Genomic DNA, 57,671 nt, shown 5'->3' with positions numbered 1-57,671 from the left:
ATTTTTACATTTAAAAAGCTCCTCGCTAAGCTCAAAACAAACATGAGGAATAATAGGCTCTAAAATATTTAAAATAATATAAAAAGCCTCTTGCTCCAAAGCTTCATTTTTGCAAAGCGCTAAAGCATTTAAAGCTTCCATGCAAGCTGCAATTAAAGTATTGAAAGCAAAACTTTGATGATAAACTTCAAAAGATTTTTTCAAAGCTTCATATACCTTTAATCTTGCATATTTTTCTTCTTTATTTAAATTTTCTTGTTTTAATTCTACAAGCTCACCTTTTTTAACATTTTGCGCCCTATCATAGAGTTTGCAAATAAATCTATAAGCCCCTTCAACCGCATCATCATTCCATTCAAGCTCTTTAGCCGGAGGCGCAGCAAAAAGTATAAAAAGTCTTGCGGTATCAGCACCGTATTTTTCTATAATCTCATCAGGATCTACAACATTGCCTTTTGATTTTGACATTTTAGCACCATCTTTTAACACCATACCCTGAGTTAAAAGTCTATCAAAAGGTTCATTTTGTGTTAAATAACCCAAGTCTCTTAAAGCTTTTTGGAAAAATCTCGCATAAAGTAAATGCAAGATTGCATGTTCAATACCACCTATATATTGATCCACACTCATCCAATACTTTACACTTTTTTCATCTAAAGCTTTTTCCTGCCAAGTTCTCTCATCACTTGCAAAACGTGCAAAATACCAAGAACTTTCAAAAAAAGTATCTAAAGTATCACTTTCTTTTTGAGCCTCTTTGCCACATTTAGGACAAATACAATTTTTCCAAGTTGGATGTTTATCAAGTGGATTACCCTCACCTGTAATTTGCACATCTTCAGGTAAGATAATAGGTAAATTTTCTAGTTTTTGAGGCACTATACCACAAATTTGACATTTAATCATAGGAATAGGCGCACCCCAATATCTTTGGCGTGAAACACCCCAATCACGAATTTTAAAATTTACAACCCTTTTTCCTATATTTTTAGCTTCAAACTGAGAAATGATTTTTAATCTTGCCTCATTACAATCAAGATTATCAAACTCTTGGCTATTAATTAATTTTCCTGATTTTTGCGTATAAGGTAAATTTTCTTGAGTTTGAATAACTTGTTTGATGGCAAGATTATATTTTGTTGCAAATTCAAAATCTCTTTCATCATGAGCTGGAACAGCCATAACCGCTCCACTACCATAATCAGCCAAGACAAAATTAGCCACCCACAAAGGAATTTTTTCTCCGCTTAAAGGATGAATGGCATAAATTCCTAGAAAATAACCTTCTTTTTCAGAACTTTGTCTTTCTCTTGGGCTTTGATTTTGAATAGTTTTGATTTTATTTAATACATCTTGATTTAATAAATTTTGCGAAAGCAAATTTTGAACAATTTTATGTTCTGGAGCTAAAGCGATATACGAAACTCCATAAATTGTATCTGCTCTTGTAGTAAAAACTTCTAAAGAACTTTCTTTGGTTTTTTGCTTGCTTTCTTCGTCTAAATTTAAAGAAAATTCCAAACCTTCGCTTTTACCAATCCAATTTTCTTGCATAGTTAAAACTTGATTAGGCCATTTATCTTTTAATTCTTCTAAATCTTTTAAAAGTTCCTCAGCATAAGCAGTGATTTTTACATAATAACCTGGCATTTTTTTCTGCACCACTTCATGACCACAACGCCAACATTTTCCGTCTTCAACTTGCTCATTAGCCAAAACCGTTTGATCTTGTTCACACCAATTTACATTTGCTTCTTTAGTGTAAATCAAACCTTTTTCAAACATCTTAATAAAAAATTCTTGCTCAAATTTTGTATAAAGTGGATCTGAAGTAGCAAGCATTCTTTTTTTAGAAAAAGAAAAACCTAAAGAAAAAAGTTCTTTTTTCATATAAGCTATATTTTCATAAGTCCATGACTTAGGATGAATTTTATGTTTAATAGCTGCATTTTCAGCAGGCATGCCAAAACTATCAAAACCTATAGGATGTAAAACATTAAAACCTATCTTGCGATAATATCTTGCCAAAGCATCACCTATAGTATAATTTCTTACATGCCCCATATGAATGCGTCCACTAGGATAAGGAAACATCGATAAAATATATTTTTTAGGCAAATTTAAGTCATCTTTTGGCTCAAAATATTCATTTTCATCCCAAATTTTTTGCCATTTTTTTTCTATTAAACTTGCTTCATAAGCCATAAATTCTCCTTACACAGTTCCTTTTTCATACATTGCACGATTGCGTTCTTTATCTTGTTTTCTTTTTGCTTTTTCAATTTCTTTATTTCTAAACTCAAGCACACTAAATTTAAACCATAATAATGTCGGACTTGCAACAAAGATAGAGCTTAAAGTTCCCGCTATAATACCTACAATTAAAGCCAAAGAAAATCCTTGTATCATTTCCCCGCCAAAGAAATAAAGTATCACAACGGTTGCTAAAGTCAACCCTGAAGTTAAAACCGTTCTTGATAAAGTTGCTGAAACACTTTCATTAATAATAGGTGCAAGTTCGGTTTTTTTACTTGTTTTAATACCTTCTCTGATTCTATCAAAAATAATAATTGTATCATTCAAAGAGTATCCAAGCACAGTTAAAACAGCAGCCAAAGTATCTAAATTGACATCAATTTTAAATAAAGAAATTGCTCCTAAAGTAATCACAACATCATGAATTTCACTGATTATAGCCGCAAGAGCAAAACGCCACTCAAAACGCAACGCTATATAAATTAAAATTGCTATCAAAGATACAGCTATAGCCATAAGTCCTTTATTTCTAAGTTCATCACCTACTTTTGGTCCTACCACATCAGCACGACGCACCTCAAATTTTCCCGTATCCTTTAAAAGAGTGCTTATATGCTCGCCTATATCATTGCTTACATTATCATTACTTCCTAAAAAGCGTATAGTTACTTCTTCATTGCTTCCAAACTCAGTTACAGATAAATTTTGAAAAGTTCCTTGATTTTCTAAAATTTCTCGAATTTGCGTTATAGGAGCTGCATTTTCATATTTAAGCTGAACTAAAGTTCCTCCGCTAAAATCAATGCCATATTGTAAACCCCTATCCCAAAGTAAATAAATAGAACCAAAAAACAAAATAAAAGAAAGGGAAATAGCAGCAAAACGCATTCTCATAAAATCATAAATTTTCTTTTCGCTAAAAAACTGCATTATCTTCTCCTATAGCCAAACCAAAATCTTGTATTATTATTTTTTTCTATGCGTTGCATAAAATAATCAAACATTCCGTGAGTTCCTAAAATAGCTGTAATCATAGAAACAACGATACCAATTCCCAAAGTCACAGCAAAACCTTTAACTGCTCCTGTTCCATAGGCATAAAGTGCTACCGAAGTAACTAAAGAAGTGATATTTGAATCTATAATCGCACTCATAGCATTTTTATAACCTTGTTCTATACTAACTCTTATATTTACTCCATCTCGCAAGAGTTCTCGTATACGCTCATTGATAATCACATTTGCATCTACTGCCATACCCACAGTTAAAACAAGTCCTGCCATCCCTGGTAAAGTTAAAGTTGCTCCAAACATAGCCATAACAGCAACTACTACCAAAACATTAACTAGCATTGCAATATTTGCAAAAATTCCTGCCACACCGTAATACATCATCATAAATACTACAATAAAAACCGATGCACCGATTAAGGCTATCATACTCATTTTAATACTATCAGCACCTAAAGATGGTCCTATGCTTCTTTGTTCAAGTAATTTTACAGGCGCAAGCAAAGCTCCACTTCTTAAAGCTACCGCCACATCGCGTGCTTCTTCTTGAGTAAAAGCTCCACTGATTTGCCCACTACCTCCGCCTATGCGTTCATTGATAGATGGAGCAGAATATACTTTATTATCAAGTACAATAGCAAGACGCTTTCCAACATTTGCTCCTGTATAATCAGCAAATTTTTTAGAACCCTCGGCATTTAAAGTAAAATTAATCACAGGATAATTACTCTTATCACTAATCCCTACTCTAGCATCAGTAAGCATAGATCCATCTAAAATAGGTATACTTTTTAAGGTATATTTTAAATTTGGATTTCTAGAATCAGGCACTAAAATCAGTCCATAACTCGCAGCCTCAGCGTCGCTCATTGTGGAAGCTTGACCCATTTTAGAATCATCAACTTCCATAAGTTGTAAATGTGCTGCTTTTGTGATGCGTTCTTTTGCTCTTAGTTCATCTTCTTTGGTTTTAATCCCTGCAAGTTCAACCAAAATCTTATCATTACCTTGCTTAGCAACTGTTGGCTCTGCTAAACCAAATTGATCAAGCCTATTTCTTATGGTTTCAACTGCTTGCAAAAGTGCAAAATTTTCTATATTTTTTACTTCTTCTGAGGTAAAAGAAATTTTATAGTGCATATTTTCACTTTGTATATTAATTCCTTTTATTTCTTTAAGCAAATTTTCAACTTTTGCAATATCCGCATTATCAAGCAAAGTAAATTCTAAAATATCATCATGGGTATTTAAGCCGTCATTTAAAATATTTTCTTTATTAAAAGAATAACTCAATGAAGATGCAATTGATTTTATTTTAGATTTTACAGCTTCTTCATTATCTACACCTAAGAGCATATAAAGCCCACCTTGCAAATCAAGCCCTAAATTAATCTTCACACCACGTTCTGACTGCAAAAAAGAAGGGAGTGAAAAAGCCACTCCAAAAATAAATACCGCTATAAAAATAATCAAGCGATAATTGATTTTAGAATTACGCATCAATTTTCTTTGCTATAAATTCTCTTGAAATTTTTGCAGTAACATTGTCTTCATTAAGCTTAACTTTGATAAAATCCTCCTCTGGTTTTACGACTTCACAAATAAGTCCGCCATTAGTGATGATTTTATCTCCTTTTTGCAAAGACTCAAGCATTTGTTTATGTGCTTTTGCTTGTTTTTGTTGCGGTCTGATCACCAAGAAATAAAAAATTGCAAATAACACTACAAGAGGTAATAATGAAGTTAAAATTGAATTTTCTGCCATATTTTTCCTTTATTCCAAAAAAATTAAACACTAATTCTATCATTTTTAAAATAATAAAAGTCTTTTTTATTGCAATTTTACTTTCAAATTCTATTTATCTATCATTTTTTGAAAATATTTTTACACAAACCATTAGCCCATTTTTAGCTATTTACGGGTTAGTTTTACTTCTAAAAAGTAAAAATTCTAAACAATATTTTTGGATAGGTTTTTTTGTAGGGATTCTTTGGTTTTGGTGGATTGGTTTATCTTCAATTTATTTTAATCTAAACTATTTAGTACCAATTATACCAATTATCATTGGTTTTATTTATGGACTACTTTTTAGATTATGTTATTTATTAAAATTTGATTTTTTAAGACTTTGTGGAATTTTTTGCATAAGTTTTATCCATCCTTTAGGATTTGATTGGCTTAATTGGGGAATTTTTACAGTTTATGGTTTTTTTGACCCAAGTTATCGTGGTATTATTTGCATATTTTTAATAGCATATTTCATCTATGAGGGTTATATATCAAGATATTATAAAATAGCAATTGTTCTTGTTTTATTCTTTAGTGGATTTCAATATAATGAAAAACAAGCTCAAACTCTTAATTTAAACTACAAACTCATCAATACTAATATCTCTCAAGATCAAAAATTTTTACAAGAAAATTTAAAATCAAATTCTGATATCCTAATTCAAGATATATTTCAAGCTATAAATGAAAAAAAAGAACTTGTAATCTTGCCTGAAACCGCTTTTGCTTTTGATTTAAAAAATACCAAATATGAACTTATGCTTAAAGAATTATCTTATAAAATTACCATTATTACGGGAGCATTTTATACTGAAAAAGAGCAAACTTACAATAGCACGTATATCTTTAAAAAAGGCAATGTCTATATTTTAAATAAGCATTTTTTAGTTCCCTTTGGTGAAGAAATTCCATTTTTTAAAGACTTAATAAAAAAATATTTTCTTAAAAATATTGAAGAATTTTCCCAAGGTCCTATACAAAGCAAATATAAATTAGACAATCAAATTATTACAAATGCAATTTGTTATGAAGCTACCAAAGAGCAAAACTATCAAAATTCACAAATTATTATAGCTCTAAGCAACAATGCTTGGTTTAATAATAGCAGCGAATACAAACTCCAACAACTCTTAATGAAATTTTATGCAAGTAAATATGGGGTTAGTGTTTATCATGCTACAAATGGTAAAGAGAATATAGTTATACTCCCTAAAAAGCTTTTAAGTAAAGATTGGAAAAAATTTATCCAAAGAAATATTTAATGATAAAAAATAATATTAAAATTTTAATTTTAAAGTAATTTAAGTTATTTTATATTATAATTCTGTCAAATAATATTTTGACTTAGAGGGGTTTTTACCCCAAAGCTAAATTAATTTAGCTTCCTTCCTAACTTTTATATTTATGGGGGATATTGAAAAATATCCCTCTAAGTCAAAAATTAATACAACTTCATTAATTCTTTATAATTATACAAGCCTTATTTAAGCTTGTATAATATTGTTAATTTTTTAAAGCAGCTTTTTAAACTGTTCTAGAGCATCAAGTTGTTCCCAAGGATAGTCCTTTTGTCCTACTTGCCCACGAGCCGCTACATCCGCATAAAGAAAAGTTTCTTTACTTGGTTTATCCAGATGAAATTTATCACGGATCCAATTTGGCGTTAAAGAGAAGTTTTGCATAACAAAATCACTTAAAACATCATCATTTACACTGGTATTTGTGCCCATACAATCCACACTTACCGAAGTAGGTTTTGCAACACCTATAGCATAACTAAGTTGAACAATACATTTTTTAGCAAGCCCTGCTGCAACTATATTTTTAGCTAGCCATCTACCTGCATAAAGTCCACTTCTATCAACTTTAGTATAATCTTTGCTCGATTGTGCGCCACCACCTATTGGAGAATAACCTCCAAAACTATCTACTATAAGTTTTCTTCCTGTTAAACCACTATCATGTAAAGAAGAATGATTAATATATTTACCAGTTGGATTGATTAAAATTCTAGTCTTATTAGGGTCAAAAAGTTCTTTTGGTAAATTACTATCTAAGATAAGTTTCATCACCAAAGATCTTAAATCTTCTATTTTCATACTTTCAACACAAGGCGCAGAAACTACTATAGTATGAATACTTTGCGGTTTGCAATTTTCAAAATTCGCCTTAGTGCCATAATCAATAGTTACTTGAGTTTTAATATCCACGCCAAGTTCGTGTGGATTTGCTTTTGCATAAGCGTAGACTTTATCACATAGCATTCTTGCATAGCTAATGGCTGCTGGCATGTATTCTTCAGCCTCACAACTTGCAAAACCAAACATAATGCCTTGATCACCTGCTCCTGTTTCGCCATCTTCTTGATCAACACCTTGATTGATATCAGGGCTTTGTTCATTTAAAAACACCATAACATCAACTTCATCAGGATGCAAACACTGCTCTTTGTTAAAATGCCCTGCCCCATCATAACCAATGTTTTTTAAAACATCTTTAACTAAATTATCGTAATCAGCTTTACTAAGTTTGTGATTTGACTTAACTTCGCCTCCTATCACAACCTTATTTCCTGCGACAAAAACCTCACTCGCCACCCTTGAATTTTTGTCATTTTTCAAGAGTATATCCACTATCGTATCAGCGATTATATCAGCGCACTTGTCTGGATGACCTGCACTTACGACTTCTGAAGTGAATAGATACATAAAAAGTCCTTTCATTTAAAATGAACCACAATTGTATCCAAATAAACTTATCAAAGCTTGATAAATTAAAAATTCTCTAAAATTAAGCAAAAATTAGCTAAAATCAACTTCTGATATAAAAAATATTTAAAAGGTTTTTATGTTTTCTAAAATCATTCAAAGCTACGCTAAAGGCAACCTCATAGTTCAAATTTGCATAGGTATAGTACTAGGAATACTTATAGGCATTAGTTCTAAAGAAATATCTGAAATTGCAAATTTACTCGGAATACTTTTTACAAGTGCCTTAAAAGCTATCGCTCCTATGCTTGTTTTTGTTTTGATTTTAACTTCAATTTGCACTAAAGATTTTTCTCAAAGTGGTGCTAAGATCAAAAATATTATCATTTTATATATAGTAGGCACCTTTCTTGCTTCAGCTTGTGCGGTTCTTGCTAATTTTTTCTTTCCTGTAAAGCTTGTTTTAGATGGAATTCAAACCGCTACAAACTCATCTCCAACCCACATGAGTGAGATTTTTAAAGATCTTTTATTTAAAATTGTCGATAATCCTATAAATGCTCTTTCAAGTGGGAATTATTTAGGAATTTTAACCTGGGCAATAGCTGGAGGCATAGCATTAAAACACTGCTCTAACGAAGTAAAACAAGTTTTTATAGATATCAATGAAGGGGTTTTGAAAATTGTTAAATTTGTAGTAAAACTTGCTCCTTTTGGAATTTTTGGACTTGTGGCTAATTCTGTAGCACAAACAGGAGCACAAGGCTTACTAAGCTATATAAAACTTTTATTTTTACTTGTAGCTACTATGCTTTTTGTTACTTTTGTTATCAATGCCTTAATAGTTTTTTTTTATACAAGAAAAAATCCTTTTCCTTTGATTTTTATCTGCTTAAGACACAGTGCATTTTTTGCTTTTTTCACAAGAAGTTCAGCGGCAAATATCCCTGTTAATATGGCACTTTGCGCCAAACTTGGCATAGATAAAGAATTTTATGGCATTTCTATACCTTTAGGAGCTACTATCAACATGGCAGGAGCGGCAGTTACTATAGCTATTTTAAGTCTTACTACAGCCAATACCGTTGGTATAGAAATCAGTCTTTTGCAAGCCCTTTTATTAAGCATTATTGCCACCTTTGCAGCTTGCGGGGCTAGCGGAGTTGCGGGTGGATCCTTACTGCTTATACCTTTGGCTTGTTCTTTATTTAATATAGACTATGATATTGCTATGAAGGTAGTTGCCATAGGTTTTATTATAGGGGTTATTCAAGATAGTGTTGAAACTGCTTTAAATAGTTCTACAGATGTTCTTTTTACAGCAATTTGTTCTAAAAATGAATTAAATTATAATATCAAATAAGGTAAAAGCATGCGTCATCTCATCACTACAGAGGATTTTAATAAAGTCGAAATTATGGAGCTTTTTAAAGAAGCAAGTGATTTCTTAGATGAAAAACCTAGAACTTTTCTTAAAGGAAAAAGTATCACGACAATTTTTTTTGAAAACTCTACACGCACCCTTTCATCTTTTGAAAGCGCTGCAAGAAGATTAGGTGCTAGGGTTTTACGCCTTGATGTTTCAAGATCAAGCTCTAGCAAAGGAGAAACTCTTTATGATACTGCTGCTAATTTAGATGCCATGAGTCCTAATGCTATTGTTATAAGACACGCAAACTCAGGAGTTCCTTTGATATTGGCAAAGCATATGCATTGTCCAGTTGTTAATGGAGGAGATGGAAAACACGCCCATCCTACCCAAGCTTTGCTAGATTTATTCACTATTTATAATCATTTTCAAGGCGATGTCAAAGGTAAGAAAATTTGCATCGTAGGTGATATTAAAAATTCCCGTGTTGCAGCGTCCAATATAGAACTTTTAAGCAGATTTAATCTTGATATTACCCTAGTAGCTCCACCACATTTTATGCCCAATACCCATCTTAAAAAACATTATAAGCTTGATGAGAATATCATAGCAAATTCAGATATTATCATGAGTCTTAGAACACAAACAGAAAGACATAATAAAACCGTTTATGCTTCACTTAAAGACTACGCAAATGATTTTTGCATTCAAAAAAGCTTAGTAAAAGATAAAAAGCTTATTTTACTACATCCAGGCCCTGTAAATCGCAATATTGACATAAGCGATGAAATGATGAGTGATGAAAGAACTTTAGTTTTAAAACAAGTTAAAAATGGAGTGGCCATTAGAATGGCTGTTCTTAAAAAACTCATATTAGAAAATGAAGGATAAAAAATGTTAGAATGGGATTTAAGTGCTTTATTTCACAATAAAGAAGCGTTGCAAAATTTTACACAAGATCAAATCCAACAAAGTTTAAATTTTAAAAAAGACTATGAAAATAAACTCTATACATTAAATGCTAATGAGTTTTTACAAGCTTTAAAAGATTATGAAAATTTAAATCAAGCTCTTGGCAAAATCATGACTTATGCTTATTTGCTTTTTGCTAAAAACACTCAAAATGGTTCTTTTTACGCACAATACGAAGAAGAATGCAAAAAAATAGAAGAAAATTTACTCTTTTTCGAGCTTGAATTTTGTGAGTTAGTTCCTGAAAAAAGTCAAGAATTTACAACTTTTTGTAAAGATTATGATTTTTATCTTTCTAATTTATTGCAAAACAAACGCTATAATCTTAGCAAAAACGAAGAACGCATTATGCTCTATCTTTCAAATACAGGTGCAAATGCTTTTAGTAGGCTTTTTGATGAAAGTATGAGTGCTTTAAAAATCCCTTTTGAAGGTAAAAAACTTAGCGAAGAAGAAATTCTAAGCAAAATGTATGACGAAGATAGAAAAATACGCAAAAAAGCTGCTAAAAAATTCAGTAAAGTTTTGCAAAAAAATAGCAGACTTTTAAGTTTTATTATCAATATGATAAAAACAGAAAGAAAAAATATAAGCTTATTAAGAGGTTATGAAAATGCTGAAATTTCAAGACATATCAGCAATCAAATTTCGCAAAAAAGCGTTGATTCCTTGATAGCAAGTGCGCAAAAACATTTTAACCTAGTATCGCAATTTTACAAAAGAAAAAAACAAATTTTGGGCTATGATGAGCTTAAAGACTATGATAGATATGCACCCATAGGAAAAGAAGCAAGTTTTGATTTTAAAACAAGTAAAAATATTGTTTTAGAGGCATTTCAAGCTTTTTCTCCGCAATTTTATGATATAGCAAAAAATGCTTTTAATCAAGGCTGGATTGATGTTTATCCACAAGAAAATAAACAAGGGGGTGCTTTTTCACATTCTGCAACTTCTGATGCGCATCCTTTTGTTTTATTAAACTACACCGATAAAAGGCGTGATCTTTTTACACTTGCACATGAATTAGGACACACTATCCATCAAAAACTTTCTTACAATGTAAGCTACTTAAATCAAAACACACCTTTAACCACCGCAGAAACAGCTTCAGTTTTTGCCGAAATGCTCGTATTTGATTTTATTAAAGATAAGTTAAAAAAAGAAGAACTCCTATCTTTATATGCAAATAAAATCGAAGATATTTTTGCAACTTTTTATAGACAAATTAATTTTACTTGTTTTGAAAGACGCTTACATGCTCAAGAAAATGAATTAAGCACCGAAGAAATCAATAAAATTTGGATGGAAGAATCTCAAAAAATGTTTCAAGATAGCGTAAAACTTACAAAAAATTATGCTTCTTGGTGGAGTTATATTCCTCATTTTATCCATTCTCCTTTTTACTGCTATGCTTATGCTTATGCCCAACTTTTAGTTTTAGCTCTTTATGGACTTTACAAAAGCAAAAAATGTGAAAATTTTAAAGAACTTTATATCAAAATGCTTTCTTTAGGTGGAAGTGTGAGTCCAAAAGAACTAGTAGGAATGTTTGGATTTGATATAGAAGATGAAAATTTTTGGGAAATAGGCATAAAAGAAATTCAAAAACTCATCAATGAATTTATGGAGTTACAATCATGCTAGAAACAATCTTAAAAAATAAAAATTTTATCCATACCATGCAAAAGCATTGTTATGAAGTTATTTCACACCTTATAGAAGAAAATATAGAATTTTCTATAGTTGCAAATACAAATTTCATAGATTTCAACCCTGAACTTCCCAAAGAGCTTGATGTTAAACAAAATCCTTATGCTCTTTTTGCCCTTGGAGGATACACCTTTGAATCCATACAGCTAAATAAAGATTTCATTCAATTTCACGCAGGTTTTGGTAATGATGATTTTGATAGTTTTGTAAAGGTTGATTTAGGAGCTATCACGCAAATTCAAATAGAAAATAGCATTTTATTTGTTAATTTTAGCCTTTATAAACGTGAAAATAGTAAAAATTTACAAAAATCTAAAAATATATTTTTAAATAATCCAAAAAATAAAGATATTTTCAAAAAATGAATCTATTTGAAGATTTAAATGATAGCCAAAAACAAGCGGTAAGCCACATTGATGGAGCTATGCTTATCCTAGCAGGTGCAGGTAGTGGAAAAACCAAAACTATCACCACTCGTCTTGCTTATCTTATCGGTGAAGTAGGCATCCCCTCGCATAACACTCTTACTCTTACTTTTACGAATAAAGCAGCTAGTGTTATGCGTCATAGAGCATTAAATTTTCTACAAGGTAATCACAATCCTTTGCTTTGCACCTTTCACAAATTTGGACTTTTATTTTTAAAACTACACTTTGAAAGATTGGAGCGTAAAAATAGTTTTATTGTTATCGATACAGATGATACAAAAAAAATAATTAAAGATTTAATCCATGATAAAAACAAAGATAATGTCTATGATATTATCAAATACATATCTTATTGTAAAAATGAAGGCAAAAGAGTAAGCAATGTCTTTGAAGATTTAAATTTACTAAAAGAACATAATTTTGAAAAATATCAAAATGAATACAAATTTGCCAACTATTACCGTGCTTATGAAGAATACTTATTAAAGCAAAATTTTGTAGATTTTGATGATCTTTTATTGCTAAGCAATCTCATTTTGGAAAATGATATAAATTTTGCCAAAGAACAAAGCTTACTTTATAATTACATTACAGTTGATGAGTATCAAGATACTAATACCTTGCAATATAAAATTCTAAAAAATCTATGTTGTATGCATGAAAATATCACAGTTGTTGGTGATGATGATCAAAGTATTTATAGTTGGCGTGGAGCAAAAATTGAAAATATTTTAAATTTTCAAAACGATTTTAAAAATGTTAAACTTGTAAAACTTGAACAAAACTATCGTTCAGTAGGGACTATTTTACAAGCAGCAAATAATCTCATATCTCACAATGAGCAACGACTTGGAAAAACTTTAATCTGCACTAAAGATACTGGGGAAAATATTAAAATATTAAAAAACGAAAACGAAAAAGATGAAGGTTTATATATCGCTCAAGAAGTGAAAAAATTGCTAAATTCTGGAGTAGAAGCTAAAGAGATCGCCGTTTTATTTCGAGTTAATGCACTATCAAGAGCAATAGAAGAAGCATTTATGAAGGAAAAAATTTCTTATAAACTGCTTAGCGGTATGCGTTTTTATGAAAGATTAGAAATAAAAGATTTAATCTCGTATCTTAGACTTATCTTAAATCCAAACGATGATTTGTCATTTAGGCGTATTATTAATCGCCCTAAAAGATCCATAGGAGAAAAAGCCCTAAAAAATTTAGAAGAATATGCAAAAAAACGTCAAATTTCACTTTTTGATGCCTTATGTGAAAGCGATGGCGGTGTAGGAATTTTAACAACAAAAAAAGCACAAAATGAAGCAAATATTTTTATACAAAATATTCACACTCTAAAAAGCTACGATAATGCAAAAAAGGTTTTTGATAATATAGAAGAATTATTTAAAATCAAAGATTATTTTTCAGAGCAAGATGATGGAGATGAAAGAATCAGAAATCTTGATGAGTTTTATGCTAATCTAAGAGAAAAACTCAAAGAAGATCCCGAAGCTTCTTTAGAAGATCTACTTAGTGAAATTTCTTTATTAAGTGATCAAGATAATTTAGATGAAGAATGTGTTTGCTTGATGAGTATTCATGCTAGCAAAGGTTTGGAATTTGATTATGTTTTTATAATAGGCTTTGATGAAGGATTTTTTCCTTTAAATAGCGAAGAAAATCTCGAAGAAGAACGCCGTCTTGCTTATGTTGCCATCACTCGCGCCAAAAAATTTCTCACAATAAGTGTTGCAAATTCTCGTTTTTATCATGGTTCAAGAGCAAATATCAATCCTAGTCGCTTCTTAGAAGAAAGTAAATTAATCAATGAAAAATCAAAAAATCAAAATATACAAAAAACTAGCTTTTGTAAAGGAGATCTAGTTAAACATAAAATTTTTGGCATTGGTAGGGTTGTTGAAGTTAATAAAAGCGGAAAAGAGGAAAAGCTTAATATTAATTTTGGTGGTATAATGCGTGTAATCATGGCAAGCTTTGTGGAAAAAGCAGTATGAACAAGATCTTTGCAGCCTTTAAACCAAGGGGTTTGAGCTCTAATGCCTTTTTAAGCACTTTAAAGAAAAAATATAAAAATAAAAAAGCAGGATATTCTGGCACTCTTGATCCTTTCGCCAAAGGGATTTTAATCGTTGCATTTGGACAATACACAAAACTTTTCCGTTTTTTAAAAAAAACTCCAAAAACCTATAAAGCTACTTTATGGCTTGGAGTTTACTCCTTAAGTCTTGATGATCAAAATATAAAAGAAATTAAAAATATAAAAGAATTTGATCTTGCAAATTTACAACAAATCGTTGATCAAATGCAAGGAATTATCTCCTATACACCACCGCAATTTAGCGCCAAAAGAATCAATGGAACTCGCGCCTATGAACTTGCAAAAAAAGGTATAGAAGTAAATTTAAAACCTTGTCAAATGGAAGTATTTGATTGCAAGATCTTAAGCTATAATCATCCTTTTTTAAATATTGAAATCACAGTCAGTGAAGGTGCTTATATAAGATCTTATTGCGAACTTTTTGCTAGAAAACTAGGTATTAATGCGACTTTAAGCTCTTTAGAGCGCATTAAAGAAGGTAAATTTGTTTATAATAATGAGAAAAGCTTAAATGTGTTAAAATACATTAACCTAAAGCCAAATTTTATCAAGAATTTAAGTAAACTCGAAAATGGTGCTAAAATTTTTGTCGAAGAATTAGAATTTCATGATGAAGGAGATTATTATATTGAAACAGAAAAATATTTTAGCGTAATTAATATTAAAGAAAATACAGTAAAATATCTTCTGAATAAGGTTGAAAAATGTTAATATTATCAAGAAAAGAAAATGAAAGTATAATTATCGGAGAAGGTATAGAAATCAAAGTCGTTCAAACAGGGAAAGGATATGCCAAAATAGGCATAGAAGCTCCAAAATCTCTTATGATACTTAGAAAAGAACTTGTTCAACAAGTAAAGGATGAAAATTTGCATTCTGTTGTTCAGAATGATATTAAACTTGATGACTTAAGCAAAAAACTAATCAAATGAAAGCTTACGCTAAAGCAAATATTTTTTTAAAACTTACCGGTTTTGACTCAAGAAAATATCATCTTTTAGAATCACGATTTATACTTTTAAAAGATCTTTTTGATGAGCTTGAGCTTGTTGATAAAGAATCAGACTCTAAAAAAGAATTTGAAATCATTAGTAATTTTAAATGCGAAAATAATATTATTCAAAAGGCTTATTTGCTACTTTCTAAAAGATATAATAACGAATTAAAAGAATTATTTAGCAAAAAAAGCCTAAAACTCACAAAAAATATCCCAGTATGTGCTGGGCTTGGTGGTGGAAGTAGCGATTGTGCGAGTTTTTTACTACTAATGAATGAAACCCTAAATTTAAAATTAAACCTACAAGAACTTATAAATTTAAGCATACAACTAGGAAGTGATATTGCCTTTTTTTTAAGTGGCTTTCACTCTGCTAATGTAAGTGGCTGTGGTGAAATTATAAAAGAATTTGAAGATGACATACCTAATTTAAAATGGACTTTTCCACAAATATCTTGCCAAACTAAAGCTGTTTATGATGAATTTGATAGAGGAATATTTGACTTTCAAAAAAACAATAATCAAGCGCAAATCTACAAAAAACTCAGCACAAAAGAGTTGTTACAAAACTTTAAAAACAAAGAATTAAATGATTTATTTACTCCTTGTGCAACTTTATATCCTAAAATGAAGTCTTACTTACAAGAAGATTTTTTTCTAAGCGGTAGCGGTAGTAGTGTTTTTAAGGTTGATCGATGAAAATTATTGCGAGAAATAAAAAAGCTTTATTTGATTATAGCATCATAGAACGCTTTGAAGCCGGAATTGTCCTTAAGGGAAGTGAAGTTGTAGCTTTAAGAGCAGGAAGAGCAAATCTTAAAGACTCTTTTGTTCGCATTATAAAAAATGAGATTTTTTTACTTAATTCTCATATTTCATTGCTTCATACTACACATTCTTTCTATAAACACGAAGAAAGAGATGCTAGAAAGCTTTTAATGCATAGAAAGCAAATTGATAAATTATTAGGTAAAGTAAGTATAGAAGGATATACTATCGTTGCATTAGATCTTTATTTTAACACAAAAAATAAAGTAAAAGCCACTCTTGCTTTAGCTAAAGGGAAAAATTTGCACGACAAGCGTGAAACTTTAAAGAAAAAGCAAGCCGATTTAGAAGCTAGAGCTGCTATGAAAAATTATAAATAAAGGAAATTAAATGAAAAAAATTTTAACCCTATTTTTAATAAGTTTAGCATTTTTTCTTAATGCTTGCTCCAAAGAAGAAGAAATTCAAAATGATTTTATGTTTGAAGAGTATCACAAAGGAGATAAAATAGTATTAAATAGTGTAAATGGTGGAAGCAAAACTTTAATAAGAACAGATAAAGGTTTTGTGGTAGAAGGAGAGGAAGGAAAAGTTCTAATGTTTGATTTTTTTGGCACTTTTTGCACCCCATGCAAAGAAGAAGCTTTAGATCTTAGCAAACTTTGGAAAAATAATTCTAGCAAATTTATCATTATAGGACTTACACATTTTGAAGATGTTAGCGATGAAACAGTTAAAAAATTCGCAGATGATTATGGTGCTTACTATTTTCTAAGCAATGGCAGCTCTAACGATCGTATTATTGCTCAAATTTTAAAAGATATAGACTATCAAAATATGGAGCAACTTCCTTTTAAAGTTGTTTTAAAAAATGGAATTTATCAAAAAATAAGCGATTACTGGAATAATAATACTCCAACAAATTTTTATCTTGGCAAAATTCCAACAGAACTCATGCAAGAAGATTTAAATAAAATCTACAAAGGAAAATAATGCCAAAAACCCAAACTCTAGAGCAAATAAAACTTAGTGAACCAAAAATGTATAAAGTTATACTCTTAAATGATGATGTAACAACCATGGATTTTGTCATAGAAATTTTGATGAATATTTTTCATCAAAACCTTGAAAAAGCAAGTCAAACAATGTTAGAAATTCATCACAATGGTTCTGGAATTTGTGGCATTTACACTCAAGAAATAGCTCTTTCAAAACAAAAAAAAGTTATAGATGCGGCTAAACTTGCTAATTTTCCACTACAAGCAAAGGTGGAAGAAGAATGAAATACCAAGAAAATTTACAAAAATATCTTGATAATGCCAAAAATCTAAGCTTAATAAACCACCATGAATTTGTTACCTGTGAGCATGTACTGTTTGCATTACTAAAACTAAGCACTGATTTTAAGGATATATTTGAAGAATTTTCAGATGGAGATCTTGAACTTCTAGAAACTGAATTAAAAAATTACATTTCTCAAAACAATCAAATTATTAAACAAGAAATAGAACCTACAATATCTGTTGTTTTAGATGAAATCTTACTTTCACTTAAAAATAAAAATAATGAAATTAAAATTATAGATTTTTTAGAAAAGCTCATACAGGATTCAAGAAGTTATTCTAGCTATCTCTTAAAAAAACACAACATAAATCTTAACAAAATTCAAGAACTTCAAAATCATGAAAATATACAAAATTTAAGCAACCACACAAGTGATTTAACACTTTTAGCTCAAAATGGCAAGATTGATCCTTTAATAGGAAGAAAATTTGAACTTGAAAGAATGATGCAAATTCTTTCACGTCGCAAGAAAAATAATCCTATTTTAGTAGGAGAGGCAGGAGTTGGCAAAACGGCCATTGTAGAAGGATTAGCATTGGCTATTGCGGAAAAAAAGGTGCCTAAAAACTTACAAAATGCAAAAATTTTTAGTCTTGATATGGCTAGTATACTTGCGGGAACAAAATACCGTGGAGATTTTGAGAAAAGAATTAAAGAAATTTTAAATGAACTTGAGAAAATACCCAATGCTATTTTATTTATTGATGAAATTCACACTATAGTAGGAGCTGGAAGTACAGGAGAATCTCATACTGATTTTTCCAATCTTTTAAAACCGGCTCTAAGTAATGGAACTTTAAAATGCATAGGTGCAACAACTTTTATGGAATATAAAAATACTTTTGATAAAAATAAACCCCTAAGTCGCCGTTTTGCTAAAATAAATGTAGATGAACCAAGCCAAGAAGAAAGCTTGCAAATTCTGAAAGGATTAAAAAACAAATATGAAGAATTTCATCATATAAAATTAAACGATGAAATTCTTCAATATGCTGTAATTTGGGGTAAAAAATTTTTTAATGATAAATTTTTACCTGATTGTGCTATAGATCTGGTCGATGAACTTGGTGCTTCTTTTGCTTTAAATCCAAAAGCTAAAAAAAATGCCAATTTAAAAGATTTAGAAAATGTTTTAGCAAAAATGACCCACCATCACAAAATGTTTGAATTCGATCAAAATAAAGCTTTAATGAATTTAAAAACAAATTTAAAAGCAAAAATTTTTGGCCAAGATGAAGTTATAGATAGCCTTGTTTCATCACTTAAGCAAAGTTTCGCAGGATTTAAAAATTCCAATACACCACGCGGAGTGTTTTTGTTTACTGGATCAAGTGGAGTTGGAAAAACAGAACTTTGCAAAGCTTTAGCTGAATTTTTAGGTTTAAATTTAGAACGCTTTGATATGAGTGAATATGCAGAAAAACATGCTATAAGTAAACTAATAGGATCTCCAGCTGGATATATAGGTTTTGAAGAGGGTGGACTTTTAAGCAATGCTATCCGCAAAAATCCTTTCAGTCTTGTTCTTTTTGACGAAATAGAAAAGGCTCATCCTGATTTAAGTAATACCTTTTTACAGATTTTTGACAATGCTGAACTCACCGACAATAGCGGTCTTAAAGTAGATTTTAAAAATACAATCATTATTATGACATCCAATCTAGGACTTAAAGAAAGCAATGAGCTTGGTTTTTTAAGTAAAAATGAAGAAAAAAGTAATCGTGCTATCAAAGATTTTTTTGCTCCAGAATTTATTAATCGCATTGATAAAATTTTACATTTTAATGATTTAAACGATGCTATACTTGTTAAAATTATCGAAAAAGAACTTGATGAAATTTCTAAAAATTTAAATAATATAAAATTATCAGTGGATGATAAAGCTAAAATTTATTTAGCTAAAAAAGCCTATAATAAAGAATTTGGAGTAAGGCTTTTAAAACGCATAATTTCTGAGGAGATAGGAGAAAAAATCAGTGATGAAATTTTATTCGGAAAGCTTAAAAAAGGCGGTATAGCTAAAATCAAACTTGGTAAAAATGGAAAGCTCGAATTTATATTCTAAATTACTCAATGCACCTAAAAATGCCCCTGTATTTTTAAGTCAAAATTTAGAAGCTGATTTTATTGTAAAAGCTTATACTTTTGGTCTATTCCCATGGACAAGTAAACCTGTAACTTGGTGGTGTCCAGATCCTAGATGCATTTTAATTCCAAATCAAATTCACATCCAAAAAAATATGAAAAAATTTATTAATCTCTATCAAATTAAACTTGATTATGATTTTTTAAAATTAATTACATTATGTCGCGATACACGCTCTCAAAGCTGGATAGATGATGAATTTATTACCACTTATTATAAGTTATTTACCCAAGGCTATGCGCATAGCCTTGAACTTTATGAAAATAATGAACTTATAGGTGGAATTTATGGTTTAATTTTAGGCAAGGTTTTCTTTGGTGAAAGCATGGTAAGCATTAAAAAAAATGCATCTAAAGTTGCCATGATTAAACTTTGTGATTTATTAAAACCTTATGATTTTATCATAGATTGTCAAGTTTATAACCAACATTTAGAATTTATGGGTGCTCATAATATTTCTAGGAAAGAATTTTTAAATATTTTAAAAGAAAAATGCAATCAAGAAAGTGGTTTTAAAAATTTTAAAGATTTAATTACTTAAAAAATAAGCGTGAAAATCACGCTTATGACATTGCTTTAGCAACTTCAGCAGAGCTTTCACGAATTTTCTCCATACATTCTCTTGCTTCTTTTGCAAGTTCAACACTCTGATTAACATCCTCTAAACCGCTTTTAATACTCTCAACCACTTGTGATGTAACATTACGAATAGAATTAATCGTAGTGGTAATTTCATTAACTGAATGCCCTGTTCTTTCAGCTAAATTTCTTACTTCATCAGCAACAACAGCAAAACCTCTACCATGTTCACCAGCACGTGCTGCCTCAATAGCAGCATTTAAAGCAAGCAGATTAGTCTGATCAGCAATATCACTAATAGTCTGAATAATAGATTTAATTTCATCTGATTGTTGATTTAATGAGGAAACAAGATTTGAACTTTGAGACATCATATCAGCAATATTCTGAACATTTGAAACAGTGTTTTCAATTACACGATCTCCATCTTGAGTAAGATTATCATTTTTTTCTGCAAGTTCGCTTATGAGGCGAAGTTTTTCTTGATCTTTTTTAACTTGTTCGCTTATATCTGTAGCAAATTTAATAACCTTGTAAATTTTCCCATCATCATTTTTAACCGGATTATAACTTGCTTCAAGGTATACTTTTTTATTATTTCTTCCGTATCTTATATATTTACCTGATTGAAATTTGCCCTCTCTTAAATCTTCCCAAAATTGAACATAGTCCTTAGAGTGTCTATAATTAGAATCACAGAACATACTATGATGCTTTCCTTTAATCTCATCAATATTAAAATCCATAGTTCTTAAAAAATTTTCATTAGCCGTAATAATAGTCCCATCAGGTTTAAATTCAATAATAGCCATAGAACGATTAGCAGCAGCAATAGTATTTCTAAGATCAAGCATTTCATAATGTCTTTGAGTTATATCATTGGCAAATTTAATAATTTTATAAACATGACCATTATTATCACTAATTGGAAGATAATTTGCTTCTAAATAAACATCTATCCCTCCCTTAGCTATACGTCCAAAAAGACCACTTCTAGCTTTTCCATCTCTTAAATCTTTCCAAAAATCACTATATGCTGAAGAATTAACAACTTCAGGCAAACAAAACATACTATGATGCTTGCCCTTGATCTCTGAAAGGGAGTATTTCATAGTTGTTAAAAAATTTTGATTTGCCTCTAAAATAACGCCATCGGTGGTAAATTCAATTACCGCCATGGTATTCCCAATAGATCTTAAAATATCTCCTAAACCATTACACTTTTTTTCAAGTTGTTCAATTATTTCAGTATTGTTTTTCTTAGCACCAAACATAAAACTCACCTTTTTAATAATAAATTATTTTAAAATTATATCATATTTATATAGTATTATTTACTTAAAATTATATTAATTTATAAGTTAAATATATCTTTTAAACCTACAATAATCATCTTAAACCCCATAGCAGCAATAAATACTTGTGCTATACGAGAAAAAACATGTAAAATCAATTTTCCAACTATTTTTTCTATAGTAGCTGCAAAATGAAAAAGTATAAACATAAAAATAAAAGCTATCATTACTCCGCCAAGAGCAACATCAAGCCCACCATCTTCGGCTATAACGATAATACTAGCTAAAGTTCCAGGCCCAACAAGCATAGGAAATGCCATAGGTATTAAACTCTGTCTTAAAATTTCCTTATCATCTATATCCTGATAAGAACTAAAATCCTTAGTTGCAATTTTTGTTGAAAAAAGTAAATTTTTAATAGCCATTATAATAAGGACTAAGCCACCAGAAACCCTTAAATCATCTAATGAAACTCTAAAAATATAGTTCATAAATAAAGGTCCTGATAGTAAAAATACCAAAACTATAGTAAAAGCTGTATAGAGAATAGTTCTAAAAAGTTTTTTTCGAAGCATTAAAGGCAATCCATCACTCATAGCCAAAAATTGAGTTAAATTACCAAAAGGATTTAAGATGGCAAGTAAAGTAATTGCAGCAAAAAATATCAAATAAAGCTCAGAACCCATACTAGAAAACACTATCAATCCTTAGTTTTTACAAATTCCAAAGAAATAGAATTTACACAATGTCTTACATTTTTAGCAGAAAACCCTTCTCCTTCAAAAACATGACCTAAATGTCCATTGCAGTTTGCACACACAATCTCGGTTCTAATCCCATCTTTATCAGGAATTCTTTTAATAGCCCCTCTTATTTCATCATCAAAGCTAGGCCATCCACAACCTGATTTAAATTTATCTTCGGATTTATAAAGCGAAGCTCCACATTGCTTGCATTGATAAATTCCTTTTTCATAAAAATCATTATATTTCCCACTAAAAGGAGCTTCTGTTCCTTTATTTAAAATTACTTTTTTTTCTTCTTCATTTAATTCTTTCATGATCTACCCTTGTAAAATAATTTTTATATTATATAATTAAAATTTCAATTTTAAATGATAAATTTTTATAATTTTCAAGAAAGTTTTAAATGCAAAAAGAATTTTTTCAAGAGCTTCAAAATATTTTATATGAAAAAAATACAAATATAAAATTTCACTCTTTTCAAAATTTTTATGAAGACTTTAAAAGCCACAAATTTATTTTTAATCACGAGAATCAAAGCATTTTCAAAAAAAATACATCACAACAAATTACCTTACTTCATCCTACGCGTATAAGAAGACCTAAATTTGTCAATTCAACTCATGCGCTTGCTAAAATAATTCATTCAGTCGCTCATATAGAATTTAATGCAATTAACCTGGCTTTAGATGCGAGTTATCGCTTTAAAAATCTACCTTTGCAATTTTATTACGATTGGCTGGAGGTAGCAGATGAGGAAATTAAACATTTCAAACTTTTAAATTCAGTACTTGAAGAACTTGGTTACAAATATGGAGATTTTCCAGTGCATGATAATTTAGAATCTGCTCTAGAAGCTACGAAAGACTCTTTAAGCTTTAGAATGGGAGTAGTTCATAGAGGTTTAGAAGCTAAAGGGCTTGATGCCAACCCATTTGTTGTTCAAAAACTTGAAAGCTCCAATCACTCCATTAAAAATCTTTTAATGGAATATCTTGAAATTATACTTAATGATGAAATAAAACACGTTAAAAAAGGAGATACTTGGTGGAAATTTTCAAATCAAAACAAGTATGATTTTATCGAGCTTTGCAAAACATTTAAACAATTCTCTCTTGCAGGAAAAAAACTTAACATTCAGGCAAGAATCAAAGCTGGTTTCACTCAAGAAGAATGCGAAGTCATTGAAAAATTTTACTCTTGATTTCTTATCTTAAATTTTGAAACAATAATGGTATATAAAACCCGAATAATTCCATAAAGCACATACAAGCTTGCTAAAATTACTAAACTTTCAAGGGGATAAAGATATAAAAATGAAAATATTATAATTAATATAATTAAAACTTTTAAAACGCTAGAACGATTAAAATCAAGCTTTTTAAAGCTGGGATAGCGTATATTACTTACCATTAAAAGCCCCAAAATTGCTTGAAGCACCAAAAAAACTACACCATAAGGCTTTAAAAAATCATAACTGATAAACGCATAAGTCCATATAGCACTCACAACTGCTGCAGTAGGTATAGGAAGACCTATAAAAACAGAAGGTTCATAAGTGCCTGTGGTAACATTAAATCTCGCCAAACGAATGGCTCCAAAAACCACAAAAAAAGCCGTAATCAAAGATCCAAGTTTTCCAAAATCATAACCTATAGCCATATAAAAAAGAACCGCTGGAGCAACTCCAAAAGCTACTAGATCAGCTAAAGAATCAAATTCTACTCCAAATTTTGAAGTAGAATTTGTAAGTCTTGCAACACGGCCATCAAGCCCATCGCAAATCAAAGATAAAATAATATAAATCAAAGCTGTATAATAATTTCCATGTATTGAAGCTATAATAGAAATAACCCCTAAAAAAGCTGAAGCAGCTGTAAAAAGATTGGGTAAAATATAGATTAATTGCGGTCTGTTATTCATTATTTTTCCTTACGCAAAATAGCCTAACAATGAACCTGCTTTAATTTCATCATTTAAGCCTATATGAATTCTAGTATCTTTTGGCAAAAGTAAACTTATAGAGCCATTAATTAAAAAACCCATTCTATCTCCTGCTTTTAAATCATGAGAAATATTATCGAGCTTTAATTTTCTATCAAAAGAACCTGCATAAATTCGCAAAGCTATCGTTTTATTCTCTTTAACTTTTGCCAAAATAAAAGCTCTTTCATTCATCATTTTTGCAGATTTTAATTCACTGCACAAAAAAAGCCCGTGTCGTAAACGAATATCTATTATAGACATTGCAAAAGGTGTATTAAAATTCCCAGCATCATAAAGAGCATTTTTAATAGTAATTTCAACACATTCACCTAAATCTTTATGATGAATATTTTCTATTTTAGTAACCCTGCCATCTATAGGTGCAAAAATAGCTTTTTCATCACTACAAACAAGTTCTCTTTTGGGTGCTCTAAAAAGAAAAATACAAATTACAATTAATGCTAATAGTAGGATGGAAAAAGAATAAAAAATCCACACAAAAATAAAAATCAAGCTTAAAATAATAAGACTTAAATATCCATCTTTTGCAATAAAATCTTTCATTCTTCTACTTTAACTTCAATTTTAACTTCTTCGAGCTCTTGCAAACGAGTTGGTAGACTATTTTGTTCCTCAAACTCTTTAATAATCTCACGCACTTTAGCGCCTTCAATAGTCTCTTCTTCATAAAGGGCTGCTACCATAGTCTCAATCGCTCCTTTATAAGTATTTAAAGTATCTTTAACATCTTTATAGCGTTCATCTAAGGTTTTCTTTACATAATCATCTAAAGATTCTGCCATCTTTTCAGAATAATCTTTTATGGTTTGTCCACCACTTAAGAAAGTATTTCTTTGTTTTTCAAGCACCATAAGTCCTGCAATTTCACTCATACCATACATAGAAACCATAGCTTTTATGATATCAGTTGCTCTTTCTAAATCATTACTTGCACCCGTTGAAATTTCACCTATAAACACTTCTTCAGCTGCACGACCACCCAAAAGTACATCTACTTCAGCGATAAGCTCATGTTTTTGCATTAAAAATTTATTTTCCTCAGGAGTATTTAAAGTATAACCTAAAGCCGCAAGACCACGCGGAATCACAGAAACCTTACTTACACGTTTTGCACCTTTGGTAGTTTCAGCGATTAAAGCATGACCACATTCATGATAAGTAACAATTTTCTTTTCTTTTTCATTAATACGACGTGATTTCTTCTCAAGTCCTGCTATAGCTCTTTCAACAGCTTCAACTAAATCATTTTGTTCTACATATTTTTTAGAATCCCTACCCGCTAAAAGCGCCGCTTCATTAATAATATTTGCAAGATCAGCTCCTGCAAGTCCTGCGGTTAAGCGTGCTATGTCTTCTACCTTAACTTTTGGGGAGATTTTTACATCTTTCATGTGCACTTTTAAAATATCACACCTACCTTTAAAATCAGGTTTATCAACCAAAACTTGTCTATCAAACCTTCCTGGTCTTAAAAGTGCTGCATCTAAAACTTCTGGGCGATTTGTTGCTGCTAAAACAATGACTGGGGAACTTTCTGTCCCAAAGCCATCCATTTCAGCCAAAAGCTGATTTAAAGTTTGTTCTCTTTCATCGTTTCCACCCATCATGCCACTTGCCGCACGACTTTTACCAATAGCATCTATTTCATCTATGAAAACAATAGCAGGAGCTTCTTTTTTTGCATTTTCAAACAAATCTCTCACACGAGAAGCGCCTACACCCACAAACATTTCTATAAAAGACGAGCCTGAAACACTAAAAAACGGCACATCAGCTTCACCTGCAACTGCTTTTGCAAGCAAGGTTTTTCCTGTACCTGGAGGCCCAACAAGCAAAAGCCCTTTTGGAATTTTCGCTCCCAATTTAATATATCTTTCAGGATACTTTAAAAAATCTACAATTTCTTTTACTTCTTCTTTAGCTTCTTCAACACCAGCTACATCGCTAAATTTTACTTTAGGTTTTTCTGAATTTACAAGTTTCTTAGAACTTCCTATACCCAATATAGAACTTCCCATATTTTTTTGCATACGACTTGCCAAAAACATCCAAATACCAAAGAAAATAAATACTGGCAAAACCCATGAAAAAAGTATATCCGTAAACCAATTTGTTTCAGAATACGCACCATAAGCGATATTTTTACTATCTAGTAAACTCACAAGCTCAGGATCGTTAACTTTTTTTGCTGTATAAACAGTATTGTGAGAGCTTGAAATTGCTTTGATTGTTGTTTGTCCTATACTAACTTGATTGATTTGTCCATTTTCAATAAGCTTTTTTAACTCAGAATAAGGGACATTTTTATTTACTTCATTACCATTCAATGCCCCACCAAAAGAACCATTGCCATCAAAAAATCCCTTAAAAATAATTATCATTACAATTGCAAAAATCGCAAAAATAAAAATGGGATTTTTGTTAAAAAAATTATTACCCTGCGGATTACCCTTATTATTTGGGGTATTATTATTCATTACTTATCCTTTTTATTGTTTTTATATACAAAACTACACCACTCATTGATTTGCATTTCATCAATGAGTTCTAAATCTTGAAATTTTTCTTTAATTCTTGTTGAATATTTATCTAAAATTCCTGACAAAATAAGTATAGCATTATCTTCTAAATGGTTTTTAATATCTTTTTCTAAAATTAAAATCACATCTGCAATGATATTTGCAACAATTAGGTTATATAAACCATTTGCTTTATCTATAGATCCACACCAAGTCTTATGAAAATCGACATCATTTAATCTTGCATTTTCCAAAGAACTATCGATAGCCAACTCATCAGTATCACAAATTTCAACATTACAACCAAACTTTGCCATGATAATACCTAAAATTCCACTACCGCAACCAAGATCTAAGGCTCTTAATTTACTTTTAGAAAATTTTTGTAAAAATTTTACACAAGAATATGTGCTTTCATGATGTCCTGAGCCAAAGGCTAAGGCTGGATTAATCTTTATATTTATATAATTCTTTTTTTCTTCTTGCCAAGTGGTATGGATATAAACATTATCCACCAAAATAGGTTTTATGCCGTTTTTATATTCTTGTATCCAGTCCTTGTTTTCTTTCTCTACAAGACTTAAATTAGAAATAATTTTATGGTTTAAATTGAAAGTAGTTGTAAGTTTTTGAGCAAATATTTCAAGTGCCCATGAAAGCTCTTCTAAACTCTCATGGGATCTAATATAAACACCATTATCTTTCTCTTCTATAGCTTCTATACCTAAATCAAAAGCAAAATCAAGAAATAAATTTTTATACTGCTCTTCTACGATAAAGAACAATTCGTAATATTTTTTTTGCATTTAGAATTTTAAAAATCAGCCTTTACTCAGCTGCACCTTCTCCACTTCCTATTCCTAAAACATCTTCAAGCTTTTCTTTTAAAACTTGTGGAGTAAAAGGTTTTACAATATAGTTATTTACGCCAGCTTTTAAAGCAGTAATCACTTCAGCTTTTCCGCCCTCAGTTGTAACCATGATAATGGGCATATCTTCATATTTTTTCTCTGCTCTTACTTTTTTTACCAACTCCAAGCCATTCATTTCTGGCATATTCCAATCTGTAATTAAAACTTTTACATCTTCATTTTTAGTTAATAAATCCCAAGCTTCAACGCCATGCTCAGCTTCTAAAACATCATCGTGTCCAAGTCTTGTTAGGGTATTTTTAATAATCCTTCTCATAGTAGAACTGTCATCAACAACTAACAATTTCACAATTTCGTCCTTTCAAAGTTTTTATAGTTTTATTTTACCCTTTTTAGCCTTATTAATCAAGCTAAAAAATTTTAAAAAATAGCATTATATCATCTTTTATTTAAAATTTTACTCAAATATTATTATTTTTATACTTAACCGTAAATAAATATACACTTAAACCTAAAAGAAGCAAGCTCACTCCACCGATAAGATAAATCGCATAAATCATCTGAGAAAAATCACCAATAGCAAGTTTAAATACCAACATCAAAGCTTCTATAGCCAAAGCAATGATAATAGAACCTAAAAATCTCACCATAGTTTTTTGAATTCCGCCTTCTTCTTTTTTTGTTTTTCCTAATACTTCTTGTTCGATCAAAGTTTTTGCCAAATCGAAAATAGCTAAAGCTAAAGTTATAGCAATAGTACTTTCAAACATATGTTCTATACCTATAGCTTGATTATCAAAAAGACTAAAAAAACCTTTTTGAAATAAAAAGCAAGTAATCACAAATAAAACCAGTGCGAAACAAAAATATACCAAACGACTAAATTGAGTAAAAATAAACTCAAATTTTCCTGCTTGAATAATCCTTAAAATATCTTCAAGCTTGATATCGATACAAACAACAAAAAGCAAGTTATTTTTATCATCGTAAATTGGCATAGAAGCTGTCACGCAAAGTTCGTTGTTTAAAACCGAAGGATAAGGATCGCTTAAAACGCATCGTCTTAATTTTACAGCTCTATAAAAATAAGAACGAGTACTTCTATCCTCACCCTGCCCTATTTCATGAGCCTTATTTAAGGAAATCGCATTTTCTATTTGCATGCCTGAAATATCTAAAATATACAAAGCATCAAAAACAACAACTTCATGAGCTATTTTATCCAAAGCTGTTTTAATCGTTTCAAGGTGAATATCAGGAAGTTTATTAGGTAAATTTCTTGTTAAAATATAACTCATATAAGCTCTAGCACGATAGCGATTATCTTCAAATCTTTGTATATCTTTTATATACATTATACACCTTCTTTATTGTGTTTAAATTCAGGCACAATCTTTAATAAAGCCTCTGAAATATCTTCACATATTTGTAAATTTTCTATCTCTTTATTAAGCCAATCAAGATCAACCTTCTCATTCTTTGCTACAAAAATACTCTCATATTGTGTTTTAGCATCATTTTCATCAATCAAAAGCTCTTCATAAAGCTTCTCACCTTTTCTTAAGCCTGTGATTTTAATTTCTAAATCATTGCGATTAGAAAGTAAAAGCATTTTTTTAGCTAAATCTATGATTTTCACAGGCTTACCCATATCCAAAACAAAAAGTTCTCCCCCTTTTGCGATAGCTCCAGCTTGTAAAACAAGTTGCACTGCCTCAGCCACAAGCATAAAATAACGCACTATATCAGGGTGTGTTAAAGTTAAAGGCTCATTATTGGCAATTTGTGCTTTAAATTTCGGTATCACACTACCACTAGAACCTAAAACATTACCAAAACGCACACAAGCAACTTCAAAATTTTCATCACTCATACTTAAAGTATAAAGCTCGCAAACTCTCTTAGTGCAACCCATAATATTTGTTGGTCGTACTGCTTTATCTGTACTTATCATCACAAATTTAGCTACTTTATTTTCTTTAGCACTATCGCATAAAATTTTAGTTCCTAAAATATTATTAATTACTGCTGAATGTGGATTTTGTTCGCAAAGAGGCACATGTTTATAAGCGGCTGCATGTAAAATAAGCTCAGGTTTATAAGTTTTTAATACCTCATCTAAACTTTGCTTATCTAAAATACTTAACAAAATAGGAGTAATTTTTTCTTTATATAAATTTAAATCATCATTGATTTTATAAAGATTATACTCACTATGATCAACCATGATAAGATGCTTAGCGCCAAATTTAATACATTGCTTACAAAGTTCACTGCCTATAGTTCCACCTGCTCCACTTACCAAAACTACCTTGTCTTTTAAAAAAGCCGCCACAGCACTATCGTCTAAATCTTTTGGTTTTCTAGCAAGCAAGTCTTCTATACTGATATCTCTTGCTTCATTTCTTGTAAAAGAAAATATTTTTACATCGCAAATACCATAAGCTACAAGTTCTTCAAAAAGTTTTTTAAGCTCTTCTTGTTCAAGTCTTAAAGCAATAATGGCAGTTTTTACCCCTTGTTCTACATAAGATTTTATTTTTTCTTTTTCTTCTACAATAAATTTATCACAATAAGTCCCTATAAGCTCTTTCCTCGCATCAACTACACCCACAGGAAAAAGCCCTAAAGAACCTTCTTTTGCGCCTTTTAACAAATGCAAAGCCTTAGAAGTTGCCCCTACTACAATACAAGGAGTTTCTTCTTCTTTCATTTTAGAAGGTTTAAAATCCACAAGCATTCTTTTGCTAATTCTTAAAGTACCTATAAACATATATGAAAGAACAAAATCTATCACAATAGCACTTCTTGGAAAAGGATTAAAAAAATCACTAAAAAAATAAAAAATAAGAAAAAAACAAAACTCAGCTAAAAGCAAAGCAATAAAAATTTTTCTTGCTTCATTGAGAGAAAAAAATCTCCAAGCTACTTTATAAATTCTAAAAACAAACAAAAATAAAAGTTTTAAAACAAGCAAAATAATAGCAGAAATCATCATACCATGATAAAAAATACTCGGAATATCTCCACTAAATCTCAAAGAAAAAGCCAGATAAACGCTAAGTAAAATTAAAACAATATCTGAAGTTAAAAAAAATGCTAATCTTTTGCTTTTATAAAAAATCATTTTAAGCCTTTATGCTCTTTAAGATCAGTTTTGAAATTTGATAAACATCATCTTTACTCATCGCCGTGCCACTTGGCAAACAAATTCCTTTTTGGAAAAATAGCTCACTATTGCCATTAAGATAAGCCTTAGCTCCTTTAAATACTTCTTGAGTGTGCATAGCTTTCCATAATGGTCTTGTTTCTATTTGTTCATTTTTCAAATCTTCTATGAGTTTTGAAATTTTTGGATGCAAAGCGATATTTTTTTGACTGATATTTATATCTTTTTGACAAGCATTAAGTTCATTTTTATCAAAATCAATCAAAGCTGTACTTAACCAGCGATTACTTCTTGAATTTTCTAATTCATCTAAAAAGCTAAAATGCTCTCCTAAAAATTCTTTATACCACTCATAAATTTCTCTTTTTTTAAGCACTCTTTGTTCTAAAACCTCCATTTGTGCTACGCCAATAGCTCCTAAAACATTGCTTAAACGGTAATTATAACCATAATCTAAATGTTCATAATGCAAACAATTTTCCCTTGCTTGAGTGCTATAAAATCTTGCTTTTTCAATCTTTTCTTTATTTTTTCCTATAAGCATACCTCCACCTGAAGTGGTGATAATTTTATTACCATTATAAGAATAAACTCCAAATTCTCCAAAAGTTCCTAAAGCTTTATTCTTATAAAAACTTCCTAAAGCTTCGGCAGCATCTTCGATTAAAACAATTTCATTTTCTTTGCAAATTTTAACAATCTCATCCATTTTTGCAGCATTGCCATAAAGATGAGTTAAAATCAATGCTTTTGGTTTTTTTTCACATTCTTTAATGGCGAGTTTTAACAAATCTACATCAATATTATAAGTTTCATCACAATCTATAAATACAGGCTTTGCTTTAAGATAACAAATAGGTGCTACTGAAGCGATAAAAGTAAAAGAAGAAGCTAAAACGATATCATCTTGTTTTACCCCTGCCACCCTTAAAGCTAAATGCAAAGCCGCTGTGGCTGAATTTAAAGCTAAGGCATTTTCACTTTTGCTATAATCTTTTACACTTTGCTCAAAGCGATTTACAAATTCACCCAAAGGTGCTATATAATTGCTTTTGAAAACTTCTTCTATGTATTTTAATTCATTGCCACCCATATGCGGAGGAGAAAGAAAAAATCTCATGATTTATCCTTTGTATAAAACAAAATTTTTATAAATTGACTCTATTTTACCTAAAAAAATTTACAAAGAATCAAACAAAAATCTTTTTATAATCATTTCATATTTTTCTTTTTGCAGGCACTCCCACAAAAACACCTTTTTCATCTTGACTTTTAACCAAAGTTGCTCCACCACCTAAAATACTATCATCTGCTAAGCTTAAATTAGGCAAAACACAAGAATTAATCCCTAAAAAACAATTTTTACCGATTTTTACATTGCCCGCACACTTAGCCCCTACACTCACATGAGAAAATTCCCCTATCACGCATTCATGTTCAATCACACTTGAAGTATTTAAAATCACGCCTTTTTCTATTTTGGCTTTAGCATTAACTACTACATAAGGCATGATTAAAATTCCTGCATTTTCCTCCACACCTGCACTAGGACTTATAAGTGCACTTTTATGGATAAGATTAACAATTTTAAAGCCATTTTCTGAAATTTTTTGATAAATCTTTTTTCGAATTTCATTGTTTCCTATGGCTATAAAAAAATCATATTTAGGTAAGGTGCTTTCAAATTTCACTCCTTTAAAATCATCTAAAAAAATACATTCTTTATAACCCATATTTTTAGCCACATCTTCACAAACAAGCCCATGACCACTAGCACCATAAATATAAATTTTTTCAGTTCTTGCCATTAAATTTCTCTGTTGTAACATGGCCTTCTTTGCTTACCCCGCTTCGTTTTAAAACCTTTAAAGCTGTTAAAAACATGATTTTTAAATCAAGCAAAAAAGAAATATTTTTCACATAATACACATCAAGTTCGAATTTTTTCTGCCAAGAAATAGCATTTCTACCATTTACCTGCGCCCACCCTGTTATACCTGGACGCACTTTATGACGTAATTTTTGCTCTTCATTGTAAAGAGGTAAATACTCAACCAAAAGAGGTCTAGGTCCAACAAAACTCATATCCCCTTTTAAAACATTAAAAAGTTGTAAAAGCTCATCCAAACTTAAGCTTCTAACGATTTTTCCAAAAGCTTTCAAACGCAATTCATCGCTTAATAACTCACCCTTTTCATCTCTTTCATCGCTCATGGTTTTAAATTTATAAATTTTAAAAATTTTTTCATCTAACCCTGGGCGATTTTGGGTAAAAATCACACTTCCTTGAGTGATTTTTAAAAGTAAAGCAGTGATTAAAATCACCGGAGAAAAAAGCACCAAAAGCACTAAAGCTAAAATAAAATCAAAAATTCTTTTAAAAACTTTTTCATACATTCTTAATTACCCTATCATAAAGTTTTAAATAACGCTGTGCGATATTATTTTCATCGTATTGTAAAGCATCTTGGGCGGCATTTTTAGCTAAATTTAATCTTAATTTTTCATCTTCTAATAAAAGTGAAATTTTTTCGCTTAAATCTTTAGCATTTTTTGTTTTTGCCCAAAGTCCATCATAAGCATTAGAAATAGCCTCCACACAACCTTCGCAATCACTTACCACTATAGCCTTACCGCAAGCTTTTGCCTCCAAAACACTTACAGGAAAGCCTTCTTTATAGCTTGGTAAAACAAAAATATCACAATTTTGCAAAAGCTCGACTATATCACTTCTAGCACCCAAATAATGCACCACGCCAGAGTTTAAAAACTCCAAACTTGCACAAGAAGGATTTTCATCTCTTCCACCAACTAAAACAAAATTTGCTTTGTCTTTTAGCATAGCAGCACTTTCATAAAATTCTTTCACACCCTTATGCCATAAAGCTCTTGCTATCATAAGCACAATGGGTTTTTTATCTATGTTTAAATTTTTCCAAAAAAGCTCTTTTTTTTCCGATTCTACATAAATAGGAAAAAATTTTTTTAAATTGATCCCTACAGATTTTATCACGCAAATTTTATTTTCTTTAAGTCCTAAATTCCGCATAAACTCAGCATTACTTTCATTGACAAAAATAAACTGGTGTGCAAATTTAAAACTTAATTTATAAAGATTATTAATAACAAAACGCACTAAATTTGCCTTAAAACCTTGATCTATATAAAAAGATCCCAAGCCTTCTACCAAAGCAAAACGATAAGGAATTTTTGCCCATTTTGCTGCTAAAATTCCAAAGGTATTGCTTTTATGTGCTGCACTTTGAATAAAATCAAGATTTAAATTTTTCAAAACCTTAGCAAGATAAAAAAAATTCTTTAAAACCACAAAAGGATTTAAACTAGCTCTTGAAAACTCATAAACAATTACTTTTAAGCCAAGATCTCTAAGTTTTTGCGTGTATTCATCTTGCGGCACTATAACAAAAACTTCGTCTTTTCTATCTTTTAACGCTTTTATAATAGGCATTCTAAAATGATAAATACTCGCTCCTGCATGTGATAAAAATCCTATTCTCATTTTCAACCCTTAAATTTTAAGTTTAAAAACCTTAGCATCTCTAGAATTAATCACCAAGTCAAATAAATTCTTATCATAATTTCCCAAAAAAAACATTTGCACATAAGCACTATTAAACATGGTTTTATCCATTAAAATAAATTGTGCATAAGGAATAGCACTATCCTTTAAATAAAAAATATAAAACTGAGCCTTATCATCAATTGGAGTGATTTTGTATTCACCTTGTTTAATAGAATTAATCTCTACGATACTATTTACAGAAACCACATTATCACCTATTTTAAAACTTCTAAAATCATCGCTTAAAACCACTCCATTGCTAAGATAAATTTCTCCATTTTTAACATCAAGTGGATAAGCTGTGCTAAAGGTAAAAGGTTTATCCAAAACTCCTGTATCTAAATTAATAAAAGAAAAACTAGCCACCGTAGAAAAAATCAAAGACATTCTAGCGGGCATATAAAGATAAATATCACGAGTTTTTGGCGTATCGATTTTAAAATCAGGTTTTGATAATGAAGCTAGAAACAAATCCACATTGCTTTGATTATAATCTTTCATCATGGCTTGTAAAATGTCTGTTTTTAAAATATCATTTTGCGGAGCATAAAAGCTTTTTTCTGTATATTCTACACTAAGTCTTGCCATATTAGCTGCAGCTTGTTCATCTTTGCTTAAAACAAAAGAAGGGAAAAAATTATCCCTACCTAAATGCTTTCCACCATCTACTAAAGTTTTCACATCGCTATAATAACGCACAGGATAACCATAATCCCACCAAGTTACCACATAATCTTCTCTATTGGCTATATTTTTTAATTGATTTAATAATGATGCTTCATTTTGAGAAAAAACTGTTGGTGCTTTATAGTTGTAAATATGGATAAATACTGGAGCTAAAGTCAAAATAGTTGCAAAAACAATACAAACATTTGAAGTTAATTGGCTATATTTTTTAACCAATATAGCCTTAAACTCGCTCAATAAAAAACCAAATCCTAAGGCCATTACAGGTACAGAATAAATGGTAAATCTAAGCCCCCCTTTTAAGGCTAAAAACCCAAGCACCAATATAGGTAAAGCCATAATCATACTTTTATGTTTTCTCAAAAGCCATACAAAACCAAACAAAGAAAACAAAAAAACAATTTCACTACCACTAATTCTTCGCATAAATTCGCTAAGATCTACATTTTCAACTTCTTGTATGGTTTGATTGACATTAAAATACATAAAACCCTGCGTTAAATTCGCACTTTCATCACTTCTAAAAATATAAAATTTAAGCTGATAAAGTATAGGATCAACCCCACCACTTAAAATCAAAAATATCAAAGTTACACTACCTAAAATTCCTATAATCATAAAATTTAAGCGTTTTTGCTCTAAGGCAAATAAAGCAAAAAGTATTACTATAATGGCACTTTGATAAAACCATGCTATATTTGAAAGAGTAAGAGAAGACAAAATCACAGCTATATAAAAAATCTTTTCTTTTCTATGAAAAATAAGCGTATAAATTAAAAAAAGTCCAATTAAAGCTACATTTAAAGTATAACTTGAAGGATACCACCAAAGATAAATTCCTATAAATAACGGCAAGGCAATCAATGAAAAAAAGTCTTTTTTTAAAATCATTCTTACCATAAAAAATAAAATAAACATAGGTAAAACAATTACCAGCATATCCGTATCATAATACCCACTCATAGTGCGATTATAATAACTGTTTGCTATACTTGCTAAAAGAGCAGCTACAAAGCCCATTAAAGGACGTTTATATTCATTAGCTAGTAAAATAATAGGAATCACCACCAAAGAAGATAAAAAAGTACTCATATATAAAATGATACTTTCAAAAGAAAAAGGTGTGACTTTATAAAGCCAATAAGTAAGCGTAGATAAAGAAGATCCATAATAACTCAAATCATTAGGCTGATGAAAACCTGCTATCATATCTCTTGCGCCTTCAGCAAAGGCATAGCCATCGTTTGAAATGATCATTAATTGATTATTGAAAAAATACTCATTAAACTCACTTGCCCACCAAACCCAATAAAACCTGCAAAATACACTAAAAACATAAGCTAATATAATCATTGCAAACAAAACTAAATAAGGGTTTTTTAAATACTCTTTTTTCAACATCTTTTATCCTAATAAATATCTCAAAGCATCGCGTGCAATTTTTACTTTATCAAAGGCCTTAGCCCTAGTTTTAGCCTTATTTTTATACGCTTTTCTTAATTTATCGTCTTCAAGCATAGTTTTTAAACCCTGAAACATGGAGTTTTCATTATCTACTTCTACTAAAAGTCCAAATTCATCATCTCCAAAAAGCTCTCTTGCACCACTTTTATGATCAGTGCAAACTACCGCACAAGAACAAGCTAAGCTTTCAATTAAAACATTTGAAAAACCTTCAAACACAGAAGCAAAAGCAAAAAATTCACATTTAGCCATGTATTTATAAGGATTATTATCAAATCCTAAAAGCAAAACCTTTTCTTCTAAATTCAACTCTTTAATCAAAACTAAAAGCTCATCTTTAAGTACACCTTCACCTAAAATCACAAGCTTTAAATCTGTTTTCAATCTCGCATAAGCACGAATTAATAAAGCATGATTTTTACCTTTATCAAGCCTGCCTACACTTAAAATAAATTTATCTTTTAAAGCTATGTCTTCAAGGGCTTTTTGCTCTATGTTTTCTAAATCGATGGCATTGTATAAAATTTCACATTTTTTTGGATTTATACTAAAATTTTGCACTAAATCTTCTAAATTTCCCTTAGAATTAGGCAAGATTAAATCAGCCCTTGGGTAAAGCAAAGAAATTAAAAATTTATTTGCCAAAGAATTAAAATTATTTTTCGCATACATCACACTTGGCGTAGTGCATTCATTGATCACAAGGCGAGTTTTATTTCCAAACATTCTTGCCATTAAAGCTATATAATTAGGTCGATTTAAAAAAACAAATTCTGTATCAATGCCTAAATTTCTGCAAAGTTTTTTGTATTTTAAAGCCAAAAAAGGTAATTTTAAAAATTTCAAAATAGGATTTTCACTAGGTTTTGAATATTCTAAAAAATGAATTTGACACTCTGGAATTTCATAAGAAATTTTATCATTCATCAAGATCAAATGCACTTCAAATTTCAAACTTAAAATAGGCAATAAAGTCGCCACAACTCTTTCAGCACCACCACTTCCCAAAGAATAAATAAAAATTCCTAATTTTTGCATAAAGCCACCCGAATTTTCGATAATTTTTCAATCATATTATTTGGAATTATACTTAAAATGAGTAATATCAAAGCAGGAGCGTTGATTTTTATACTCAGGCTTTTAAACAAACATTTATAAAGAGCTTTATAATTTTTTGCAAGTTTTGCATAATAAGCTGCCATTTTATAATAACTCGCACAAGTTTTTTTATAATCTTTATCCTTACTCATTCTAAGTTCATTTTCTAAAATTTTAGCAAGCTCTAAATATCCCAAATACACCCTATAAGCATTTTTACTCGCCCCTAAAGTCACGCTATCTTGCCTAAAAATCCTATAAATCCTAAAAGCCTTATGAATATAAAAACTTTTTTCCTTGTATAAATTTACCCAAAGCGTGGCTTCATTGCCATAAAATTCTTCATTAAAACGCTTGTTTTCAAGTAGAGATTTTTTAAAAACAGAAAAAAACTCTCCGCTAAATTTAGCCATTAAAAAATCTTTTTTAGAAATTTCGCTATCTTTTTCCAAACCCTTGCCGCTAAATTCCTTGCTTAAATTTCCTTCTTTTTCTATCAAACAATTTCCAAAAACATGAGCATAACCTTCGTTTGCTTTTTGCATTAAGATGCCTAAAGCCCCAGATAAAAGTTCATCATCATCATCTAAAAAAGTTACAAACTCGCCACTTGCTTGATCTAAGCCATTATTTTTATTGCCATTTGGACCTTGTTTGTAGTTTTGATTTAAAAAATACTTAATGCGATCATCATTTTTTTGTAAATTTTGCACCACACTTTTAGTATCATCGCTAGAATTATCATCACTTATAATAATTTCTAAATCTTTAAAATCTTGATTTTGTATGCTTTTAATAGCCTTTTCTAACAAAACTTGACGATTAAAAGTTGGTACTATAACAGAAAGTTTAGGCATTTTTAACCTCGACTATAAGCTTAAGCCATTCTTCTTTGATATGAGAAATTTCAAAATCTTTACACCTTTGTTTGGCATTATTTACAAGTTCTTTTCTAAAATTTTCATCATTTAAAACAAGTTCGAGTTTTTTAGCAAGTGCTATTTCATCATCACAACCTACCAAAAGTCCATCATGATTATCTTTGATCAAATCCTTAGCACCATTATAATAAGAACTTGAAATTCTACAAACCTCAAAATACAAACTTTCAATTAAAACCGTTGGCAAACCCTCTACAAAAGAACAAAGGCAAAGCGCTTTTGCTTTTTCATAAAGAGCCTTGACATTTTCAACGCGTCCTAAAAAATCAACTTTTATTCCTAAAGATTTTACCTTGTATTCAAGTTCTTGCCTTAACTCTCCATCTCCTGCTATAACAAATTTATAATTTTCTTGCAAATTTTTATCCAAATGCGCTATAGCTTTTAAAAACATTGCAGGGTTTTTGTTGTGATCTAAACGCCCTATAAAAAGAACTACATTTTCTTTTTCAAAACTAGAATCAAAAGGAATTTCTTCGCTAAAATGGCAAGGGTTTAATAAAAGCTTAACCCTTTTTACAAATCTTTCATAATACATCTTATCACTGCTTCCAAGCACACTTAAAGCATCACAAAAAGGATAACTTACCCTTCTTAAAAAACGCCAAATTTTAGGTTTTAAATACGCTTCATTACTATGCTCACTTATAATGAGTGGAGTTTTAAGCCCTATTTTCGCAGCAATACAAGCAATATTAGTCGTATCCAAAAAAGAAATAAAAACATCAGCCTTACTTTCTTTCAAAGCCTTTCTTAAAGCAAAAAATTTCTTAAAACGACTTGCGATTTTATGATAAAGTGTGTCAAATCTAAATTGTTCTAAACTTGTAACTTTAACTTCATTTTCAAGCTTATAAAAAGATTCTCCTGCATGAAATTTAATAATACTTACTTCATGCTCTTTACAAAGTGCATTAGCTAAAGTTACCAAAACACGCTCAGCGCCTCCTGAATTTAAAGTTGCGATAATAAAGCTTATTTTCATCATTTCTCCTCTTTAAGCTTACCGTGTTCTAAACGATAAACCTTATCACATTGCGTTATCGTAGAAAGGCGATGTGCGATAATAATCATGGTTTTATCTTTAGAAATTTTATAAATTTCATCCATGATTTTTGCTTCACTTTGAGTATCAAGCGCAGAAGTTGCTTCATCGAGCACTAAAATTTCAGGCTCTAGATATAAAGCTCTTGCTATAGCTATGCGTTGTTTTTGTCCCCCGCTTAAATTACTCCCCCCATCACCTACTTTTGTTTGCACTCCTTGAGGTAAATTTTTTATAAAATGCTCTAAATTTGCTTGTTTGATAACCTTACTAAGTTTTTCTTCATCAACCGCATCTGTAAAAGTGATATTTTTAGCTATGCTGTCATTAAAAAGATAAATATTTTGCGGGATATAACCTATTTTTTGGCGATAATTTTTTGCATTACTTGCATTTAACTCTTGCTTATCAATTAAAATTTGCCCTTCTTTTGGTTTTAAAAGTCCTATGATAAGATCTACTAAGGTACTTTTTCCACAACCACTCTCCCCTATAAAAGCGATTTTTTCGCCTTTTTTAATGTTTAAATTAAGATTTTTAAATAAATGTTTTTTTCCCTCATAACCAAAGCTAAGATTGCAAATTTTAAGCTCTTGATTAAAGCTTAATTTTTCCTCGCCCAAATTTTCTTCTTCTTGTCTTAAATTTTGATAAATAATATCCAAAGAAGAGTGATAATAAAGCAAATCATGATAACTTGTGATAATACGATTTGCGCTTGGCATTAAGCGATAAAGCGCTAAAACAAAAATAGAAATCGTGGATAAAATACCTGAAATATCACTTTCATTTTTCAAAACCAAAAATACCACGATAAAAACAAGTACGCAAAAACCTATTCCTTCAAGATAAATTCTAGGCACCGCAGCTACGCTTTCATTGGTAATATTTGCTTTAGAAAAAGCTTCACTTTGTGCTTTAAAAAGGCTTAATACTCCATCTTCTTTGGTTTTAAGCTTGATAAATTTGAAATTATTTAAATTTGTATTTAAAATTTCGAAGAAATTTTTCATCGCTTCTTCACGTTTTAGTCCTGCTTTTTTAATGATAGGACTTAAAATTTTCACTAAAATAAAGGCATTTAATACCATAAAAATACTTAAAAATAAAGTGATTTTATAATTAATCAAAAGCATTAAAGCATAAAGCAAAAGCACTACAAAAATTTCACTCATCAAAAGTAAAAATGATGAAATCATAGTGCTTAGATTATAAACTTCCCCTGTAATGGACTTTAAAATTTCAGATTGATTTTTTTGAGTAAATTTTTCATAATTAATATTTAAAAATTTAGAAAAAACCTTATAAGCAATCGCGTGATAACGCCCTTTAGAAAATCTTGCCAAAAGATGAAAATAATACGCATTTAACAAAGCTCTAAACACATAAAAAACAATAAGCCCCACTCCAAAATAAACAATGATTTCAAAAACAGGGATATTAAGATATTCTTTTAGGCTGATTAAATATTTATTACGATCAAAATAAGAAAAATCACTAGCCAAAGTGATAAAAGGCATTACCAAAGAAATTGCAAAAGTTTCCATAAAAGAAACAAATACTGAAAAAACAAGCAAGAAAAATAAAAAATTTTTATCTTCCTTGCTTAAAATAAAAAAAAGTTTTTTTAACACTGTTTTTCCCAATCAAAAGCAGATTTACAAATAAGCTCTAAATCATCATATTTAGGCTGCCAAGAAGTAAGATTTCTGATTTTACTTGCATCAGAAATCAACACACTAGGATCGCCCGCACGGCGTGGGGCAAGTTCTACTTTAAAATCCACTCCACTAACTTTTTTCATCGCTCCAATCACTTCTTTTACACTAAAACCATGTCCATAACCTACATTAAAAACATTGCTTTCATTCTCTTGTAAATAATCCAAAGCTGCTAAATGCGCGCTTGAAATATCATCTACATGGATAAAATCTCTTATGCAAGTACCATCTTTTGTATCATAATCATCGCCAAATATGAAAAGTTTTTCACGTTTTCCTGCGGCACATTCAGCTGCAACTTTTATAAGCAAAGTCGCTTTTGGATAGCGTTGTCCTAAAGTATAATCCATGCAAGCACCTGCAACATTAAAATATCTTAAAATACAATGCTTAAATTCAGGATTTGCCATACTTGCATCACGCAAAACTTCTTCGCTCATAAGCTTACTACGACCATAAGGATTAATAGGCGCTAAAGGGCTTGTTTCGCTCACAACAGGAGTTTGTGGTTCGCCATAAGTGGCTGCCGTTGAAGAAAATATAAATTTATTCACTCCAGTTTGCAAACAAGTTTCGATGAGATTTGTTGTATTAACAGTGTTGTTCATATAATATTTTAAAGGGTTTTGCATACTTTCAAAAACTTCAATGCTCGCTGCAAAATGCACAATAGCGTCAAATTTTTCTCTCTCAAACAATGCTTTTACACCTTGAAAATCACTTAAATCTTGTTCAAAAAATTTAAAAGCTCTTATTTTTTGCAAATCTTCTATTGCAATTTTAGAGCCCTTAGAAAGATTATCTAAAACACAAATTTCATGATCTGTTTTTAAAAATTGTCTTAAAGTATGAGAACCTATATAACCTGCGCCACCGCTAATAAGAATTTTCATCATCATTCCTTTTTTTAAAAATATCAAAAATAAATTTTAATATATTTTCTTAAATACTTAAGATTGAACCTTTGAAATTTCACTCTCACAAGCTTTTGCGAAAACTTCTGTATAAGAACGATCTGATTTTTTCGCACACAAGAAATCTCTCATATAAGAAAGAAAATCAACATAATCTTCTTCACTAACATTACCTTTAATAAATTCATATTTTAAAAAAAGCATATAGGTATTTAAAACATCACTTTCACAATATTCGTGAATTTTTTCAAGTTCATTTTCATAAAAAAGTTTTATCACCTCATCGCCATGCACATCATATTTTCCTGGCAAACCCACCATAGAACAAAGTGTATCAAGCTTTATTCCACGCCCATTAGAACCTAAGGATTCCAATAAATCACAATGTTTTAATTCTGAAAATCTTGTTTTATAATTATTCCATTTATCACTTTGGGTATCTAAATAAGTTGCTGCTTTTAAATTGTATTTTAAAGCCCTTAAAACAAGAACAGGCATATCGAAATTTTTACCATTGAAACTGACTAATTTTGGCTCATAATTTTCTATAAAATTAAAAAAATTCTCAATCATTTCTTTTTCATTTTGCCCATCAATTTTATTTACTTTGATAAATTTTCCAAAATTATCGCTTAAAACTGCACAAATACTGATGATTTTATGATAAGGCAAAGGCAAAAACTCACTCCCGCTTTGTTCTTTTTGCCACTGAAGTGCTTTTAAACTTACCTCCAAATCACTTCCTTCAAAACCTAAAGTTTTGCGGATAAGCTCAACATCTGGCACACTCTCACAATCAAAAACACAAATATAACCTTCATTTTTTGCCATTTTTTAACCTTTTTTTAAATAATTTCGCTAAAATCATAGCAAAAATTTTAAAATATTAGGCTTTTAATGAAAATAGCAATTGTTCGTTTGTCAGCACTTGGTGATATTATCCAAAGTGCCGTGGTTTTGCAATTTATCAAAAATTTTAAAAAAGATATAAAAATTCATTGGTTTGTAGATGAAAAATTTGAAGGCATACTCAAAAATCATCCTTTAATAGACAAACTCTATGCCCTGCCCTTAAAAGACAAAAAAATTTTAAAAAGCCTAAAAATTCTTCTTAAAGCAAGAAAAAACAACTATAATACAGTAATAGATCTACAAGGGCTTATAAAATCTGCTATTGTAAGTCGAATTTTAAGTAGAAATAATTTTGGTTTTGATAAAAATAGCCTTAAAGAAAGTTTTGCTCATAATTTCTACAACCAAAAACTTGAGTTAGATTACAATGAAAATGTATTTGTAAGATACTTAAGTCTTACCTCCTTTATGTTAAATACTGATTTTAATGTCAAAAATTTAGCCTTTAAACAAGATATTTTTAGCGTGGATGAAAATTTAAAGCAACTCTTAAACAATAAACTCAAGCTCGATAAAAACGAAAAAAACATACTCATACACGTGGGTTCAAGCGTAGAAAATAAAATCTATCCTAAAACCAAACTTGCTATACTTTGTAAGCTTTTAATCAATGAATTTCAACAAGCAAAAATTTGGCTCGCTTGGGGAAATGTAAAAGAATACGAATTTGCTAAAGAGGTTTTAAATCTTAGCGGCATTGATGAAACACATATAGAATTAGCACCAAAATTTAGCCTTGAAGAACTAATGGCTTTTACAAAAATGATGGATCTTATCATAGGAAATGATAGTGGTCCAACACATTTAGCTTTTGCTTTAAATAAGGCATCTATTACGATTTTTGGTGCAACACCAAGCTACCGCAATGCTTTTCAAACTCATATCAATAAAATCATTGATGCAGGTAAAAAAATCCAAAATGCCAAGCATATCGATAAAAGTGATTTTTGTATCACGCGTATAGAAGAAGAAGATATCTTCAAACTTGCCAAAGGCTTACTTAATGAAAAATAGCGATAGAATATATCTTAGTCTTTATTATATTTTGAAATTTTTTGTTACTTTTATGCCTGAGTGTATCTTGCATTTTTTAGCTTTGATTGTGGCAAGAATCACTTTTTATCTTAACAAAAAACATCGCAAGATCATCGATACAAATTTGCAAATCTGCTTCCCTCAATACACTCAAAAAGAACGCGATAAATTGTCTTTGAAAATTTATGAAAATTTTGCTCAATTTGGGATTGATTGCTTGCAAAATCAAAACACCACCAAAGAAAAAATTCTCAATAAAGTAAAATTTGTCAATGAAAATTTTCTTATAGATACTCTAGCTTTAAAGCGTCCTATTATCTTCACAACTGCACACTATGGAAACTGGGAAATTTTAAGCCTTGCTTATGCAGCTAAATATGGTGCGATTTCTATAGTAGGGAAAAAGTTAAAAAGTGAAATTATGTATGAAATTTTAAGTCAAAATCGCACCCAATTTGACATAGAACTTATCGATAAAAAAGGTGGCATAAGACAAATGCTAAGTGCTCTAAAAAAAGGGCGAACTTTGGGAATTTTAACTGATCAAGACTGCGTAGAAAAAGAAAGCATAAAATTAAAATTTTTTAACAAAGAAGTGAATTATCAAATGGGAGCAAGCCTTATCGCACAAAGAAGCAATGCTTTGATCATCCCTGTTTATGCCTATAAAGAAGAGGGTAAATTTTGCATAGAGTTTTTTAAAGCAAAAGATTCTCAAAATGCAAGCTTAGAAGAACTGACACTTTATCAAGCACAAAGTTGCGAAGAAATGATTAAAAAAAGACCTTGGGAATACTTTTTTTTCCATAGACGCTTTGCAAGTTATAATGAGGAAATTTACAAGGATGTAAAATGAATCTAAAGCAAATAAGCGTTATTATCATCGTAAAAAATGCTGAGCAAACTTTGCTTGAGTGCTTAAATTCTGTAAAAAAATTTGATGAAATTATTCTACTTAACAATGAAAGTAGCGATAATACCCTAAATATAGCTAATGAATTTAAAAAAGATTTTGCTAATTTGCACATTTACCACAGTGCTTTTATAGGTTTTGGAGCTTTAAAAAACCTTGCTTTAAGTTATGCAAAAAATGATTGGATTTTAAGTATTGATGCTGATGAAGTGCTTGAAAATGAGTGTATCAAAGAGCTTAAAAATTTAGAACTTCAAGAAGATAATATCATTGCACTTAGTCGTAAAAATCTCTATAAAGGCGAATGGATAAAGGCTTGTGGTTGGTGGCCTGATTATGTTTTAAGAATTTTTAATAAAAATTTCACTCGTTTTAATGATAATTTAGTACATGAAAGTCTTATTCTACCAAGCAATGCTAAAAAAATTTATCTTAAAAATGGATTGAAGCATTATTCTTATAAGGACATCTCTCACTTAATTGACAAAATGCAGTATTACTCAAGCCTTTGGGCAAAACAAAATATGCACAAAAAAAGTAGAGTTTTAAAAGCAAATTTAAGAGCTTTTTGGACTTTTTTTAGAAATTATTTTTTAAAAAATGGCTTTTTATATGGTTATAAGGGTTTTATAATTAGCGTTTGCAATGCCTTAGGGACTTTTTTTAAATATATGAAATTATATGAACTTCAAAGACAAAAACCAAAAACTTGCGCTCTAATAATAACAACCTATAATCAAAAAGAATGCCTTAAATTAGTGCTTGATAGTGTTAAAAATCTAACCTTTTTACCAAATGAGGTTTTAATCACAGATGATGGTAGCAAAGAAGATACAGCAAGGCTTATTGAAGAATATCAAAAAGATTTTCCTTGCTCTTTAAAACACATTTGGCAAGAAGATGAGGGTTTTCACTCTGCAAAAAGTAGAAATAATGCCATTAGAGTTTCTAAAAGTGAATATATAATTTTAATTGACGGCGATATGATTTTAGAAAAAGACTTTATAAAAAATCATTTCGAATTTGCGAAACGCAAAGTAATTTTACAAGGTTCAAGAGTAATTTTAAATAAAAATGAAAGCGAAGAAATCTTAAAAAACAATAATTATAGTTTAGCTTTTAGTAAAAAAGATTTTAAAAGTTATAAAAATTCCTTTTTAGCTAAAATTATCTATAAATTTTCAAAAATAGAGCAAAAATTTTTTGATACCAAGGAAATAGTAAGGGACAGTAAAACCTGTAATATAAGTTTTTATAAAAGTGATTTTGAAGCCATTGAGGGATTTAATGAAAAATTTATAGGATGGGGCATGGAAGATAGTGAGTTTGTAGCTAGATTTTTATTTAATAAAGGTATTTTTAAACGATTAAAATTTAAAGCTATTGCTTATCATATTTATCACGAAGAAAATAGCAAAAAAATGCCTGAAAGCAATCATCAAATTTATTTAGATACCATTAAAAATAAAAAGATTTCTTGGAGATAAAACATGAAAAAAGTAGGCGTAGTAATCCCCATATACAATGTAGAAAAATATCTAAAAGAATGTTTAGATAGTGTAATCAATCAAACTTATACTAATTTAGAAATCATACTTGTAAATGATGGTAGTACAGATGAAAACTCACTCAATATTGCAAAAGAATATACCTTAAAAGATAAAAGAATAACTCTTTTTGATAAGAAAAATAGGGGTTTAAGTTCAGCTAGAAACGTAGGTATAGAATACTTTAGTGGAGAGTATAAATTAAAAAACAAAACTCAACATATAAAAGAAAATTCTTTAATAGAATTTCAATTGGATGGTAATAATCCTTATAATATACATAAAGCATATAGAAGCTCTCAAGCTTTTAATAATGAAAAAGATTTAACCAATTTTACTTATCCTAGTATAGATTATATTATATTCTTAGATAGTGATAATTATTGGGAATTAAATTGTATAGAAGAATGTGTTATAAGAATGAAAAATGTGGATGTATTGTGGTTTGACCATGATTGCACCTATGAAGACAATATAAAAAATAAGCACAAAAAAACAAGGATGGAAATTTTTAATTTTAAAGAAGAATGTATAATCACTCCAAAAGAATATGCAAATCGAGCATTAAGTGTAGGATCTAGAGATATTTCTTTTGGATGGAATGGAATGATTGATTTTAATTTTTTAAAGCAAATTAAACTTAAATTTATAAATTTTATTATCAATGAAGATATACACTTTGGGATAATTTTGTTTGCTAGTGCTAATAAAATTTATGTTTTATCACAAAAGTTGTATTTGTGCCGTTTAAGAGCAAACAGTATATCAAATCATGATAAGAAGATTACAAAAGCAAATGTATCAGAGTATTTTAAAGATATATATGAAACTTTCGGGGAAAATGCTAAGGAAGCAAAAAATTATTTAAAAGCAGCAAGCAGGGTTATAACTGCTTTAAAATTGATAGAATTTTTTAAAGATCAAAAAAACGAAAATACACTTGCTATAAAAGAAACATTTTTACCTTGCTATGCCAAAAAAGCTTTAATGATTAAAAAATTTAAAAAAGATCCTTTAAATTTAAAGGAAAAATTAGTTTTAATTAAACCTTTTATTCAAACAAAACTTCCTTATGATATTTGGAAATTTTGGCAAAAAATAAAAAATATTTAATAATAAAAATATAAAAAATTAATTAATTTTTAGGTATAATCACTATAATTATAGGAGAAAATATTTTATATGCTATTTCAATCATACTTTGTGAAAATAATTTGCTTATTCATCCCTTTTAGAAAAATTAGACATAAAATAAAAAAAACATTTTTACTAAAAAACATACAACGAGATAAAATCGATTCTTATTTACCAAAAAAAACTCTTGTGCAAATTAATAAATACAACAATGAAGATTTAATTAAACTTGATAAAACTATTATAGGGGAGGGACATAAAGGATACTTTAATTATGATGAAAAATCTAAAGATCCAAAATCTCCTTTGAATCCTTGGGCTTTTATACGAGTAAAAAATGAAGCTATTACCTTAAAAGCTTCTCTTGAAAGCATATTACCTGCTATCCAAAGAGGTGTTATAGGATATAATGATTGTACCGATGGAAGTGAAGAAATAATTCTAGAATTTTGCAAACAATATCCTTCATTTATACCAATAAAATATCCTTATGAAATTCAAATTCAAAACCCAAAATCAGAAGAAAATAAACTCTATAGCTATTATAATTATGTTGCAAGTTTTATACCAAGAGATGAGTGGCTTATAAAAATAGATGTGGATCATATCTATGATGCTAAAAAACTTTATAAAAGCTTCTATATACCAAAAAACAAATATGATGTAGTTAGTTATTCAAGGATTGATATTCATTATTTTAACGATGATTTTTTTCTTTGCAAAGATAATAATGGCAATATATTAAAAGAACCAGGAGATTGTTTGCTTATCAATAATTATAACTTAAAATGGAAAGAAGTGTTAATTGACAGAATCAATAACAATTGGAAAAAAGCAACAAAACAAAGTTTTTCTTCAAATATACACTCTTTAGAGCAATTAAAGTATAAACACAGGATATTATTTCATACCGAATTAAATAATTATCATTTTCCTTTTTTAAAAAAACATAGAGTTCAAGATATTTATAAATATAATTGGATAAGTATTGAAGAATTTAAAAAATTCTATTTACAAAATCTTAATCATAAAATAGAACCTTCTATGATTTCAAAAGAAACTCTAAAAAAAATATTCTTAACATTGTTTTAAAAACTTTTTATATTTAAATAAAATTTTTAAAGTTAAAATATTTATTTTAACTAATAATGTAACCATTAATTTTGTTCTTTGTTTTTTATATATTTGAATATATAGTAAATATTTAATTAGCACATAAAGAACGCTACAATACTTGTTTAAAATATAATTTTGCCTTAAATAGTGTAAAACCAACTGCAACTCTTGAATATTATTTTTAACAAGCACTTCATTCTTAGTATTACAAATTGAATTATTATTAGGCACGTAATGATATAAATTACAGTTCATATATGCTATTTTTTGAGCTTGACTTAACATTGGATAATATAACAATACATCTTCAGCCATATTGATTTTAACATCTTTCTCGAGTCTTAAACTCGCAAAAGATTCTAAATACAATTTCTTTCTTATAAGCTTCCCCCACATAGTCCAATATAAATTTTTCTTTGCAATAATTTTTTTTACAAACTCTTTTTTGCTATAAAAACCAGAATTAAAGTCAAACTTTTTATATAAAATAATATTACTTTCAACAATAGCATTGAAAAACACTAAATCAACTTCATCCTGTTCATCTAAAATTTTTATACACTCTTCACAAGCATTCAGCTCCAAATAATCATCAGGATCTAAAAACATTATATAAGGAGAGTTTACTACTTTTACACCTTCATATCTTGCTCTTAAAAGACCTAAATTTTTTTCATTGTGAACTATTTTTATTCTTTTGTCTTTTTTAGAGTATTCTTTGACTATATTTATGCTATTATCATTTCCACAATCATCAACTACAATTATTTCTATATTTTTAAAAGTCTGATTGATACAACTTTCTAAAGCTTTGGTTATATATTTCTCTACATTAAAAACTGGTAAGATAATTGAAATTTTAGACATGTTTATTCCTTATTTTATTATAATTTAATTATAACATAAAATCTATTTTGATAAAATCGTTAAAAATAAATCTTGATGGAAAATAATTATGAAAAAAGTTATTATTGCTGGAAATGGGCCAAGCTTAAAAAAAATTGATTATTCAAGACTACCAAATGATTTTGATGTATTTAGATGCAATCAATTTTATTTTGAAGATAAATACTATCTTGGTAAAAAATGCAAAGCAGTATTTTACAATCCTGGTCTTTTTTTTGAACAATACTACACTTTAAAACATTTAATCCAAAATCAAGAATATGAGACCGAACTAATCATGTGTTCTAATTTTAACCAAGCTGATCTAGAAAATGAAAATTTTTTAAAAAACTTTTACGATTATTTTCCTGATGCTCATTTGGGATATGATTTTTTCAAACAACTTAAAGATTTTAATGCTTATTTTAAATTTCACGAAATTTATCTCAATCAAAGAATTACCTCCGGAGTCTATATGTGTGCAGTAGCTATAGCTCTAGGATACAAAGAAATTTATCTTTCTGGAGTCGATTTTTATCAAAATGGATCATCTTATTATGCTTTTGATACCAAACAAAAAAATCTTTTAAAACTAGCCCCTGATTTTAAAAATGATCGCTCACACTATATCGGACATAGTAAAAATACAGATATAAAAGCTTTAGAATTTCTAGAAAAAACTTACAAAATAAAACTATATTGCTTATGTCCTAACAGTCTTTTAGCAAATTTTATAGAACTAGCGCCAAATTTAAATTCAAATTTTATCATACAAGAAAAAAATAACTACACTAAAGATATACTCATACCTTCTAGTGAGGCCTATAGAAAATTTTCAAAAAATATTAATTTTAAAAAAATAAAAATTAAAGAAAATATTTATTACAAGTTGATAAAAGATCTATTAAGATTACCTAGTGATATAAAGTATTATTTCAAAGGAAAATAAATGAAAGAAATAAAAATACAAAATATAATCATAAGTGAAGAAAAAGCACCCTTAGTCGTGCCTGAAATAGGTATTAATCATAACGGCAGTTTAGAGCTAGCTAAAATTATGGTAAATGCAGCCTTTAGCGCTGGTGCTAAGATTATAAAGCATCAAACTCATATTGTTGAAGATGAGATGAGTAAGGCCGCTAAAAAAGTAATTCCTGGTAATGCAAAAATAAGCATTTATGAGATTATGCAAAAATGTGCTTTAGATTATAAAGATGAGCTAGCACTTAAAGAATACACAGAAAAATTAGGTCTTGTTTATCTTAGCACACCCTTTTCTCGTGCAGGTGCAAACCGCTTAGAAGATATGGGAGTTAGTGCTTTTAAGATTGGTTCAGGCGAGTGTAATAATTATCCGCTTATTAAACACATAGCAGCCTTTAAAAAGCCTATGATAGTTAGCACAGGAATGAATAGCATTGAAAGCATAAAACCAACTGTAAAAATCTTATTAGACAATGAAATTCCCTTTGTTTTAATGCACACGACCAATCTTTATCCAACCCCGCATAATCTTGTAAGATTAAATGCTATGCTTGAATTAAAAAAAGAATTTTCTTGCATGGTAGGCTTAAGCGACCACACAACAGATAATCTTGCGTGTTTAGGTGCGGTTGCACTTGGTGCTTGTGTGCTTGAAAGACATTTTACTGACAGCATGGATAGAAGTGGCCCTGATATAGTTTGTTCTATGGATACAAAGGCTTTAAAAGAGCTAATTATGCAAAGTGAGCAAATGGCTATAATGAGAGGAAATAATGAAAGCAAAAAAGCAGCTAAGCAAGAACAAGTTACAATTGATTTTGCCTTTGCAAGCGTAGTTAGCATTAAAGATATTAAAAAAGGCGAAGTTTTATCTATGGACAATATCTGGGTTAAAAGACCTGGACTTGGTGGAATTAGTGCGGCTGAATTTGGAAATATTTTAGGCAAAAAAGCATTAAGAGATATAGAAAATGATACTCAGTTAAGCTATGAGGATTTTGCGTGAAAAAAATCCTTTTTATAACAGGTACTAGGGCTGATTATTCTAAGATTAAATCTTTAATGTACAGGGTGCAAAACTCAAGCGAATTTGAGCTTTACATCTTTGCAACAGGAATGCACTTAAGCAAAAATTTTGGCTATACAGTTAAAGAGCTTTATAAAAATGGCTTTAAAAATATTTATGAATTTATAAATTATGATAAATATTATCAAACCGATAAGGCTTTAGCTACTACAATTGATGGATTTTCAAGATATGTAAATGAGCTAAAACCTGATTTAATCGTAGTGCATGGAGATAGAATCGAGCCTTTAGCAGCAGCTATTGTTGGAGCATTAAATAATATCTTAGTAGCACACATTGAAGGTGGAGAGATTTCAGGAACTATTGACGATAGCTTGCGCCACGCTATATCAAAACTAGCACATATTCATTTAGTAAATGATGAGTTTGCAAAAAGGCGTTTAATCCAACTTGGAGAAGATGAAAAATCTATTTTTATCATAGGTTCGCCTGATTTAGAACTTTTAAACGATAATAAAATTTCACTTAATGAAGCAAAAAAATATTATGATATAAATTATGAAAATTATGCTTTACTTATGTTTCATCCTGTTACAACTGAAATTACTAGCATTAAAAATCAAGCAGATAATTTAGTAAAAGCACTGATACAAAGTAACAAAAATTATATTGTTATTTATCCAAATAATGATTTAGGCTTTGAATTAATCTTGCAAAGCTATGAAGAGCTTAAAAACAATCCTAGATTTAAGCTTTTTCCATCGCTTAGATTTGAGTATTTTATAACTTTGTTAAAAAATGCTGATTTTATAATAGGAAATTCAAGTTGTATTTTAAAAGAGGCCTTATACTTAAAAACAGCAGGGATTTTAGTTGGCTCAAGACAAAATGGAAGACTTGGCAATGAAAATACACTAAAAGTTAATGCAAATAGTGATGAAATACTAAAAGCTATTAACACCATTCATAAAAAACAAGATTTATTTAGTGCTAAGTTAGAGATTTTAGATAGCTCAAAATTATTTTTTGAATATTTATTAAGCGGAGAATTTTTTAAACTCAGCACACAAAAAGTTTTTAAGGATATAAAATGAGCTTAGCAATAATTCCTGCTCGTGGTGGCTCAAAGGGTATTAAAAATAAAAATTTAGTTTTATTAAACAATAAACCTTTAATTTATTACACCATTAAAGCTGCACTAAATGCTAAAAGCATTAGTAAAGTCGTTGTAAGCAGTGATAGTGATGAAATTTTAAATTATGCAAAAAGCCAAAATGTTGATATTTTAAAACGCCCAATTAGCCTTGCACAAGATGATACTACAAGCGATAAAGTGCTTTTACATGCTCTAAAATTTTACAAAGATTATGAAGATGTAGTTTTTTTACAACCTACTTCGCCACTAAGAACAAATATTCATATTGATGAGGCTTTTAATCTTTATAAAAAAAGCAATGCAAATGCCCTAATTAGCGTAAGAGAATGTGATAATAAAATTCTAAAAGCCTTTGTTTGTAATGATTGTGGCGATTTAGCAGGGATTTGTAATGATGAATATCCTTTTATACCAAGGCAAAAATTGCCTAAAACTTATATGAGCAATGGTGCAATTTATATTTTAAAGATAAAAGAATTTTTAAACAATCCTAGCTTTTTGCAAAGCAAAACTAAGCATTTTTTAATGGATGAAAACTCAAGTTTAGATATTGATTGTTTAGAGGATTTAAAAAAGGCTGAAAACTTAAATTAAATATTTTTCCATTTAAAATTTTTTAATAATGAAAATAAAGAAAAATGAGGCTTATAATCCAATTTCTTACATAAATCAAATATTTTATGCTTGTTTAAAAGTTTACTATAAATTCCATTGTCATAAAAAGTATTTTTATTCATTCTATTAACTCTCCACATTTCAGAAAACAAATGCAAACAAGGTCTATTTTCATCAAAAGTTTTTTTCTTATCTATAAAATCTCTAGCATTTTTCCATGGAATTTGACAAGTATCCTTATAATCTAAGGCATATTCTTCCAAATCACATTCTTTAACCCATTTAGCTAAAAACCAAGGTCCTATGACTCCCCAAGAAATAGTTTTTTTATTATTTATAATCTTTTTTGCTTCTTCTATAAGCAATCTTCCGAATTCACTTTGTTTTGGAAATTTAAGTAATGAAGTTGTAATTCTAGCTTTGTTAGGATCATCATCAATTTCCTTGGAAAAAATATATTCTTTTTCATGATAATCATAAGGGCTTAAACACACCATATCTAAATCTACCCATACCCCCCCCCTGAGATAGAGTAGATTAAATCTAAAAAAATCTGAAAAAGCAGCCACTCCAGATCCCCTATCGTCTCTAAAATAATTTTTAAAAGAAACAATTTCATTTGCATCTTTTAATTCAAAATCATCAAAAATTTCATTTAATTTATTAAAAATTTTATCATCTAAATTATAAGTATAAAGTATAAATTTATAACCATTATCTATAAAAGATTTTATAGATAAAAACTCCATTAAACCAATACCTTTATAACCTCTAGGTGTATACCAAAAACTACTAATTTCTTGCTTCATCAACCCTTCTTTGTAAATCAAATTCTTCTTTCTCTAAAACCCCAAACAACTTCTTATGAAAATCATTATTTTTAAAGTTTAAACAAAGCTTTTTTATAAGTTCATTGCTTTTCTTTTTATCTTGATAATTCTGCCATAAAATTTCTTTATTTTTGTTTTCATATCTTCCATTTGGATTAAATTCATAATGATAAATGCAAGTTTTAAAAACAGCTATTTTCTCGCAAAACATAAAATAAACATAACAAAAAAGTACATCTTCGCCATAGCTCAAACGCTCATCTATTTTAATTTTTTCAAAAATTTTTAAGATGATATCTTTTCTAAAGCACTTCGCCCAAACCGACCAGCAAAAATGCCTTTGTTTACTTAGAAATTCTAAAAATTCCTTTTGATTAAAAACTTCATCTTGTTTAAAACGATAAAATTGTTTGGTTTTTACCCTATGTACAAAAGCATCAAAGCAAAGCAAATCAAAATCTTTTTTCATCTCTTTAAGTGCTATTTTACAAGCATCAAGAGTTAAAAAATCATCACTATCTAAAAACATTATAAAATCAGAACTAGAATGCAAAACTCCCAAATTTCTACTTGCAAAAGTGCCCAAATTTTCTTCATTTTGAAAGATTTTTATCCTTGGATCTTTTTTAGCAAATTCTAAAACCATATTTAAACTATTATCTTTACTTTTATCATCGATAATCAAAATTTCAATATCTTTTAAAGTCTGATTTATACAACTTTGCAAAGCTCTTGAGATAAAATTGCAAGAATTAAAAAGCGGGATTATGATAGAAAGTTGTGGCATATTTTTCCTAAATTTTGTTAAAATAATAAAAACAATTCTATCAAAGTTTAGGAAATTTATGAAAATTTTTATACATCTTCCCACCTGGTTAGGCGATGCGGTAATGGCTTCACCTGCTTTATACGCTATAAAAGAACATTTTAAAAATGCTCAATTTATCCTTTATGGATCTTTGGTTTCCACAGCACTTTTTAAAGAATTTCCTAATTCTAAAATCATCATAGAAAATAAACTATCCCGTTATAAACAAGCTCTATCTTTACGCAAAGAACTTGGTAAGATCGACCTTAGCTTTGCTTTTAGATCTGCGTTTTCTTCTAAGATTATCTTGCATATCCTTAAAACAAAACAAAGATATTTTTTTGACAAAAACAAGCACAAAGAAGAACATCAAGTTTTAAAATACCTTTATTTTATAGAAAACTCACTTAGCATAAAAGCTCATTCTAAAGACTTAAAGCTTCCCTTTAAGCTAAAATTTCAAAACCCTCTTATCTTAAAAAATGGTAAAAAAATTCTAGGACTCAACCCTGGTGCAAGCTTTGGAAGTGCAAAAAGATGGGATGCGAGTTATTTTGCTAAAGTGGCTTTAAATTTCAGCCAAAGTCATGAGATTTTAATCTTTGGTGCAGGAAAAGCCGAACAAGAACTTTGTAATGAAATTTATCAAATTTTAAAAGAACAAAACATAAAAGTAAAAAATCTTTGCAATAAAACCACCATCAAAACCCTTTGTCAAAATATCGCTTTTTGCGATCTTTTCATCACAAATGATAGTGGCCCTATGCACCTAAGTGCGGTTTATAAGGTAAAAACCGTAGCTATTTTTGGCCCCACAAAATTTACCCAAACTTCACCTTGGCAAAATGAAAACGCAAAATTAGTGCATTTAGATCTAGCTTGTATGCCTTGTATGCAAAAAACCTGTCCTTTAAAACACCACAAATGCATGAAAGATTTAAAGCCTGAAGTGATTTTAAAAGCAATTCAAAATTTAATTAATATCTAATTTTTTCTTAACATAAAAAGTATAAGATAGTTTTAAAATATTTCTATAAAGTCTAAAAATTTCTCTAATAATTTTTCTGTAAAATTTATTTCTTACAAACCAACGTCCATTTTGAGAAATTATACTTTCTATTCTGTAATCATGTTTTAATAATAAAGGTTTTTTAACTATATTTAACACATTATGTTTATAAAACATATCCATATAATCATCTACAGCATAGATCCAATTTTTAGCACATTTAAGAAATTTCATTGCAGCACTTACTTGCAGTACATAACCTTGAGTTCCAGAAAGATTCTTAAAACTTAAATAATACCCCCCCCCCACCACCATAACTCTCACTCAAAAAATACAATCTTTTATCAAACAAATAACAAAGTCTTATATATTCATACTCACTCTTTAACAACTCATCTATATATTCTACTCCATTATTTAAAAATTCATCACTAAATTCCACATCATCTTCTAGGATGATTATAGGCTCATCAAGCTTCACACATTCTTGCCAAAGTTTATAATGACTAGCAAAACAAGCTTTTTCTCCATCAGAAAGCTCTCTACCTAATACCCAAGAAGCCCACCAAGGAAAACGATCTTTAAATTCTAAATGTTCTTTATTTTTAGCATCAATAGCTTTAAAGAAAATAAATTCTAATTTATTTTTTAAACTAGGATTTTTTTCAAAAAGCTTTTGAATTTGTTTTTGCATATACTCTTTTCTATCCAAAGAACGCTCTAAATTGATGATAAAAACTTTCATTAAAAACTCTCATCTATGATCTGACAAAGTGTGTGTATGATCAAAATATGCATTTCTTGAATTCTAGCCGTATCATCGCTTGGTACGACAAGATTATAATCACAAAGCTTATTCATCATTCCACCACCCTTTCCGCTAAGCCCTAGACAAAGCATATTAAGCTCTTGTGCTTTTTTTAAGGCTTCTAAAACATTAGGACTTTTTCCACTGGTTGAAATGCCGATTAAAACATCATTTTCGTTTCCTAAAGCCTCTACTTGTCTTGAAAAAACAAATTCAAAACCATAGTCATTTCCTATAGCACTAAGTGCTGAAGTATCGGTTGTAAGTGCTATGCCCGCTAAAGCCTTGCGTTCTTTTTTATAACGCCCGCTAAGTTCAGCCGCAAAATGCTGAGCATCAGCCGCACTTCCACCGTTTCCGCAAATCAAAATCTTGCCACCTTTTTTAAGACACTCGCACAAAAGCTCGCCTACTTTAGCGATTTGTCCTTTTAAAATTTCACCTTCTTGAACGATTTTTTGATGTTCTTGCCATTCTTTTTCCACTAAATTTATCATTTTTTATCCTTAATCTTTTCTATAATCTTACTTGTACTAAATCCTTCTTCAAAGTCGATTAATTCAACCCTTGAAACGATATCCGCACCCACAACAAGCTTATCTTTATAATCAGCCCCTTTAACCAAAATATCGGGTTTTAAAAAGC

General features: G+C 29.6%; 56 protein-coding genes and 2 pseudogenes (1 of these 58 running past the window's edge). 25 read left to right on the top strand and 33 right to left on the bottom strand.

The window, feature by feature from the left end:
• The 4 genes in view from leuS to yajC are tightly spaced (at most 9 nt apart) and all read right to left on the bottom strand, a layout consistent with a single transcriptional unit that may run on beyond the window.
• A protein-coding gene (gene leuS / locus AJN70_RS02025; protein WP_002880809.1) for a leucine--tRNA ligase crosses the window boundary here: on the bottom strand, nt 1-2,205 show its 5' portion. It extends 225 nt beyond the left edge of the window; 2,205 of the gene's 2,430 nt are visible here — the first part of the coding sequence; its start codon is at nt 2,203-2,205; its stop codon lies off the left edge, out of view.
• A 9-nt stretch (nt 2,206-2,214) separates the two neighbouring features.
• Nucleotides 2,215-3,186 carry a protein translocase subunit SecF gene (gene secF / locus AJN70_RS02020; RefSeq protein ID WP_002858025.1) on the bottom strand — a complete coding sequence of 324 codons (972 nt, stop codon included), beginning with the start codon at nt 3,184-3,186 and terminating at the stop codon, nt 2,215-2,217.
• Nucleotides 3,186-4,766, bottom strand: a complete 1,581-nt coding sequence (gene secD, locus AJN70_RS02015) for a protein translocase subunit SecD (protein ID WP_070240191.1) — start codon at nt 4,764-4,766, stop codon at nt 3,186-3,188. The genes secF and secD overlap by 1 nt, the downstream gene beginning before the upstream one ends.
• Nucleotides 4,759-5,031 (bottom strand): preprotein translocase subunit YajC, encoded by a 273-nt coding sequence (gene yajC, locus AJN70_RS02010; RefSeq protein ID WP_002786346.1) that lies wholly within the window; start codon nt 5,029-5,031, stop codon nt 4,759-4,761. Before yajC ends, secD begins: the two co-directional genes overlap by 8 nt.
• Between yajC and AJN70_RS02005 the strand changes: the two are divergent.
• A pseudogene (locus tag AJN70_RS02005) lies at nt 5,004-6,330 on the top strand (apolipoprotein N-acyltransferase). The gene yajC and the pseudogene AJN70_RS02005 sit on opposite strands and share 28 nt — an antisense overlap.
• 236 nt (nt 6,331-6,566) lie before the next feature.
• Here the strand turns inward: AJN70_RS02005 and metK are convergent.
• Nucleotides 6,567-7,763 (bottom strand): methionine adenosyltransferase, encoded by a 1,197-nt coding sequence (gene metK, locus AJN70_RS02000; RefSeq protein WP_002861817.1) that lies wholly within the window; start codon nt 7,761-7,763, stop codon nt 6,567-6,569.
• A gap of 139 nt (nt 7,764-7,902) precedes the next feature.
• Here metK and sstT point away from each other — a divergent pair, with 139 nt between their 5' ends.
• The 13 genes from sstT to aat are packed head-to-tail and all read left to right on the top strand — an operon-like array spanning nt 7,903 to nt 20,151.
• Nucleotides 7,903-9,126 carry a serine/threonine transporter SstT gene (sstT, locus tag AJN70_RS01995; protein ID WP_044780199.1) on the top strand — a complete coding sequence of 408 codons (1,224 nt, stop codon included), beginning with the start codon at nt 7,903-7,905 and terminating at the stop codon, nt 9,124-9,126.
• 9 nt (nt 9,127-9,135) lie between these two features.
• The gene (locus tag AJN70_RS01990; protein WP_070233044.1) at nt 9,136-10,023 is read left to right on the top strand and encodes an aspartate carbamoyltransferase catalytic subunit; all 888 of its coding nucleotides are present in this window, start codon (nt 9,136-9,138) and stop codon (nt 10,021-10,023) included.
• Between the two features lie 3 nt (nt 10,024-10,026).
• Nucleotides 10,027-11,748 carry a M3 family oligoendopeptidase gene (locus AJN70_RS01985; RefSeq protein WP_044779149.1) on the top strand — a complete coding sequence of 574 codons (1,722 nt, stop codon included), beginning with the start codon at nt 10,027-10,029 and terminating at the stop codon, nt 11,746-11,748.
• Nucleotides 11,742-12,179, top strand: coding sequence for a hypothetical protein (locus tag AJN70_RS01980; protein ID WP_044779148.1), 438 nt, complete (start codon nt 11,742-11,744; stop codon nt 12,177-12,179). Before AJN70_RS01985 ends, AJN70_RS01980 begins: the two co-directional genes overlap by 7 nt.
• Complete coding sequence (locus AJN70_RS01975; RefSeq protein ID WP_002866122.1) at nt 12,176-14,251, top strand: ATP-dependent helicase; 2,076 nt, start codon at nt 12,176-12,178, stop codon at nt 14,249-14,251. Before AJN70_RS01980 ends, AJN70_RS01975 begins: the two co-directional genes overlap by 4 nt.
• A complete protein-coding gene (gene truB, locus AJN70_RS01970; protein WP_002870522.1) occupies nt 14,248-15,066 on the top strand; it encodes a tRNA pseudouridine(55) synthase TruB in 819 nt (272 codons plus the stop codon). Before AJN70_RS01975 ends, truB begins: the two co-directional genes overlap by 4 nt.
• Nucleotides 15,060-15,287 (top strand): carbon storage regulator CsrA, encoded by a 228-nt coding sequence (gene csrA / locus AJN70_RS01965; RefSeq protein ID WP_002852854.1) that lies wholly within the window; start codon nt 15,060-15,062, stop codon nt 15,285-15,287. The genes truB and csrA overlap by 7 nt, the downstream gene beginning before the upstream one ends.
• Nucleotides 15,284-16,051 (top strand): 4-(cytidine 5'-diphospho)-2-C-methyl-D-erythritol kinase, encoded by a 768-nt coding sequence (locus AJN70_RS01960; RefSeq protein ID WP_002870521.1) that lies wholly within the window; start codon nt 15,284-15,286, stop codon nt 16,049-16,051. The genes csrA and AJN70_RS01960 overlap by 4 nt, the downstream gene beginning before the upstream one ends.
• Nucleotides 16,048-16,500 (top strand): SsrA-binding protein SmpB, encoded by a 453-nt coding sequence (gene smpB, locus AJN70_RS01955; protein ID WP_044779146.1) that lies wholly within the window; start codon nt 16,048-16,050, stop codon nt 16,498-16,500. The genes AJN70_RS01960 and smpB overlap by 4 nt, the downstream gene beginning before the upstream one ends.
• Before the next feature lie 10 nt (nt 16,501-16,510).
• A complete protein-coding gene (locus AJN70_RS01950; RefSeq protein ID WP_002888338.1) occupies nt 16,511-17,113 on the top strand; it encodes a TlpA disulfide reductase family protein in 603 nt (200 codons plus the stop codon).
• Nucleotides 17,113-17,403, top strand: a complete 291-nt coding sequence (locus AJN70_RS01945) for an ATP-dependent Clp protease adaptor ClpS (protein ID WP_044779145.1) — start codon at nt 17,113-17,115, stop codon at nt 17,401-17,403. The genes AJN70_RS01950 and AJN70_RS01945 overlap by 1 nt, the downstream gene beginning before the upstream one ends.
• Complete coding sequence (locus tag AJN70_RS01940; RefSeq protein ID WP_070233040.1) at nt 17,400-19,529, top strand: AAA family ATPase; 2,130 nt, start codon at nt 17,400-17,402, stop codon at nt 19,527-19,529. The genes AJN70_RS01945 and AJN70_RS01940 overlap by 4 nt, the downstream gene beginning before the upstream one ends.
• Nucleotides 19,504-20,151 (top strand): leucyl/phenylalanyl-tRNA--protein transferase, encoded by a 648-nt coding sequence (gene aat, locus AJN70_RS01935; protein WP_002826100.1) that lies wholly within the window; start codon nt 19,504-19,506, stop codon nt 20,149-20,151. The genes AJN70_RS01940 and aat overlap by 26 nt, the downstream gene beginning before the upstream one ends.
• Nucleotides 20,152-20,173: 22 nt before the next feature.
• On the opposite strand, the gene cetZ is transcribed toward aat, so the two are convergent.
• The 3 genes from cetZ to AJN70_RS01920 form a co-directional block, all read right to left on the bottom strand.
• Nucleotides 20,174-21,463 carry an energy taxis response protein CetZ gene (gene cetZ / locus AJN70_RS01930; protein WP_070233038.1) on the bottom strand — a complete coding sequence of 430 codons (1,290 nt, stop codon included), beginning with the start codon at nt 21,461-21,463 and terminating at the stop codon, nt 20,174-20,176.
• An 80-nt stretch (nt 21,464-21,543) separates the two neighbouring features.
• Nucleotides 21,544-22,170 carry a MarC family protein gene (locus tag AJN70_RS01925; RefSeq protein ID WP_074470041.1) on the bottom strand — a complete coding sequence of 209 codons (627 nt, stop codon included), beginning with the start codon at nt 22,168-22,170 and terminating at the stop codon, nt 21,544-21,546.
• Nucleotides 22,171-22,184: 14 nt separating this feature from the next.
• Nucleotides 22,185-22,544, bottom strand: a complete 360-nt coding sequence (locus AJN70_RS01920; protein WP_002861829.1) for a methionine-R-sulfoxide reductase — start codon at nt 22,542-22,544, stop codon at nt 22,185-22,187.
• Nucleotides 22,545-22,633: 89 nt separating this feature from the next.
• Between AJN70_RS01920 and AJN70_RS01915 the strand changes: the two genes are divergently transcribed.
• Nucleotides 22,634-23,431 (top strand): ferritin-like domain-containing protein, encoded by a 798-nt coding sequence (locus tag AJN70_RS01915; protein ID WP_002870517.1) that lies wholly within the window; start codon nt 22,634-22,636, stop codon nt 23,429-23,431.
• Here the strand turns inward: AJN70_RS01915 and pssA are convergent.
• From pssA to AJN70_RS01825, 18 genes are all read right to left on the bottom strand, one after another.
• Entirely contained in the window at nt 23,422-24,150 is a 729-nt protein-coding gene (gene pssA, locus AJN70_RS01910; RefSeq protein ID WP_002859122.1) for a CDP-diacylglycerol--serine O-phosphatidyltransferase, read from the bottom strand. The two genes, AJN70_RS01915 and pssA, sit on opposite strands and share 10 nt — an antisense overlap.
• 9 nt (nt 24,151-24,159) lie before the next feature.
• Nucleotides 24,160-24,777: a phosphatidylserine decarboxylase gene (locus AJN70_RS01905; protein ID WP_044779141.1), complete on the bottom strand. Its 618-nt coding sequence runs from the start codon at nt 24,775-24,777 to the stop codon at nt 24,160-24,162.
• Nucleotides 24,774-26,711, bottom strand: a complete 1,938-nt coding sequence (gene ftsH, locus AJN70_RS01900; protein WP_070233034.1) for an ATP-dependent zinc metalloprotease FtsH — start codon at nt 26,709-26,711, stop codon at nt 24,774-24,776. Before ftsH ends, AJN70_RS01905 begins: the two co-directional genes overlap by 4 nt.
• Nucleotides 26,711-27,559, bottom strand: coding sequence for a 50S ribosomal protein L11 methyltransferase (locus AJN70_RS01895; protein WP_002861833.1), 849 nt, complete (start codon nt 27,557-27,559; stop codon nt 26,711-26,713). Before AJN70_RS01895 ends, ftsH begins: the two co-directional genes overlap by 1 nt.
• Nucleotides 27,560-27,581: 22 nt before the next feature.
• Nucleotides 27,582-27,974, bottom strand: a complete 393-nt coding sequence (locus AJN70_RS01890; protein ID WP_032603349.1) for a chemotaxis response regulator CheY — start codon at nt 27,972-27,974, stop codon at nt 27,582-27,584.
• Nucleotides 27,975-28,086: 112 nt separating this feature from the next.
• Nucleotides 28,087-28,980, bottom strand: a complete 894-nt coding sequence (locus AJN70_RS01885) for a PDC sensor domain-containing protein (protein WP_053872406.1) — start codon at nt 28,978-28,980, stop codon at nt 28,087-28,089.
• Complete coding sequence (gene pglF / locus AJN70_RS01880) at nt 28,980-30,752, bottom strand: UDP-N-acetylglucosamine 4,6-dehydratase (configuration-retaining) (RefSeq protein WP_053872407.1); 1,773 nt, start codon at nt 30,750-30,752, stop codon at nt 28,980-28,982. The genes AJN70_RS01885 and pglF overlap by 1 nt, the downstream gene beginning before the upstream one ends.
• Nucleotide 30,753: 1 nt before the next feature.
• A complete protein-coding gene (pglE, locus tag AJN70_RS01875) occupies nt 30,754-31,914 on the bottom strand; it encodes a UDP-N-acetylbacillosamine transaminase (protein WP_002880712.1) in 1,161 nt (386 codons plus the stop codon).
• 97 nt (nt 31,915-32,011) lie between these two features.
• Nucleotides 32,012-32,602: a UDP-N-acetylbacillosamine N-acetyltransferase gene (gene pglD, locus AJN70_RS01870; protein ID WP_032603433.1), complete on the bottom strand. Its 591-nt coding sequence runs from the start codon at nt 32,600-32,602 to the stop codon at nt 32,012-32,014.
• Nucleotides 32,589-33,191, bottom strand: a complete 603-nt coding sequence (gene pglC / locus AJN70_RS01865; RefSeq protein WP_002861839.1) for an undecaprenyl phosphate N,N'-diacetylbacillosamine 1-phosphate transferase — start codon at nt 33,189-33,191, stop codon at nt 32,589-32,591. The genes pglD and pglC overlap by 14 nt, the downstream gene beginning before the upstream one ends.
• Nucleotides 33,184-34,314: a N,N'-diacetylbacillosaminyl-diphospho-undecaprenol alpha-1,3-N-acetylgalactosaminyltransferase gene (gene pglA / locus AJN70_RS01860; protein WP_070295433.1), complete on the bottom strand. Its 1,131-nt coding sequence runs from the start codon at nt 34,312-34,314 to the stop codon at nt 33,184-33,186. The genes pglC and pglA overlap by 8 nt, the downstream gene beginning before the upstream one ends.
• Nucleotides 34,315-34,323: 9 nt before the next feature.
• Nucleotides 34,324-36,465, bottom strand: a complete 2,142-nt coding sequence (gene pglB, locus AJN70_RS01855) for an undecaprenyl-diphosphooligosaccharide--protein glycotransferase (RefSeq protein WP_070295431.1) — start codon at nt 36,463-36,465, stop codon at nt 34,324-34,326.
• Between the two features lie 3 nt (nt 36,466-36,468).
• Entirely contained in the window at nt 36,469-37,566 is a 1,098-nt protein-coding gene (gene pglJ / locus AJN70_RS01850) for an N-acetylgalactosamine-N,N'-diacetylbacillosaminyl-diphospho-undecaprenol 4-alpha-N-acetylgalactosaminyltransferase (protein WP_070295429.1), read from the bottom strand.
• A complete protein-coding gene (pglI, locus tag AJN70_RS01845; RefSeq protein WP_044780181.1) occupies nt 37,554-38,483 on the bottom strand; it encodes a GalNAc(5)-diNAcBac-PP-undecaprenol beta-1,3-glucosyltransferase in 930 nt (309 codons plus the stop codon). The genes pglJ and pglI overlap by 13 nt, the downstream gene beginning before the upstream one ends.
• Nucleotides 38,476-39,555: a GalNAc-alpha-(1->4)-GalNAc-alpha-(1->3)-diNAcBac-PP-undecaprenol alpha-1,4-N-acetyl-D-galactosaminyltransferase gene (gene pglH, locus AJN70_RS01840; RefSeq protein ID WP_079860113.1), complete on the bottom strand. Its 1,080-nt coding sequence runs from the start codon at nt 39,553-39,555 to the stop codon at nt 38,476-38,478. Before pglH ends, pglI begins: the two co-directional genes overlap by 8 nt.
• Entirely contained in the window at nt 39,552-41,246 is a 1,695-nt protein-coding gene (pglK, locus tag AJN70_RS01835; protein ID WP_070233017.1) for an ABC-type lipopolysaccharide transporter PglK, read from the bottom strand. Before pglK ends, pglH begins: the two co-directional genes overlap by 4 nt.
• Nucleotides 41,240-42,226 carry a UDP-glucose 4-epimerase GalE gene (galE, locus tag AJN70_RS01830; protein WP_002870504.1) on the bottom strand — a complete coding sequence of 329 codons (987 nt, stop codon included), beginning with the start codon at nt 42,224-42,226 and terminating at the stop codon, nt 41,240-41,242. The genes pglK and galE overlap by 7 nt, the downstream gene beginning before the upstream one ends.
• 57 nt (nt 42,227-42,283) lie before the next feature.
• Complete coding sequence (locus tag AJN70_RS01825; protein ID WP_070233015.1) at nt 42,284-43,078, bottom strand: 3'-5' exonuclease; 795 nt, start codon at nt 43,076-43,078, stop codon at nt 42,284-42,286.
• Between the two features lie 66 nt (nt 43,079-43,144).
• On the opposite strand from AJN70_RS01825, the gene waaC reads away from it, so the two are divergent.
• The 5 genes from waaC (at nt 43,145) to AJN70_RS01800 (ending at nt 48,880) form a co-directional block, all read left to right on the top strand.
• Complete coding sequence (gene waaC / locus AJN70_RS01820) at nt 43,145-44,173, top strand: lipopolysaccharide heptosyltransferase I (protein WP_070233012.1); 1,029 nt, start codon at nt 43,145-43,147, stop codon at nt 44,171-44,173.
• Nucleotides 44,163-45,050: a lipid A biosynthesis lauroyl acyltransferase HtrB gene (gene htrB / locus AJN70_RS01815; protein ID WP_070233010.1), complete on the top strand. Its 888-nt coding sequence runs from the start codon at nt 44,163-44,165 to the stop codon at nt 45,048-45,050. The genes waaC and htrB overlap by 11 nt, the downstream gene beginning before the upstream one ends.
• A complete protein-coding gene (locus AJN70_RS01810) occupies nt 45,047-46,594 on the top strand; it encodes a glycosyltransferase family 2 protein (protein WP_070233008.1) in 1,548 nt (515 codons plus the stop codon). The genes htrB and AJN70_RS01810 overlap by 4 nt, the downstream gene beginning before the upstream one ends.
• 3 nt (nt 46,595-46,597) lie before the next feature.
• Nucleotides 46,598-47,767 (top strand): glycosyltransferase family 2 protein, encoded by a 1,170-nt coding sequence (locus AJN70_RS01805; RefSeq protein WP_070233006.1) that lies wholly within the window; start codon nt 46,598-46,600, stop codon nt 47,765-47,767.
• Nucleotides 47,768-47,836: 69 nt separating this feature from the next.
• Nucleotides 47,837-48,880 carry a beta-1,4-N-acetylgalactosaminyltransferase gene (locus tag AJN70_RS01800; protein ID WP_070233004.1) on the top strand — a complete coding sequence of 348 codons (1,044 nt, stop codon included), beginning with the start codon at nt 47,837-47,839 and terminating at the stop codon, nt 48,878-48,880.
• On the opposite strand, the gene AJN70_RS01795 is transcribed toward AJN70_RS01800, so the two are convergent.
• A complete protein-coding gene (locus tag AJN70_RS01795; protein ID WP_070233002.1) occupies nt 48,866-49,771 on the bottom strand; it encodes a glycosyltransferase family 2 protein in 906 nt (301 codons plus the stop codon). The two genes, AJN70_RS01800 and AJN70_RS01795, sit on opposite strands and share 15 nt — an antisense overlap.
• An 88-nt stretch (nt 49,772-49,859) precedes the next feature.
• On the opposite strand from AJN70_RS01795, the gene AJN70_RS01790 reads away from it, so the two are divergent.
• From AJN70_RS01790 to AJN70_RS01775, 4 genes are read left to right on the top strand one after another with little or no spacing between them, the layout of a single operon-like run.
• Complete coding sequence (locus tag AJN70_RS01790) at nt 49,860-50,738, top strand: alpha-2,3-sialyltransferase (RefSeq protein WP_070233000.1); 879 nt, start codon at nt 49,860-49,862, stop codon at nt 50,736-50,738.
• A complete protein-coding gene (gene neuB / locus AJN70_RS01785; RefSeq protein ID WP_070232998.1) occupies nt 50,739-51,779 on the top strand; it encodes an N-acetylneuraminate synthase in 1,041 nt (346 codons plus the stop codon).
• Nucleotides 51,776-52,894, top strand: a complete 1,119-nt coding sequence (neuC, locus tag AJN70_RS01780) for a UDP-N-acetylglucosamine 2-epimerase (RefSeq protein ID WP_070232996.1) — start codon at nt 51,776-51,778, stop codon at nt 52,892-52,894. Before neuB ends, neuC begins: the two co-directional genes overlap by 4 nt.
• Nucleotides 52,891-53,550, top strand: coding sequence for a cytidylyltransferase domain-containing protein (locus AJN70_RS01775; protein WP_070232993.1), 660 nt, complete (start codon nt 52,891-52,893; stop codon nt 53,548-53,550). The genes neuC and AJN70_RS01775 overlap by 4 nt, the downstream gene beginning before the upstream one ends.
• Here AJN70_RS01775 and AJN70_RS01770 read toward each other — a convergent pair.
• The gene (locus tag AJN70_RS01770; protein ID WP_002937315.1) at nt 53,547-54,380 is read right to left on the bottom strand and encodes a glycosyltransferase; all 834 of its coding nucleotides are present in this window, start codon (nt 54,378-54,380) and stop codon (nt 53,547-53,549) included. The genes AJN70_RS01775 and AJN70_RS01770 overlap by 4 nt on opposite strands.
• Complete coding sequence (locus tag AJN70_RS01765; RefSeq protein WP_070295428.1) at nt 54,364-55,188, bottom strand: glycosyltransferase family 2 protein; 825 nt, start codon at nt 55,186-55,188, stop codon at nt 54,364-54,366. The genes AJN70_RS01770 and AJN70_RS01765 overlap by 17 nt, the downstream gene beginning before the upstream one ends.
• A 58-nt stretch (nt 55,189-55,246) precedes the next feature.
• On the opposite strand from AJN70_RS01765, the gene waaF reads away from it, so the two are divergent.
• Nucleotides 55,247-56,197 (top strand): lipopolysaccharide heptosyltransferase II, encoded by a 951-nt coding sequence (gene waaF, locus AJN70_RS01760; protein WP_070232989.1) that lies wholly within the window; start codon nt 55,247-55,249, stop codon nt 56,195-56,197.
• Here waaF and AJN70_RS10050 read toward each other — a convergent pair.
• The 4 genes and pseudogenes from AJN70_RS10050 to AJN70_RS09810 all read right to left on the bottom strand — a co-directional run.
• Nucleotides 56,183-56,533, bottom strand: a complete 351-nt coding sequence (locus tag AJN70_RS10050) for a glycosyltransferase family 25 protein (RefSeq protein WP_251820265.1) — start codon at nt 56,531-56,533, stop codon at nt 56,183-56,185. The two genes, waaF and AJN70_RS10050, sit on opposite strands and share 15 nt — an antisense overlap.
• On the bottom strand, nt 56,499-56,963 hold the full coding sequence (locus AJN70_RS10045) for a glycosyltransferase family 25 protein (RefSeq protein WP_250535453.1): 465 nt from the start codon (nt 56,961-56,963) through the stop codon (nt 56,499-56,501). Before AJN70_RS10045 ends, AJN70_RS10050 begins: the two co-directional genes overlap by 35 nt.
• Entirely contained in the window at nt 56,963-57,523 is a 561-nt protein-coding gene (gmhA, locus tag AJN70_RS01750) for a D-sedoheptulose 7-phosphate isomerase (RefSeq protein WP_070232983.1), read from the bottom strand. The genes AJN70_RS10045 and gmhA overlap by 1 nt, the downstream gene beginning before the upstream one ends.
• Nucleotides 57,520-57,671 (bottom strand): annotated as a pseudogene (locus AJN70_RS09810) (bifunctional heptose 7-phosphate kinase/heptose 1-phosphate adenyltransferase); the annotation flags it as partial. The pseudogene AJN70_RS09810 and the gene gmhA, both read right to left, overlap by 4 nt.

Origin of the sequence: Campylobacter sp. BCW_4341 (genome assembly GCF_001764255.1) — a bacterium.
GTDB classification, from domain to species: Bacteria; Campylobacterota; Campylobacteria; order Campylobacterales; family Campylobacteraceae; genus Campylobacter_D; species Campylobacter_D jejuni.
The sequence above is the reverse complement of the archived record's forward strand: the minus strand, read 5'-3'. Positions and strand labels throughout refer to the sequence as shown.

Bases quoted from the DNA above. Each gene is read 5' to 3' on its own strand.
- secF (WP_002858025.1), bottom strand. From the start codon at position 3,186: ATGCAGTTTTTTAGCGAAAAGAAAATTTATGATTTTATGAGAATGCGT.
- secD (WP_070240191.1), bottom strand. From the start codon at position 4,766: ATGCGTAATTCTAAAATCAATTATCGCTTGATTATTTTTATAGCGGTA.
- yajC (WP_002786346.1), bottom strand. From the start codon at position 5,031: ATGGCAGAAAATTCAATTTTAACTTCATTATTACCTCTTGTAGTGTTA.
- metK (WP_002861817.1), bottom strand. From the start codon at position 7,763: ATGTATCTATTCACTTCAGAAGTCGTAAGTGCAGGTCATCCAGACAAG.
- sstT (WP_044780199.1), top strand. From the start codon at position 7,903: ATGTTTTCTAAAATCATTCAAAGCTACGCTAAAGGCAACCTCATAGTT.
- AJN70_RS01990 (WP_070233044.1), top strand. From the start codon at position 9,136: ATGCGTCATCTCATCACTACAGAGGATTTTAATAAAGTCGAAATTATG.
- AJN70_RS01985 (WP_044779149.1), top strand. From the start codon at position 10,027: ATGTTAGAATGGGATTTAAGTGCTTTATTTCACAATAAAGAAGCGTTG.
- AJN70_RS01980 (WP_044779148.1), top strand. From the start codon at position 11,742: ATGCTAGAAACAATCTTAAAAAATAAAAATTTTATCCATACCATGCAA.
- AJN70_RS01975 (WP_002866122.1), top strand. From the start codon at position 12,176: ATGAATCTATTTGAAGATTTAAATGATAGCCAAAAACAAGCGGTAAGC.
- truB (WP_002870522.1), top strand. From the start codon at position 14,248: ATGAACAAGATCTTTGCAGCCTTTAAACCAAGGGGTTTGAGCTCTAAT.
- csrA (WP_002852854.1), top strand. From the start codon at position 15,060: ATGTTAATATTATCAAGAAAAGAAAATGAAAGTATAATTATCGGAGAA.
- AJN70_RS01960 (WP_002870521.1), top strand. From the start codon at position 15,284: ATGAAAGCTTACGCTAAAGCAAATATTTTTTTAAAACTTACCGGTTTT.
- smpB (WP_044779146.1), top strand. From the start codon at position 16,048: ATGAAAATTATTGCGAGAAATAAAAAAGCTTTATTTGATTATAGCATC.
- AJN70_RS01950 (WP_002888338.1), top strand. From the start codon at position 16,511: ATGAAAAAAATTTTAACCCTATTTTTAATAAGTTTAGCATTTTTTCTT.
- AJN70_RS01945 (WP_044779145.1), top strand. From the start codon at position 17,113: ATGCCAAAAACCCAAACTCTAGAGCAAATAAAACTTAGTGAACCAAAA.
- AJN70_RS01940 (WP_070233040.1), top strand. From the start codon at position 17,400: ATGAAATACCAAGAAAATTTACAAAAATATCTTGATAATGCCAAAAAT.
- aat (WP_002826100.1), top strand. From the start codon at position 19,504: ATGGAAAGCTCGAATTTATATTCTAAATTACTCAATGCACCTAAAAAT.
- cetZ (WP_070233038.1), bottom strand. From the start codon at position 21,463: ATGTTTGGTGCTAAGAAAAACAATACTGAAATAATTGAACAACTTGAA.
- AJN70_RS01925 (WP_074470041.1), bottom strand. From the start codon at position 22,170: ATGGGTTCTGAGCTTTATTTGATATTTTTTGCTGCAATTACTTTACTT.
- AJN70_RS01920 (WP_002861829.1), bottom strand. From the start codon at position 22,544: ATGAAAGAATTAAATGAAGAAGAAAAAAAAGTAATTTTAAATAAAGGA.
- AJN70_RS01915 (WP_002870517.1), top strand. From the start codon at position 22,634: ATGCAAAAAGAATTTTTTCAAGAGCTTCAAAATATTTTATATGAAAAA.
- pssA (WP_002859122.1), bottom strand. From the start codon at position 24,150: ATGAATAACAGACCGCAATTAATCTATATTTTACCCAATCTTTTTACA.
- AJN70_RS01905 (WP_044779141.1), bottom strand. From the start codon at position 24,777: ATGAAAGATTTTATTGCAAAAGATGGATATTTAAGTCTTATTATTTTA.
- ftsH (WP_070233034.1), bottom strand. From the start codon at position 26,711: ATGAATAATAATACCCCAAATAATAAGGGTAATCCGCAGGGTAATAAT.
- AJN70_RS01895 (WP_002861833.1), bottom strand. From the start codon at position 27,559: ATGCAAAAAAAATATTACGAATTGTTCTTTATCGTAGAAGAGCAGTAT.
- AJN70_RS01885 (WP_053872406.1), bottom strand. From the start codon at position 28,980: ATGTATATAAAAGATATACAAAGATTTGAAGATAATCGCTATCGTGCT.
- pglF (WP_053872407.1), bottom strand. From the start codon at position 30,752: ATGATTTTTTATAAAAGCAAAAGATTAGCATTTTTTTTAACTTCAGAT.
- pglE (WP_002880712.1), bottom strand. From the start codon at position 31,914: ATGAGATTTTTTCTTTCTCCTCCGCATATGGGTGGCAATGAATTAAAA.
- pglD (WP_032603433.1), bottom strand. From the start codon at position 32,602: ATGGCAAGAACTGAAAAAATTTATATTTATGGTGCTAGTGGTCATGGG.
- pglC (WP_002861839.1), bottom strand. From the start codon at position 33,191: ATGTATGAAAAAGTTTTTAAAAGAATTTTTGATTTTATTTTAGCTTTA.
- pglA (WP_070295433.1), bottom strand. From the start codon at position 34,314: ATGAGAATAGGATTTTTATCACATGCAGGAGCGAGTATTTATCATTTT.
- pglB (WP_070295431.1), bottom strand. From the start codon at position 36,465: ATGTTGAAAAAAGAGTATTTAAAAAACCCTTATTTAGTTTTGTTTGCA.
- pglJ (WP_070295429.1), bottom strand. From the start codon at position 37,566: ATGCAAAAATTAGGAATTTTTATTTATTCTTTGGGAAGTGGTGGTGCT.
- pglI (WP_044780181.1), bottom strand. From the start codon at position 38,483: ATGCCTAAACTTTCTGTTATAGTACCAACTTTTAATCGTCAAGTTTTG.
- pglH (WP_079860113.1), bottom strand. From the start codon at position 39,555: ATGATGAAAATAAGCTTTATTATCGCAACTTTAAATTCAGGAGGCGCT.
- galE (WP_002870504.1), bottom strand. From the start codon at position 42,226: ATGAAAATTCTTATTAGCGGTGGCGCAGGTTATATAGGTTCTCATACT.
- AJN70_RS01825 (WP_070233015.1), bottom strand. From the start codon at position 43,078: ATGGCAAAAAATGAAGGTTATATTTGTGTTTTTGATTGTGAGAGTGTG.
- waaC (WP_070233012.1), top strand. From the start codon at position 43,145: ATGAAAATAGCAATTGTTCGTTTGTCAGCACTTGGTGATATTATCCAA.
- htrB (WP_070233010.1), top strand. From the start codon at position 44,163: ATGAAAAATAGCGATAGAATATATCTTAGTCTTTATTATATTTTGAAA.
- AJN70_RS01810 (WP_070233008.1), top strand. From the start codon at position 45,047: ATGAATCTAAAGCAAATAAGCGTTATTATCATCGTAAAAAATGCTGAG.
- AJN70_RS01805 (WP_070233006.1), top strand. From the start codon at position 46,598: ATGAAAAAAGTAGGCGTAGTAATCCCCATATACAATGTAGAAAAATAT.
- AJN70_RS01800 (WP_070233004.1), top strand. From the start codon at position 47,837: ATGCTATTTCAATCATACTTTGTGAAAATAATTTGCTTATTCATCCCT.
- AJN70_RS01795 (WP_070233002.1), bottom strand. From the start codon at position 49,771: ATGTCTAAAATTTCAATTATCTTACCAGTTTTTAATGTAGAGAAATAT.
- AJN70_RS01790 (WP_070233000.1), top strand. From the start codon at position 49,860: ATGAAAAAAGTTATTATTGCTGGAAATGGGCCAAGCTTAAAAAAAATT.
- neuB (WP_070232998.1), top strand. From the start codon at position 50,739: ATGAAAGAAATAAAAATACAAAATATAATCATAAGTGAAGAAAAAGCA.
- AJN70_RS01775 (WP_070232993.1), top strand. From the start codon at position 52,891: ATGAGCTTAGCAATAATTCCTGCTCGTGGTGGCTCAAAGGGTATTAAA.
- AJN70_RS01770 (WP_002937315.1), bottom strand. From the start codon at position 54,380: ATGAAGCAAGAAATTAGTAGTTTTTGGTATACACCTAGAGGTTATAAA.
- AJN70_RS01765 (WP_070295428.1), bottom strand. From the start codon at position 55,188: ATGCCACAACTTTCTATCATAATCCCGCTTTTTAATTCTTGCAATTTT.
- waaF (WP_070232989.1), top strand. From the start codon at position 55,247: ATGAAAATTTTTATACATCTTCCCACCTGGTTAGGCGATGCGGTAATG.
- AJN70_RS10050 (WP_251820265.1), bottom strand. From the start codon at position 56,533: ATGGTGGTGGGGGGGGGGTATTATTTAAGTTTTAAGAATCTTTCTGGA.
- AJN70_RS10045 (WP_250535453.1), bottom strand. From the start codon at position 56,963: ATGAAAGTTTTTATCATCAATTTAGAGCGTTCTTTGGATAGAAAAGAG.
- gmhA (WP_070232983.1), bottom strand. From the start codon at position 57,523: ATGATAAATTTAGTGGAAAAAGAATGGCAAGAACATCAAAAAATCGTT.